This is a genomic window from Verrucomicrobiia bacterium (assembly GCA_019634625.1).
GTDB lineage: Bacteria > Verrucomicrobiota > Verrucomicrobiia > Limisphaerales > CAIMTB01 > CAIMTB01.
In genome coordinates, this window is record JAHCBA010000018.1 from 1 (window position 1) to 57,671 (window position 57,671).

Below are 57,671 nucleotides of genomic sequence, written 5' to 3' on the forward strand. Positions count from 1 at the left end.
GCCAATGAATTCGTGCTCGGGAGCCCGTTCAACGATATAGCGAATCTCGTTCGGGACATTTTCGGCCCAGCCGGTGGCATTGCCGTTAATGACGCCAAACCCGCCTTCGCTGGCCGCCTCGAATTCTTCACCAGATAGCCACCGGAGTGATCCGAGCTTTAAATGATGAATCCCGAGGCGCATCATTCTCCGAATTTCATCAATTTGGCTTTGGACGCTTTGCTCGAGCAATTCCGTTGAGTTAGTGATCCCATCTTGCGAATTGGAGAAAACCAACTCCGCGCTATCGCCAGAGAGCGCCCAAGCTTGCCCGCGGGAGAAGCCAACGATTGAGCCATTGCCCGCTAGTTTGTTGGCACCAGCGACCGAATTCGAAAGCGCCTTGAGATAGGCAGTTGCAGGTTGGATTGCCCCCTCCATCCAGATAACGCCCGCGTGGGACCGAGGTCTCTTGCCTGGTTCGATGACGCGATCCTGTTCGCCGGATCGTCCAAAGACAACTCTTTTAATCCAAGGCGGCCTCTCTAGAAAACTTCTGAAGTCGGCAGTTTCTGGCGAATCGGCGCTTGTTGCGGCGCCAAGCGACGACGCCGCACCCTCAGGTGCATCCGCTCGAATGTCGACAGTCATCAGAAACATTAGAGATGCAGATAGTAGCCGAATGCCGCGGATCGGCACCAAGCTCCGGGAGAGGCCACGTAAGTTGACCATTCGCTGAATTTGGTACTGCAACTCACCTGATGTGTGCATGGTCCTGGAGCCAGTGGAGGTCCTTCAATTGCTTGCCGACGAGAGGCATTCCGCCTGCCTTGACCGCGCGCATGCTACCTAGCCAGCGGCGGGTTTCGCAGTGTCCGTCGGCGAAGGAAAATGTGCCGGCGCGGTTATGACGAGCGGCAGGTGTATTGGGGCGAGTGGTTTCAGGACGCGGCCAAACAAGGAAGTGTCCGTCATCGATCGACATCTCATGTTCGTCCACGAAGACAAAGAGCGTCGCAGCCTGACCGCCCGCCTCCTCGATCTTTCGAAGGGTCTCAAATCGAGGGTGGGGATGCGCTCGAAATGAGTAATTTCCAGCAAATGTGCTATTGACAGAATAGCTTCGGGAGCGGCGTTTGCCCGAATCGAGGACTGGAGAATTGTCTGAGGGACAAACGAAAATCTGTGGCGTTGAACAGTAGGAGTACAGGACTCCCTCTTGAAGGTTCTTTTCGTCCTGGTCACGTGGGGCGCTACTCGGACCGCACCAAGAGTTCTTGGTGCTTCGCCAGGTGCCACCCTCGTTGTTTGACCAATTCAGAGCCAGAGATCCGCTGTGATCATCTGCATAGAGCTGCCATCCCACCTGGAGTTGCTTCAAATTGTTGAGGCAGGCGATGCCGCCTGCGCGCTGTTGAGCGCTCTGAATCGCGGGTAGGGTCAAACCGAAGAGAACTAGGACAATCGCAACCACTACCATCAGCTCGACGAGCGTAAATGCATCGCACCGTTCGCCACAACTGGCGACTCTTGGTTGCGTCATAACCTCCACTGGCCGCACCCTCCGGACTCCACTCCGGGCCCGAGTTTTGCGCTCTTGGAATCGCATCTTTCGGATTTTTCCTCTCTGATTTCGGAAATGTCGAAGTAATTATCATGATTCTCGCAGAAATCCACGGCAGCTGATTTTGTCTCGTATTTGCATCTCTGTGTTTAGTTGACTGTCTTGTTCCTTCTCTACTTGATCCTCCTGAGTAGAAGGATCAAAACTGGCAGGGCGGCCGTGATGCACAAGACAACCAACATTTTAGTGCGTCTGCCGGCTCGCCGCTGCTCTTCCAGGATATCATTCAGTCTATCGATGTACTTCGGCGAGTCCTTTAGATCCGCGATCGAGCGGATTCTGCCGTTTGTCGAGGTATAGCCCAACTCCCCAATAGGAATGGGATCTTCGGTGAAGCGCCTTTCAGTAACCCTCACCTTTGGGGGAAGGCTTGGTGGAAAACCAAGTTCATGGAGCGACGGATGCAATTCCGTCAGATAGCCGTCATAGCTGGAAGCCATTATCAAGTCTGCACTCTGTCTTGCTCCCGGTCTTGGTACAAGTATCGTTAGCTGAAATTGCTGAGGGACGGTAAACCCGGATGCATTCGTCCACTGCGACACTGTGTAGGTAACATTTGTCGTCCAGCCATGGAATGCTGCCTTTGGCTTCCCTGCCTCCAGTCTTCCGTCGGGCCCGGCGCGATACTGCTTTCCGTCCGATAAATACACGACGCGCTCCAAAAGATTGGGTTCGGAAGGATGGAGGGTCCATTTGGCAGGGACTGTGACTCCTGAGGCCAGGACCTCGTGCATTAGAATTGTTATCGGCAGAACCTGATTGGCAGTCCTTGATTGGAAATAGGCGGTCGAACAATATGCCAACCAGACGGGAGTTGTGAACGACATGTCCACAATCGGTACAACCCATGGATTGATTTCAACGTTCAGCGGAATCAGGCTGAGGTGCCGATCCTCCGAAATCACGTTTGTGGTGATCTTCCCCGATTTGAACTCCACCACCTCCTGCCCAACGACGGGTTGACTGACATGCGTCAAACGATACGAGTTCGTTCCGTCACCATAGTACTCATACTTCGAAACGGCCATTCCGTCACCGGATGAGGAAACATAGCTCAGATTTCCCTCTACCACGGCTTCGAATTCTTTTGTCCATGTTGCCTCCACTGTTCCCTCAAGCGAATAGGTTCTGTAGGTGACTTTCCCCAGCGCCCGAAATCCGGCGCCCTGCGCAACCCATGTCGATCCGAGCAGGACCAGAGCTGCCAGAGTTAGCGGCAACGTACTAGCCAGGCCAGTACTCGGAGAACCCAACCGGTATCTTTGCCTGCTGTTATTCGAGCATGGGTTGCTATTATTCATGGATTCATGGGAATCCATTCACCGTAGGCAACGAGGGTGGCAGCGAAGATTCCTGAGGCTAAAGCACAGACTTTCAAGATGCGACTGCAGCGGTTCATATGGCCTTTCATGGTTGGTTGGGTTGTTGTACGGATTTAACTCTGATTTGAGACTGCTCCCGGGTACAAATTCTCTCAGGATGCGCTTCCTTTTCGGCGCCAGACAATGAAGCCGATTGTCGGAACGACGGCCAGGATAGTGAGGAGTGCAGCCCATGTCTTGGTCCGTCCTTGCGACTCGTGGTGAGCAACTTCCAGGAAGCGGCGTTCCCTCAAGAGCTGGCGCTCAAAACGTTCTCGCAGGTCCTGAGATTCCGCTGGCAGGGGGATTCCGTTGGTGGCGAGATAGGTGACATTCGTGATGCCCGAACGGCGCAACCGGTCGTCGGTCACGATAATGGGGCCTCGCTCATCCAAGGGAGGAAATGCAATCGGTTCGGAGAGCTTCATGGCCCGCCTGCATGTTCCCCTAAGAGAGGCAATCGGGATCTCCTGAAGGATGCCATCAGCACCGAGGTGGGCCCGATACATTGCGACTTCGAACGCCGCGACGTACGAAAGTCCATTGATGAAGTCAACGGCAAGCGTTCGAAACTGCATTGCCCGCCATGGGTGCGCCGAATCGGTCGAAGTTTCCGTAAACACCAGATTTTGCAGTACATTGCCGGCATGATCCACCTCCTGCGTGTAAGGCATGGTGGCTTCCCGAGCCAGCTCGTAGTTCATGTTGAGGACCGGGCGGAGGCGTCCTGGGACCACCTCTTTGAGCGGCAGTGATGCGCAGTAGGCGAGCCATAGAGCACCGGTATAGAAGGCGTCCTGAGGCGGAAAGTCCTCCCGGTAAATCTCGAGGTTGCGGGTTATTGATGGCCGGTTCTCCTCATTGGTCCGCTGGCGATCCGGAAAGTCGGTCAGGACGTACAGATCCTGTTCCTGGTTCTTGAATACTGTGCGCGTTGGGTTTGGGCTGGATCGGGCGCTCGACTCATCCACTTCTGCGACACACTGAATGATCCAGCGCTGACTGCTCTCAACTTCGACGGTGAAGGCGACAGTGCGGACAAAGTCCACTGCATTGCTGCGATCATAGGTCTCGAAGGTCAGAAGGCCCTCAAAACGGTGTGCTGCGTCCACAGGCGGCGCCAGGAAGAACCATGCGGCAACGAGGCTGGAGCCGATGCCTCGTAGGTAGATCGAATTCAGGGGCTTGGGCACGTGTGTCAGGTGGGGCCGTGAGCAGCCGGTTGCCTCGTGATTATTCATCGCGTTAATGAAGCGTCTTGGGGGAAAGGCTGAAGCGCGGGTTGGGGCGTGCTGGTGTAAAATTTTTGGGCAGGAGAGTTACACTTCCCATGAAAAGGAATGCCAGGACGCCGATGGCCAGCGAATCCTGCGATGCGAATGAGAGCCGAAGGAGGTCCGGCAGGGCTCCCAGGCAGCCGAAGGTGCCCTTCCATCCGACCTGCCACGCGGCAAGGCGATAGACCCCGAACAGCATGGAGAGCCAGACGACGGCAAAGAGGCCTTCGACAGGAGGCCTGGACATGGCAAAGACGGCGACCGCGATCTCCAGAAGAATCACGCCGGAAAGGAGCTTCCTGAAATCGACTCCGAACACCGGATCGGTTCCGAGACGTACAGCTCCTACTGGGAATGCCAGACTCCACGCTTTGGCGATTGCGGTGACCAGGAGCACAACGGCTGCGAGGGTGGGGAGGCAGCGAATCGGAGGGACGAGCTCTGCGAGTCCTCAACCCAACGCTCCTTACCGTTGCGGCCTCGTGGAACTCGGCCCTCCGAAGCGCCGATTGGCGACATTGGCGACGTTTGCACCGCTCCCCACCATGGTTCATGTGCGGATGGAGTGTTCAGGGTGTCGGCCCCGGACTCGCTTGTGGATGAAGAGGAGGGGCGGCAGGAGCAGGGCAAGGACGAGTGCAGTTCTCAGCGAGGCCTTCCGAAGGGTTTCGACACGCTTTGCCCGCCTCATTTCAGCCTGCTTGGTGAAGAACAACTCCCTGGCGATGGGAGCGATTTCAACGGACGATAGTTCATTCGTGTCGTAGCCAACAGAGTATATCCCCAGATGGCGGTCATGGAGCCGGCGATCCGAGACGCGTATCCTGTCGGCCCGGATGGGCAGCAGGGAAGGGATTGCTTCGACTTCTCGAATCTCCCGAACTTCGATTCGATGGGTCGCTATTGGACCTGGAGCCCCATTGTTGGTTCCGGTGTTCCTTGTATCCGGTCCCACCTGAACAAACTCAACATGGCGCGGTACCCGATGGCGGCCGACGACGGCGAAATCGGCCATTTTAAAGTATCCAACAAGGGCGCCTTCAGTGTACCTCGCAACCGTTGCCTCCGAATATCTCATGACCTCGGGATCTGCGGAAGCAGCGAAGAGAAGCTCCGAGTCCCGCCAGCGACGCTTCAGATTGGCGTCCACCGTTATTTCACCTGTCAACTCGAGATGTTCGGGCGTTGGATGGGTCCATCGGTAGTCTGCCCGCATGATCAGTCCATCGCCATATCCTGTAGTCGTCCAAGGGGGCGCAAAGCGTCGTCCTGGACTGCCTTCTGGAAAGGCCCTTTCCGCACGCAACGCCAGGTAGATGAGGCCCTGCACTGTTCCGCCGCAGTTTGCAAGTTCCGTGATGTATTCGGTTCGCTCGAAGGTGACACTCCTGGGGTGATTGCCACTCTCGCAGTCCATCATTGTCAAATGGACACCTTCTTCGATAAGATCCGTGACCTGACACGAACCGAATGAGCCATACCTACCTCCCCCTGGAGGTGGGGAGATCGTGACAATCAATAGAGATTGGTCATCCATTGAAGCCCTTAACTCATGCGAGCGGTGTACCGTTTCTCCGGAGAAATCGGTTGTGTAAGTTAGTGCTCCTGCGATCTCCAGAGACTTGGCCAGGACCCCGCTTTTTGCCAGCATGAGGACACAAAGGGTCGCGAGCATGGGTTTGGCGTTCATCGTTGCGCTGTTTGGCCGATTCGTTGCATGGGCCCTCTCGGGGATTGAGCGTGGTTGTAATCAATGTGACGGGAAGGGGTCAAGGCTTGTTGGGGAACTTTTTTCGGCGTATCGCGGGTTGCTGCGGCAGGCCTCGCCCTCGCCAGTTGGAACGGGGAATGGGAGGGATTTGAAACCTGAAACCTGAAACCTGAAACCTGAGACCTGAGACCTGAGACCTGAGACCTGAGACCTGAAACCTGAAGGCTGAAGGCTGAAGGCTGAAGGGTGAGATTCAGTTTCCACGCGGAGTGGGAGGTGCAGGCACGATCGAGCCTGTCGGGCCGGGTCAAAGGCGACCTTCGAAATGGTGTGCCTGCAGGTTTTGGGACGAGGACGCGCGGGGTTCGGCCCTCCGATGCGCTGGGTACTCAACCCTAACTGCGGGATGCACCGTTCCGAGGGGGGGCGCCTCGCAGGTTCCTGCGGCAGGCCTCGTGCTCGTGCTCGTGCTCGTGCTCGTGCTCGTACTCGTACTCAGCCCGAAGGGCGGTACTCGTCCTTCGAGAGGACATGCACTTTGATTGATTGGGAATCTTCGAGGTTTACGGGGGGGTGATTGAGAGTAAGATCAAGATCAAGATCAAGATCAAGATTAAGATTAAGATTAAGATTAAGACTGTGGTTGTTGGGGGGGGGGTTAGGGGGTGCGGGGGGGGGCGGGGGATTGCTGGCGGCGTTCGAGGACTTCGAGGATGCCGACGATGAAGCTTTCCGAGTATCCGGCGAGGAAGCACCAGACGAGGAGTTTGCCGAGGTCCTGGACGGTGGCCGGCCGGATCTGGAGGACCTGCTGCATGCTGAGAAGGGTGCCGTCGGGGATTTCGGGGGAGGTGAAGAGGGGAAAGAGGTTGCTGGTGAAGAGGCCTTGTCCGCCTTCGCCGGTGAGGATGCCGGACATGAAGAGGAGATAGGCGACGCCGGCCATGAGGGCGCCATAGACGAGGGGCATGATGACTGCGGTGAGATGGGTGGCGAACCGGGCGACGACGTCGTCGGAGCCTCCCTTGAGGCGGCGCAGGAGCGAGAGGCTGCCGCCGAGGGCGCCGAGCAGGAGGGATCCGGGGACGGAGCCGAGGTGTCCGGGAAAGCGGTTGCCGATGATGACGAGGGCGACCACGCCGGCGACGAGGAGGGCCTGGGCAAGGAAGATGCGCCGGAGGACCGTGGCCAGGGGGTCGGGGGGCGTTTCGGGAGGGAGGTTCATGGGGCGGCAGGGGGTGGGGGGGAGGGGGACGGGGAGAGGGTCGGCAATGGGTGTGGGGCGCTGTCAAGCGTGGAACGGATGTCAGCGGGCCGGGGCGAGGGCGAGGACGCAGGCGACGACGACGACGCAGCCGACGAGGTCGAGCCAGAGTCCGTGGCGGACCATGCTGAGGAGGGGGACGGCGCCGGAGCCGTAGGCGAGGGCGTTGGGCGGGGTGGAGACGGGGAGCATGAAGCCGAGGGAGCAGCCGAGGCAGGAGGCGATGGCGGGTTGAAGCGGATCGACGCCGGCGGCCTGGGCGACGGCGATGGCCACGGGAACGATCATGGTGGCGGAGGCGGTGTTGGAGGTGGCTTCGCTGACGATGAGGCCGGCAAGGGCGAAAAGGAGGGTGAGGGAGAAGACGGAGGGATTGGGAATCGCGGCGGCGATGCCTTCGCCGGCCCAGCGGGCGAGTCCGGTGGTGAACATGAGGTCGCCGAGGGCCATGCCGCCGCCGAAGAGGAGGATGGTGCCCCAGTCGATGCGGGCGGCGTCGGGCCAGGCGAGGGTGCGTTCGGTGGCGCCTTTTCCGGCCGTGGCGGGGAGGGCGAAGAGGAGGCCGGCGGCAAGGAGGGCGACGATGCCCTCGGGGAGTCGTTCGCGGAGGAACAGGGAGGCGGGGGCGTCGCGACCGGCGAGGAGGGCGACGAGACCGGGCAGGATCCAGAGGGCGATGGCGGAGCCGAAGACGGCGGCGATCTGGATCTGGGGGCGGGACCATGGACCCAGGCGGGCGGCTTCGGCCCGAATCCAGGTGGCGCCGTTCCCGTTCCAGGCATGGCTGTGACGGTGGACCCGATGGAAGTGGGCGATGAGGAGGAGGGTCAGGACGAGGGCGGCGGGGAGGGCGAAGCGCATCCACTCGAAGAAGGCGATCTTGCGGTCGAGGGAACGTTCGATGAGGCCGATGCCGATGAGGTTGGGGGGGGTGCCAATGGGGGTGGCGAGACCGCCGAGGGAAGCGGCGAAGGCCACGACGAGGATGAGACTGGTGGCATGAGGTTGATGGCGCCAGTCGCGGTGGGCCTGGCCGGCTTCGGGGTCCTGGCGGGTGGCGAGTTCGCGGAGAACGGCGACCGCGATGGGGAGCATCATGGCGGCGGTGGCGGTGTTGGAGACCCAGGCGGAGAGAAAGGCGGTGAGGAGGCCGAAGCCGGCGAACAGGCCGAGGGGATGCGAGCCGACGCGGGGGAGGGCGAGGACCGTGAGGGCGATGCGGCGGTTGAGTCCGTGCTTGATCATGGCCTCGGCGAGGAGGAATCCGCCGAGGAAGAGGAAGATCACCGGATCCGAGAAGGGACGAAGGGTATCGCGGGCGTTGGCCACGCCAAGGACGACGCAGAGGGCGGGTCCGATGAGGGCGGTGGCGGCGAGGGGGAGGGCTTCGCTGAGCCACCAGGCTCCGACGAGCGCGATGACGGCGAGGAGGCGGTGGGCGGGTTCATCGAGGCCGGGAATGGGAAGGCACCAGACGAGTAGGAAGAGAATGGGGCCGGCGACGAAGCCGAGGCGGCGGCGGACGTTTTCGAAGCGTTCTTCGGCGGGGGAGAGGAGGCTTTGAGTCGGGGACACGGGGAGGGCAGAGGGCGGAAGGCGGAGGGAGGAGGGCGGAAGGCGGAGGGAGGAGGGGGTCAGGGGGTTTCGAGGCGTTGGAGGGCTTCGGCGGCCTGTTCCCATTCGGCGTGGCGGAGGGGGAGATCCTGGTGGAGGTCCTGGAGTTCGCGGTTGATGGCGACGGCGCGGCCGGGGGCCTGGTAGGTGGCGGGGTCTTCGAGTTCGGCGACGAGTTCCTTTTCGCGGGATTCGAGGGAGGCGATGGCCTTTTCGAGGTCGGTGACGCGGCGCTGGAGGTCGCGGCGTTCGCGGGCCTGGGCCTGGCGGGCTTCGGCGGCGGCACGCTTCTGGTCCTTGCGGGACGGTTCGGCGGGGGCGGTTGGGGAAGGGGAGGCGGAAGCGGGGCGGGCGTCGGGGAGGGCGGCGCCCCGGCCGGTGAGGCCGTCGCGGGCGGACTGGCGGGTTTTGTCGAGGTAGTACTCGTAACCGCCGGGGTAGTGGGTGAGCTGGCCGGCGCGGACGTGGACGACGTGATTGGAGATGGAACGGATGAAATGGACGTCGTGGCTGATGAAGATGAGGGTGCCGGCGTACTGGAGGAGGGCGGCGATGAGGGCATCGACGCTGGGCATGTCGAGGTGGGTGGTTGGCTCGTCCATGAGGAGGAGGTTGGGCGGGTCGAGGAGGAGTTTGACCAGGGCGAGGCGGCTTTTCTCGCCGCCGCTGAGGACGCTGACGGGCTTGAAGACATCGTCACCGCGGAAGAGGAAGCTGCCGAGGACGGTGCGGACGGCGGTTTCGGTGACGCGCTGGGGGGTGTCGAGGGCCTCTTCGAGGACGGAGCGGTCGGGGTTGAGGGTGTCGAGGCGGTACTGGGCGTAATAGCCGGCGCGGACGTTATGGCCGAGGGCGTGTTCGCCGGCCTGAGGCTGGAGGACGCCGGCGAGGAGTTTGAGGAGGGTGGATTTGCCGGCGCCGTTGGGGCCGACGAGGACGATGCGTTGTCCGCGCTCGGCGGAGAAATCGAGGCGGGGATAGACACAGAGGTCGCCGTAGGCGAAGCGGACGCCGTCGAGGCGGATGACGCGGAGGCCGCTGCGTTCCGGTTGAGGGAACCGGAAGCCGACGGTGGGGCCGTCGATGTCGGGGCAATCGACCTGGTCCTCCCGGAGCCGCTCGATGAGCTTCATCTTGCTCTGGGCCTGGGTGGCCTTGGTGTTCTTGGCGCGGAACCGGTCCACGAACTCCTGGAGTTGATCGATGCGGCGCTGCTGGGCCTTGGCGGTGGCGGCGAGGGCGCGTTCGGTGGCTTCGCGCTGGGAGAGGTAGCTTTCGTAGTTGCCGGTGTATTTGAAGAGGCGGCCCTGGCGGAGTTCGACGATGTGGGTGGAGAGGCGGTTGAGGAACTCGCGGTCGTGGGAGATGAGGAGGAGGGCGCCGGGATAGGAGCGGAGGTAATCCTGGACCCAGAGCAGGACTTCGAGGTCGAGATGGTTGGTCGGTTCGTCGAGCATCAGGAGGTCGGGTTCCCAGACGAGGAGGCGGGCCAGGTGGGCGCGCATGACCCAGCCGCCGCTGAGCTGGCGGGCGGGGCGGTCGTAGTCGGACTCGCGAAACGCCAGGCCGGCGAGGATGCGTTTGGCGCGGGCGACCGTTTCGCCGTCCACGGGGGCGGGGATGGGGTGTGATTCCGGGGCGGAGGCGGGATCGCCGCCGGGGGGGTGGGAGTGACCGAGGGCGAGATCGAGGACGGTTTCGTCGCCGGCCGGGGCGCTTTCCTGGGGGAGAAAACCGACGCGTGTGCCGCGGGCGAAGGCGACGGTGCCGTCATCGGCGGTTTCCTGGCCGAGGAGGATGCGGACCAGCGTGGATTTGCCGGCGCCGTTGGGGCCGACGAGTCCGACGCGGTCGCCGGCCACCAAGGCAAGGGCGGCGTCGGCGAAGAGCGTCCGGCCGCCGTAGGCTTTGGAGAGGCCGCTGAAGGTCAACATGGGGGACGAGGATGCCGGGATTGGGAGTTGGGTTCAATGGGTGGAGGGAAGCGGGGGGTGGCGGTGTTGCGGAGCGGCAAGGGTGGAGGGGATGGGGGGAGGGCCTGCGGCATCGATCGCGATCCCGATTTCGAGGGGAGAGGGACGAGTTCCACAGGGTCGTACGGGTGTGGAGCGATGGGATGAGGACTCGCGGAGCTCGTCCCTCCGATTGGCTGCCTCCTCACCGACACCTTGGGGATGCACCGGCGGCGGTGGCGGGCGATTCGGGAGCTTTGACATGGGGGAGCGGGGGGGTAAGCTCGCCGGCTCTTATGAATCGGAATCCTCGGGTGGCGGTGGTGGGAGCCACGGGTGCGGTGGGTGTGGAGATGGTGGAGACGCTGGTGCGGCGGCGTTTTCCGCTGAGCTCGCTGACGCTGCTGGCGTCGGCGCGGTCGGCGGGGCGGGTGCTGAAGGCCGGGGGTGGGGAGTGGAAGGTGGAGGAATTGAAGGCGGATTCGTTCGGGGGCCTGGACCTGGCGCTGTTCAGCGCGGGGGGGGCGATCTCGAAGGAGTATGCGCCGCTGGCGGCGAGGGCGGGATGCGTGGTGGTGGACAACTCGAGCGCGTTCCGGATGGACGAGGCGGTGCCGCTGGTGGTGCCGGAGATCAACCCGGAGGATGTGCGGCTGCACCGTGGGATCCTGGCGAATCCGAACTGCACGACGGCGATCACGTTGATGGCGCTGCATCCGCTGCACCGGGCGTTCGGGGTGGTGCGGATCTTCGCGTCATCGTACCAGGCGGTGTCGGGGACGGGGGCGAAGGCGATCGATGAACTGCGGCGGCAGGTGGGCGAGGTGGAGGCGGGGCGGGAGCCGACGACGGAGGTCTATGCGCATCCGATCGCGTTCAATGTGATTCCGCAGGTGGATGGGTTTTTGCCGGACGGGTACACGAAGGAGGAGATGAAGCTGCAGAACGAGGGGCGGAAGATCATGCATCATCCGACGTTCCGGGCGAGCATCACGTGTGTGCGGGTGCCGGTGTACCGGGCGCATTCGGTGGCGGTGAGCGCGGAGTTCGAGCGGCCGGTGACGCCGGAGCTGGCCCGGGAGGTGTTGTCCGGGGCGCCGGGGGTGGATGTGGTGGACGAGCCGGAGGCGGGGCTGTACCCGATGCCGCTGCGGGCGAGCGGGCTTTACAACTGCCAGGTGGGGCGGATTCGACGGGACTGCGCGATGGAGAACGGGCTGGCGTTCTGGGTGTCGGGGGACCAGTTGCTGAAGGGGGCGGCTTTGAACGCGGTGCAGATTGCGGAGCTGCTGTTGTAGGGGGGTGGAGTTGGGAAGGGTGGGGTGGGAGGGTGCGGGCACGCTAAAGCGTGGACACCAAGCGCTTGGGGGGCGTGGGGAGGTTGGGGGATTGCGTGGGATGGGGGGCGGGGTGGAGTTGGGAAGGGATGGGTGGGAGGGTGCGGGCACGCTGAAGCGTGGACACCAAGCGGCCGGGGGGGGCGGGGTGTTACGGTGCTGGATGGGATGGCGGGGGGGCGGTGGCGTTGGGAGGCTGGTGGGAATCCGGGTGGGACCGCCAGGAAAGCAGGAAGACGATGCCGACGCCGGTGCAGATGGCGGTATCGGCGATGTTGAAGGCGGGGAAGCCGAGTTCGACGCCGTCGCGGCGGTGAAGGTGGAAGTAGATGAAATCCACGACGTGGCGGTGGACGATGCGGTCGAGGAGATTGCCGGCGATGCCGCCGAGGATGAGGCCGAGGGCGACCTGACCGGGGCGGGTATGGGCCTCGAAGTAGTGGCGGGCGATGAAGAGGACGACGAGGGCGAGGGCGGAGACGGCGGCGAGGAGATGATTGTTATCGTGGAAGAGGCTCCAGGCGGCGCCGGTGTTGCCCCAGTGGACCCAGCGGAAGAAGCCGGGGATGACCTCGACCTCGCGGCCGAGGGGGAGTCGATGGACGACGATCCACTTGGTGAGTTGATCGAGGGCGAAGAGGGCTGCGGCGATCGAGACGATGCGCCGTTCCGGGGAGCGCTTCATGGGTGGGGGATCGGAGCGGTCACGAGGCCCGGTCGTGTAGCAGTCCCCGGGTTCCGGGTCACGCGGGAAAGGCTTGGGAACGGGCGGGAATGGGGCAGACAACCCTATTAATCCCCAATAATGCATTGACCCGTGATGTCGCGCTGTGCGGCAATGAAGATTCGTTGAGGGCTTTTTTTTAACGACACCATGCCCAGAGGTCGCAAGAACACCGGGACTCCCGTCATTCGCTCGTCAGCCGCCGCGGCGCGGTACGACGCCCACCACAACGTGCTTGGGCGCGCCTATGGCGCGCTGGCGGATCTGCGACGGGAGCTGTCCGATTCGAAGAGCGCCGTGGCGGAGCGGACGGAGATTCTGAACCAGTTTGCGGCCTGCGCGGACCGGCAGCGGGCGTGGCTGTTGTTGGAGGATTATTTCGAGAAGTTGTCCTTGGCGCGCCGGGATTTCCCGGGGGACGACTGGTGGACCCGGTTGATGGCGGCGCAGGGGAAGGCGCGGCTGGAGGAGACGGCGCATTTATTTTTGCGGGCGAACCGGGCGCTGCCGAACGAGCTGTTGAGCCATGCGAACTTCGAGCGGTTTGCGCAGCAGCAGCAGGCGGAGCGGGACCAGCAGATGGTGGGGGATCTGGAGCGATGGTTGTTTCCTCCGGCGCCGGACCATCTGGATTCGCCGCGGGCGGGGCTGCGGGTGTTGTGCGAGGCGCGGCGTGGGGAGAACGGGGACGGGCTGAGCCGGCTGGCGATCACGTTCAATGTGGTGCGGAGCCGGACGGGGCAGAAGGAGCGGACGTTGCAGGAGGTGATCGAGCTGACCTTGCGGGCGACGCAGGAGCAGGAGTTGTTTCCGCCGGAGGACTGGGAACTGATCCGCTGGCTGGCGGAGAACTACCGTCAGCGGGACCCGATGCCGGAGCCGCTGCTGATCGAGGGGGTGGAGTTGCTGCGGTGGCTGTTGAGGTGGGGGCGGCTGGAGCGGATGCTGGCGGTGGCGGAGCCGCATGCGCCGCTGCGGTTCCGGGGCCAGCTGGCGCGGTTCATTTACCGGTTGGACAATGGGGACCGGGAGTTGAGCCTGGCGCATTCGCTGGCCACGCCTGGGGGGGCGTTTCCGCTGGAGGAGGCGCATTTCTTTTCGGGGGAGCTGCCGCTGGTGCTGGTGGGCGGGGAGTTCCACCTGGTGGAGAATCCGCCGGCGAACCGGTTGTTGAGCGGGCTGCTCGAGAAGCCCGTGCTGCCGATTCGCAAGCTGAGCCACCGGCTGCTGACCCAGCTTCGGCGGGCGCATTCCAAGGAGGACAACCGTTGGGACAGCCTGTGCACGACGCACGCGGCGCAGCCGCAGTTCGTGTTCGAGCTGAGCGAGGAGGTGGTGCGGTTGCGGCTGATGGCGATCAGCGAGCGGGACCAGTCGCCCTGGCAATGGAACGGGCACGAGTGGGTCTATGCGGGGCCGGGGACGCGCAAGGGGGAGAAGCCGGACCTGATGGACGACGCGCGGTTGGACGACGCGATCGCGTGGCTGCGCCGGCTCGACTGGTTCACGCCGGAGCCCGGGGTGTGGGTGGGGGATGCGAACGAGAACTTTCTGGGGACGCTGTCGCTGGTGTGGTCGAGCAAGCCGGCGGGGGCGGAGTTTCTGGGGAACCCGGCCTTCCAGCGGTTGTTCCTGCAACCGCGCAAGCTGAAGCCGAAGCTGCTGGTGCGGGGGAGCGGGATCGACTGGCTGTCGGTGTCGGCGGAGTGGGAGCAGGAGGGGATGCGGCTGTCCCCGGCGGATCTGCAGCGGCTGGCCTCGGCAACGAGCCGGTACGTGAAGCTGCCGGACGCGGGATGGGTGGAACTGGACACGGAGGCGGTGACGCAGGCGCACGAGACCATGGCGGAGCTGGGCGTGGACGGGTTGGTGCCGATTGCGCAGAAGGTGGACATGGTGCAGGCGAAGTCGCTGGAGGACGGGGCGCTGCAGAAGTTCGGGGATTCGCCGGAGGCACGGGCGCTGCGACAGCGGTTGAGCCAGTTCAAGGGGGTGCCCGAGGTGGAGCTTCCGGAAGGGCTGGATGCCGAGATGCGCCCGTACCAGAAGGAGGGCTTCGATTTTCTCTGTCATCTGCACAACGTCCGGCTGGGCGGGATTCTTGCCGACGACATGGGGTTGGGGAAGACGCTCCAGACCCTGGCGTGGCTGCTGTGGCTCAAGCTGAAGCACGGGAAACGTTCGAAGCCGGTGCTGGTGATTTGTCCGGCGTCGGTGCTGCACAACTGGCGGCGGGAAGCCGAGAAGTTCACGCCGGCGATGCGGGTGCTGGTGATGGAGAGCGGGTACATGCGCCATCAGTTGCGGAAGCAGATTCCGAACTTCGACATCGTGGTGACCAACTACGCGTTGTTGCGGCGGGACCTGGAGGAGCTGCAGAAGTTCGATTTCCAGGCGCTGGTGCTGGACGAGGCGCAGTTCATCAAGAACCCGGGCGCCCAGGTGACGCAGTGCGTGAAGCAGTTGAAGGCGCAGACGCGGCTGGCCCTGACCGGCACGCCGCTGGAGAACCGGCTGCTCGACCTGTGGAGCATCGTGGACTTCATCCAGCCGAACTACCTCGGCACCCAGGTGGACTTCAACGAGACCTACGAAGCGCCGCGGGAAGACCCGGCGGGCCAGCGGATCAACCGGCGGCGTCTGTCGGCGAAGCTGCGTCCGCTGATGCTGCGCCGTCTCAAGCAGCAGGTGGCCAAGGACCTCCCCGACCGGATCGAGGAACGGCGCGACTGCGAACTGGGCGAGGAGCAGCGGAAGATGTACCTGGCGGAGCTGCGGCGGAGCCGGGACCAGGTGATGCAGGCGTTGCAGACCAAGGGGCTGGCCCAGAGCCGCATGCATGTGCTGGCGGCGCTGACCCGGCTGCGGCAGATCTGCTGCCATCCGCAACTGGTCGGGAGCAACACCGCTTCGGGCAAGACGGAGACCCTGTTCGAGCTGCTCGAGCCCTTGCTGGAGAAGGGGGAGAAGGTCCTCGTGTTCTCGCAGTTCGTCGAGATGCTGAAGCTGATCGAGAAGGAGTGCGGCACGCGCGAGATCGCCACGCACATCCTCACGGGCAACACCAAGGACCGCCAGGAGGTGGTGACCGCCTTCCAGGAGGAGAAGCGGGCCTGCGTGTTCCTGCTGTCGCTGCGGGCGGCGGGCACGGGTTTGAACCTCACCACCGCCAGCTACGTGATCCTGTACGATCCGTGGTGGAACCCGGCGGTCGAAGCCCAGGCCATCGACCGGTCGCACCGGATCGGCCAGACGCGGACGGTCAACGCGTACCGGCTGATCAGCCCGGGGACGGTCGAGGAGAAGATCTGGGATCTGCAGCAGAAGAAGGCGCAGACCATCAGCGACGTGCTGGGCGAGGAAGGCTTCGCCAAGAATCTGTCGAGCACCGATCTCGAGTACCTGTTCTCGGAGGACTGATACGGCTGAGGCCGGTGAAAGCAGGCTTGCTTGGGGCGGGGGGAGAGGCGTAGAGGATCGGACATCGAACCGCCTGTCCTCAGCGCACCCCTGAATCCACCGCCCCGGCGTCCGCGACGGTCCTGGGCGCGTCGGCTGCTGATCTTCGGATTGGTGCTGGCGGGAAGCGGGGTGGGGCTGGTGGTGGGGTTGGGGGTGACGGGGTATCTGCTGTGGCAGCGGCCCGGGGTGCGGACCTGGGTGATGGAGCGGTCCCTGGAGGGGCAGTTGCGCAGCCTGCAGGAGCCGGGGACGGGCGGCGGGCCGGCGTACGAGGGGCCGGTGTGGGAGGCGCGGGGACTGGCGTCGGGGGAGGCATTGTACGACCCGATGCGGATCTGGGAGGGGCACCTGCGGTTCACGGCGGAACAGTGGGAGGGGCTGGGTCCGGTGCGGATTCCGTCGATGCCGGACTGGCTGGGGCCGGACGGCACGCCACGATTGCGCAATCCGCATGCGGCCCGGCCCGGGGTGGCCGGCGTGTTCGGGTTCGATCTGCCGTGGTCGCGGGGCGACTTCGAGTTCGGGGGGGTGGTGTTCACGAATGTCGGGGCGCGATTCAAGGGGAACGGGACGTTCCTGGCCGGGCTGCGGAGTTATCGACGTCCGTTCAAGCTCGACCTGAACCGGCATGTCCGGGGTCAGAGGCTGGCGGGACGTTCCACGCTGAACCTGCACAATCTCGAGGCGGACCGGTCGTTCTTGAGCGACACGCTGGGGTACGAGTTTTTCCGGGACGCGGGGGTGCCGGCGCCACGGACCACCTTTCTCCGCCTGTATCTGGGGATTGAAGGGCGGTGGGAGCGGGAACTGCTGGGATTGTACCTGATGGTCGAGAATCCCGATGCGGCCTGGTTGCGTTCGGCGTTCGGGGTGGATGGCGTGGCCCTGTACAAGCCGGTCACGCCGGAACTGTTCGATGACTTGGGGGACGACTGGGCGGCGTATGCGGCGGTCTATGATCCCAAGACGAAACCGGACGAGGGGCAGCAGCGGCGTTTGATGGAATTGTGCCGCTGGGCGACCCGTGCGGAAGGCGCGGCGTTTGAGGAGGGGTTGGAGGGGTTTTTCGACCTGGATGCCCTGGCCCGGTTCTTCGCCGCGCTCTGCCTGACCGCCAGCTACGACAGCGTGCTGGACAACGGACAGAACATGTTGTTCTGGCACGATCCGCGGACCGACCGGTTCGGGTTCAGTCCATGGGATCTGGATCATTCGTGGGGCGAGTTCCCGTTTGTGGGCACGGCGGAGCAGCGGGAACGGGCGAGTCTCTTTCACCCGTGGGTGGGGCGGAAACGGTTTCTCGAGCGGTTGTTCGCGTCGGAGATTTTTCTGCGGCGGTACCGGGCGGAACTGGAGCGGATGCTCGGGACGCAGTTCGTGCCGGAACGGCTGGATGCGCGGCTGGACGAGCTGGCGGCGCTGATTCGTCCGGCGGTGGCCGAGCAGTCCGGCCGGCGGCTGGGGCAGTTCGAGCGTGCGGTGGGCGAGCCGGATTATTCGGGGCCGAGGGACCGGCACGTGCATGACGAGCGGCGGCGGGCGGTTCACCAGCTCAAGCGGTTCTTCGCGGCGCGCGCGGAGGAAGCGCGGGCGCAACTGGAGGGGAGATCGGCCGGGGTCATCCTCGGGCGCTGAGCCCTTCGCGGCCCCGGGGAGGTGTCCATGAACGCGCGGAAAGGGCTCTCCGTGCTCCCTGCCGCAATGGGCAGGGATTCAGAGCAGGGCAGGAGGGAGTGAGGGCAATGGTGGGATGCATATTGAGAGCAGAAAGAGAGCGGAGAAAAACCATGATGCGTGAACGTCGGATCAGGAGCTGGGTGGCAGGGTTGCTGGTGGTGCTGTGCGTGCCGCTGGCGGCGGAGGCGAGTTTGTGGGAGCGGTTGGGGTTGCGGAAACGGGCGGCGACGGCGGAGGCGCCGACGGAATCGGAACTGGTGTCGGGATTGAAGGAGGCGTTGCAGCGGGGCGTGCGACAGGCGGTGGACCGGTTGGGGCGGGAGGACGGATTTCTGGCCGATGCGCAGGTGAAGATCCCGATGCCGGAAGGGTTGCAGCGGGTGGAGGGCGTGTTGCGAACACTGGGACAGGGGCATCTGGCCGATGAATTCACGGTGGCCTTGAACCGGGCGGCGGAGGCGGCGGTGCCGGAGGCGGCAGCGATCCTGGGGGATGCGATCTCGAAGATGACCCTGGCGGACGCGCGCGACATCGTGATTTCGACCAACACGGCGGCGACGGATTACTTCCGGAGGACGAGCTTCGGCGACCTGGAGGCGCGTTTTCTGCCGCGGGTGCGGGAGGCGACGGAGAAGGCGGGGGTCACCTCGGCCTACAAGCGGGCACTGGACCGGGCGGGGTTGGGGGCGGGCGGTGGCGGAGGGTTGCTGGGAGGGTTGGGGCGGTCGCTGCTGGGGCCGGAGAATCTTGATCTCGACGCCTACGTGACCCGGAAGAGCCTGGACGGGTTGTTTTTGAAGATTGCGGAGGAGGAGCGCCGGATCCGGGACGATCCGGCGGCGCGGACCAGCGCGCTGCTGGAGCGGGTGTTCGGGCGGGTGTGGCGATGAACAGGAAGGAGGGCGCGGTGAGACACGAGGAAACGCATCGGTCGGGGGTGGGGCAGGAGCGGGGCCGTTGGGGATGGCAGGGGTTCACGTTGATCGAATTGCTGGTGGTCATTGCGATCATTGCGATCCTGGCGAGCATGCTGCTTCCGGCATTGAGCCGGGCGAAGACGCAGGCGCTGACGGCGCGGTGCCTGTCGAACCTGCGGCAGGTGGGGATCTCGATGGCGATGTACACGGGGGACAATTCGGACCGGTTTCCGTACTCGGGGCGGCGCTGGCCCCAGATGCCGTTTGTGGATCTGCTGCGGTTGCTCGATCCGTACATCAGCACGAACGGGCGGGCGTTCTATCTGTGTCCGGCGGACAAGGGGCTGCCGTGGAACATTGCCTGGGCGCGCCAGCACGGCGGGGGGAACAACCTGCGGACCAACGAGCTGCCGTTCGCGAATTCGTACTACTACTATCACCAGTTCTACAACGACGACACGTACGCGCCGCAACTCACGCCCCGGACGACCACGGAGGTGAAATACCCGGCCCAGAAGGGGATCGCGCCGTGTTTTGCCGAACCGGAGCACGGACACCTGGGGGACCGGAACATCGCCCACGGGAAGGACGGGTTTCCGTTGCTGTTCGTGGACGGGCATTCCGAATTCGCGAAGTACCGGCGGCTGAACAAGACGGAGCCCTACGGGGAATACAACCTCGACTGGACCGTGGGCGGGCTGACCCAGGGGCGGGATCTGCGGTAGGGGAACGGAAGCGTCGCGGCCCGGATGGGCTACGAGTCGGCGGGGTCGGGCTGGCCGGCGCGGCGTTGGCCGGCCCTGGCGAGTTCCTGTCTCAGGAGCGGAAGGAGCTGGGCGAACCGGCGGGCATTTTCGTCGTTGAGGGCGGCGAGCCGTTCGTGACCGTCGAGACTCAGGGCCATGATCTCCTCCTTGGAACGGTCGCGGTCGGCGATGTCGAGCGGCGCGAGGTCGGGAGCGGGCGGGAGATCGACACGGTCGAAGAGGTCGTCGAGGCAGAGGGTGTCGAGGAGTTCGATGATGGACCGATTGGCACCGGTGACGGCGACCTGGAGCGGCTTGGCGCCGGGGGGGCGGCGGTTGATCCGCTCGGCGAGGCGGAGCAGGACGCCGGCGAAGGTGCTGTCCACGCGCCCGCACGAGGAGAGGTCGAGAAGGATCGAGGCGAACCCGCGTTTCTCGATGTCGAGCAGGAGGTTTTCGAACCGCCCGCATTCCCGGCAGACGCCGGGGCCGTCCACGCGGACGACGGCGAGATCGCCGGCGGCGAGGGCGGAGAAATGGGTCGTGACGGCGTTGGCATCCATGGCGGGCCTCACCACGAAATCAGGGTACCTCTTCCGGTGACGACATCAACGGGCCTTGGCGGTCACAGGGTTGGGGGATGGCGGCGTGGCGGGGCTGGCGATGCGGGTGATGGCCATTTGGAGAACCAGGGCGCCATCCAGGTCACTGCCGACCAGGCGCCGGTTGCATTGCAGGAGTTCCTCCATGGCGAGGACGAGTTCCCCGGGGGTGAAGCGGGCGCATTGCTGGGCGGCGCGGAAGAGGACGTAGGAATTGATTTCGAGGGGGTTGTAGCGGCGGTCGGCGGGCAGGCCCTCGACGGAGAGGGTCTTCAACTGGGCACAGAACGAGCGGTAATCGGAGGATTTGCGGAGCAGTCCTTCGGCGAACATTTCGCGAACCAGGATGAGGGTACGGATCTTGGTGATGAGGCCGTAGAGGAGGCCGATCTCGGAGCGCTGGCGATCCGACTGCATGGCCCAGAGTTCGTCCTGGAGGCAGCGGAGGGCGCGGGGGAGATCGCGGTCGCCGAGGGCATCGGCGAGGGCGAAGGCGCGCGCGTGACGTCCCCGGGTCACGACGGCTTCCACGTCGGCGAGGGCGATGTCCTGGCGGTCCCCGACATAGGTGGCGAGTTTGGCGGCTTCGGAGGCGAGGAGGCGGCTGTTGGGACCGACCTGCTCGACGAAGCTGGAGAGGGCTTCGCCGGAGGGGCGTTTGGCGAGGGCGCGGAACTCGGCGGCGGCGATGGACTCGGCTTTTTCGCGCCAGTCCCGATCGTCGGGGCTGAGGGCGGGGAAGTGTTCGATGCGGGCGCCGCCGGAATCGGCGAGGGTGTCGAGGGTCTTGTAGAAGGCGCGGCGGCGATCGATTTTGCCGGTGCTGACGGCGAGGCGGACGTTGCGCCAGTCGAAGGCGGCGAGTTCGCGGCCGAGATCGGCGAGGGAGGCCTGGACCGACTGGGCCTCGGAGACGCGTCCTTCGCCGGTGAAGTTGCAGCTCCTCAGCCAGATGGACTTGGAGCCGCCGAAGAAGGGGAGGGTGCGAAGGGCTTCGCGGAGGCGGCCGAGGACACGGAGCGCCTCCTCGGCATTGGCGGCCGTGCCGTCGATGACTTCGCAATCGGCGTCGGGGGCTTCCCGGCGCCAGTCTTCGAACACCTGTTTGGTGCGGCGGGTGACGGCGTGGTCATCATCGCCCCAGGCGATGAAGAGAGGGGGGGAGCCGGCGGGGGTGCGGCCCATCAGTCTCCCTCGCCTTCCGTCTTGTCAGGGGAACCGGACTGGTTGAGCTGGTCGAGGACCTCCGACATGTCCTCGACCTGTTCGAAGAGGGGTTCAGCCACGTAGATGGGCCGGCCGTGGGCGACGGCGAGCGCGATGCAGTCGCTCGGGCGCGAATCGATCTCCACCAGTTTGGTGCCCAGCTCGTTTTCCTCCTTGAGGATGAGCCGGGCGAAGTAGGTGGAATTGCGGAGTTCGGAGATGACGGTGCGTTCGAGCGTGATGCCGAAGCCCTTGAAGATGCTGCCGATGAGGTCGTGGGTGAGGGGGCGTTCGTTTTGGGCTTTGCGCAGGAAATTGGAGATGACGCGGCCCATTCCGGTTTCGACCTGGATGACAAAGACCTTTTCCTCGTTGCCGATGAAGATCGCGATGCCTCCATTCGCGGGGACCAGGCCGCGAATCTGAACGGGCACGACGTCGTTCTTCATGGGCGCGAGTCTGGTCGGCGGGATCGAAATTACAAGCCGTGCCCGAGCGGGAGGGGAGGGGGCCGATCGGGGCGGAAGGAGGCGTTGCGCGATTCCCGGGATGGCCCGGGCCGCCAGGCATTGCGGGCCGTGTGGAACCGGGAGCCCGGTTTGCGGATTCCCGGTGCCGGTGCCGGGCTATTTCGCGTCGAGGAAGGCTTCGATGGCCTTGACCACTTCGGGGTCGTCGGGGGCGGTCCGGGGTTCGAAGCGGCGGAGGACCCTGCCGTCGGCGGTCACCAGGAACTTCCCGAAGTTCCAGGCGATGTCGCCGGGGAACGTCGCGTCCTTGCCGGTGAGGGCGGCGTAGAGGGGATGCTGTTCGGGACCCTTGACGTGGACCTTCTCCATCAGGGGGAAGGAGACGTCGTAGCGGGTTTTGCAGAACTCGACGATTTCCTGGGGGGTGCCGGGTTCCTGGGCGCCGAAGTCGTTGCAGGGGAATCCGACCACGGCGAGGCCGCGGGGCTGGTAGGTGCGGTGGAGTTTTTCGAGGGCGGTGTACTGGGGGGTGAGGCCGCATTTGGAAGCGACGTTGACCACCAGGTAGAGCCGGCCGGGCTGTTCCTTGAGGGTGGTCGGCTTGCCTTCGATGGTGCGGACGGGGATTTCGGTGATGGGCGGGTTCACAACGGCGAGGGCGATGGGGGCGGCGGCGAGGAGGCCGGCCCAGAGGGACGGTTTGAGGAGGCTCATGGCGGCGCGAAACTGCGGGTCCGGCGTGGATTGTCAATGTCCCGAACGATCAGCGGGCGACGCCCCAGGGGCTGAAGATGGCATAGAGGACGAGGGTAATGGCGATGACGCCGATGCCGGCGACGGCGGCGGGTTTGGAGGTTTTGAGGTCGAGTTGGGTGACACGCTTGAATTCGCGGGGCTGGGCCAGGGGTTTGAGGGCGGTGATCACCGCCATCACCAGGATGCAGAGGGCGAAGCAGACGGCCATGCGGTTGATGAACTGGAGGCCGGGCACGGTGAGTTTGAGGAGGCCGTAGGCGGCGATGTTGGTGAGCAGGGCGGCGACACCGCACATGGCGGGGGCGCGGCGGACCAGGATGCCGAAGGCAAACGCGGCGAGGATGCCCGAGGAAATGAAGCCCTGACCCTCCTGGATGATGGTGAAGATGCTGTTGCTGATGCGGGGATTGCCGAGGGCGGGGGCGAGGAAGACGGCGATCATGGCGAACACCACCACCGAGAGGCGGCCGACGAGGATGATGCGGCCGGTGGGCGCCTGGGGGGCGAGGTGTTTCTTGTAGAGGTCCATGGTCAGGATGGTGGATGCCGCATTGAGCATGGCGGCGAGGGAACTGACCACGGCACCGAGGAGGGCGGCGAAGACAAAGCCGACCAGGCCGATTCCCTGGGGCAGGACATGGCCGAGGAGCTGGGCGAGGGCGGTGTCGTACTTGAAGGCGATCAGCTTTTCGGTGGTGGTCTTCTGGCCCGCCGCCTGGGCGGCTTCCGCCGCGGCGCGGTTGAAGGCCTCCACCTCGACGGCCCAGTCGGGATGCACGGCGTGCCAGGACTTGTCGTCGGTGGTGAACTGGGGATAGCGGCCGGGGACAGCCTGGTCGAAGCGGGCCTGGGTGATCGGCAGGACGTAGGCATTGCGCGTCCGCACGGCGGCGGCCGTCGTGGCATCGGGGTACACCGCCAGGAGATAACGTCCGGAGGGCCAGGCGGCCACGGCCTCGGCGTCGGGGGCAATGGCGACTTCGACGAAGCGGGACTGGGGATTGGCCTTGTGGTAGCGGGAGAGGACGTTGGCGTTGTCGGAGGCCGCCTCAAGGCGCATGTCGGTCGAGTAGAGGTTGAAGGCGATGATCCCGGGGACGACGATGACGAAGGGGATCAGGAGCTTCATGAAGGCGGCGAAGACGATGCCTTTCTGGCCTTCGGCGAGGGATGCTGAACCCAGGGTGCGCTGGGTGATGTACTGGTTGAGGCCCCAGTAGTAGAAATTCGGAATCCACAGGCCCATCAGCAGGGCGGTCCAGGGCAGGACGGCGTCGTCGGCGGGCAGGAACATGTTCATGCGCGAGCCGTTGAGGTCCCAGAAGCGCTCGATGGCGCCGGCCTCGGGGGCGAGGGAACGGATTTCGACGGCGCCGGTCTGGGCGCTGACGACGGCGGCGGCCTCGGTGGCCATGCCGAGTTTCTGGAAGGCGAAATACATGACGATGCCGCCGCCAAGAATGAGGGCGCTGCCCTGGAGAAGGTCGGCCCAGGCGCAGGCTTTGAGACCGCCGGCGGTGACGTAGAGCATGGCCACGGCGCCGATGACGAGGGCGCCGGTGGAGAGGCTGACTGGAAAGCCGGCCTTGCCGGCGAGGGAACTGATGGTGAGGGCGCCGGAGTAGGTGACCGCGCCGAGGAGGAGCATGTAGATGAAGATGGTGGCCAGGGCCATGATGGTCCGGGCGGCGGCGTTGTACCGGTATTCGAGGAACTCGGGCATGGTGTAGATCCCGGCGCGCAGGAAGTACGGGAGGAATCCGAAGCCCACGATCACCAGGGTCACGGCGGCCATCCATTCGTAGCTGGCAATGGCCAGGCCCACGTGGCTGGCGGCGTTGCCGCTCATGCCCACGAACTGCTCGGTGGAGATGTTCGCGGCGATGAGGGAGAACCCGATCAGCCACCACTTCAGTCCGCGGCCGGCCAGGAAGTAGTCCTCGCTGCCCGCTTCGCCGCGGCTCTTCCAGAGGCCGATGGAGACCACCGCCACGATGAAGACCACGAAGATGAGAACATCGAGCGGAAGGATTCGGAAGCTCTCGGTGCCCATAGGTGAGGTGGGCGAAGGGTGCCGGACCGGGGCGCCGGGGTCGAGTGCAACGTCGTGGGCTGTCCTGCGTCGAGCGCATCGCCATGTTGTCGGAGATGCGATCGGTCGAGGAATACGACGAGGGGACCGTCGGGGTCGGGGGCGGAATCGAACAGTGAACGGACTCCGGGGATGCGCGAAGCCACTTGGCTCCTGTCGATACCGATTCCGATAGCGACCCCGACCCCGATTCCGTTGCCCCTTCCGACACCTCGGAGATGCGCCCTACTGCGTCGAGCGCATCTCGGTTTCTTGCAGCAGGCCTCGTACTCGTGATCGTGATCGTGATCGCCAGTTCCCACGCGGAATGGGAGGTTCGGGCAGGATCGAAGCGATCGGGCCGGACCCAAGGCGGAGCTCGAAACGGCATGCCTATGCACGCGAGTTGCGTCCATTTCAGGTGAAGGGATGCGGTGCGGGAGGGGAGGGTTGGGCAAATGAGCTGAAATGGCGTGCATGTGCACGTGAGTTGCGTCCATTTCAGGTGAAGGGAAGCGGTGCGGGACGGGAGGGTTGGGCAAATGAGCTGAAACGGCGTGCATGTGCACGTGAGTTGCGTCCATTTCAGGTGAAGGGAAGCGGTGCGGGAGGGGAGGGTTGGGCAAATGAGCTGAAACGGCGTGCATGTGCACGCAAGTTACGTCCATTTCAGGTGAAGGGATGCGGTGTGAGAGGAGAGGGTTGGGCAAATGAGCTGAAACGGCGTGCATGTGCACTTGAGTTGCGTCCATTTCAGGTGAAGGGAAGCGGTGCGGGAGGGGAGGGTTGGGAAAATGAACTGAAATAGCGTGCATGTGTACGTGAGTTGCGTCCATTTCGGGCGGAGGGATGCGGTGCGGGACGGGAGGGTTGGGCAAATGAGCTGAAACGGCGTGCATGTGCACGTGAGTTGCGTCCATTTCAGGTGAAGGGATGCGGTGTGAGAGGGGAGGGTTGGGCAAATGAGCTGAAATGGCGTGCATGTGCACGTGAGTTGCGTCCATTTCAGGTGAAGGGAAGCGGTGCGGGAGGGGAGGGTTGGGAAAATGAACTGAAATGGCGTGCATGTGTACGTGAGTTGCGTCCATTTCGGGCGGAGGGATGCGGTGCGGGACGGGAGGGTTGGGCAAATGAGCTGAAACGGCGTGCATGTGCACTTGAGTTGCGTCCATTTCAGGTGAAGGGAAGCGGTGCGGGAGGGGAGAGTCGGGCAAATGAACTGAAACGGCGTGCATGTGCACGTGAGTTGCGTCCATTTGAGGGGCAGGGGGAGCGGGAAGGGGTGGAGGATCTGGGATGACGGTCAGTTCAGCGACTTGGTGGAGGCGTGGCGGTCGATGCGGGCGGCGAAGTGGTCGAGGGGGAGGATCTCGTCGGCGGCGCCCATGCGGATCGCTTCGCGGGGCATGCCGAACACGACGCAGGTGGCCTCGTCCTGGGCGAGGGTGCGGGTGCCCGCCTGTTTCAGGCGGAGCATGCCGGCGGCGCCGTCGGCGCCCATGCCGGTGAGCAGGACCGCCAGCGCGTCGGGGGCGGCGCCGGCCTTGAGGGCCGAATCGAAGAGCACGTCCACGGCGGGTCGCTGATGGTGCACGGTCGGTCCGTCGCTGAGGAACGCGACGTAATGCGAACCGACCCAGCGAACGAGGAGATGGCGCCCGCCCGGAGCGACGAGGACGCGTCCGGGCTGGATGCGGTCGCCGTCCTGAGCCTCGCGGACCTCGAGGGTGCAGAGTTGGTTGAGGCGTTCGGCGAAGGCGGCGGAGAAGTAGGCCGGGATGTGCTGGACGACACAGATGCCGGGGAGGTCGGAGGGCAGGCGGGTCAGGATCGACTTGAGGGCCTCGGTTCCACCGGTGGAGGCGCCCATGAGGATCAGGGTGCGGGGCGGGTAGGTGCGGGGCGGGCGCCCGGACTCCGGGACTGGGGGGATGCCGACGGCGGGGTGGCGGGGTGACGGGATGGGGGCGGGGACCGGGACAGCGACAGGATTGGCCGGGAGAGGGGAGACTGGCGCGGGGGTGGGGGCGGCGGGTTGGGGCGGTTGGGAGCGGCGCCGATGGCGGGACAGGGCGGCGGCCTTGATCTTGGCGACCAGTTCGGCGGTATCGGCGACGGTGTAGGCGTTGCCCGGTTTGGCGACGACATCGACGGCGCCGGCCTGAAGGGCTTCGAGCGCCTGGGAGGAACCCGACTGGGTGAGGGAACTCATGATCACGACCGGCATCGGCCGGTGCTGCATGATCCGCTTGAGGAAGGTCAGCCCGTCCATCCGGGGCATCTCGATGTCGAGGGTGATGACGTCGGGATCGAGGGCGAGGATCTTGTCGCGGGCGGCGTAGGGATCGACGGCGGTGCCGACGACCTCGATGTCGGGGTCACGGCCCAGGTTGTCAGCCAGCATGGTTCGCACCAGGGCGGAGTCATCGACGATCAGCGTCCGGATGCGTGACATGAGGGGGGGCCTGGGGGGGCGGGAGGAGGGTTGGGGCGGGGGTGAATCAGGAGCCGACGCGGAACAGGGTTTCGATGGTGGCGAGTTGTTCGAAGGTTTCGATCATGAAGCGCGGCAGTTCCTCCGCGGAGATTCCGAGGAGGTCCAGGACCTCGTCACGTCCGCGCATGGCGAAGGGGAGGCAGCCATAGCCCATGCCCATGGAGTGGGCGATCATATTGCCGAGATAGACATGGGCGGCGAGGCGGGCATGGGGGCCGGCGTCGAGGGGGGCATGATGGTGGGTGACGGCATCGACGAGGTTGGCGGGGAGGCGCCATCGGGTGAGGAGTCGGCCGCCCACCTCGGCGTGGTGGAAGCCGAGGAGGGCTTTTTCGGATTCGAGGAGGGACTGCTGGCGGTCCTGGGTTTCCGCCACGAGTTGGTGGTACTGGTGTTCGAGGGCTTCGCTGAGGACGATCTTGCCGATGTCGTGGAGGAGGGTGGCGGTATAGACGGTGGATTCCGGGGTGCCGAGGTGACGGGCGACGGCCTGGGCGGCGATGGCGGAGGCGACGGAGTGTTTCCAGAGTTCGCCCTTGTCGATGCCATAGCCTTTCTGGGCGGGGCCCAGGGTACGGCTGCCGACCAGGGCGGTGACCAACTGGTACACCTGGCGGAAGCCGAGCCGGGTGACGGCTTCGTGGAGGTCGTCGGCCGGGGTGGAGGCGGCGAAGAAGGCGCTATTGCAGAGCTGGAGCACGTTGGCGGTGAGGCCCGGGTCGTAGTTGATCACGGCCACGACGCGGGAAGTGTCCACATTCTCCTCGCGGAGGAGCGCCAGCAGCTCGGGGAGCACGCGGGGCGCCGGGGGCAGGTTCTTCACCCGGTTCAGATAGTCGTCTAGTTCCCGCATAGCAGCACGGTTTCCGCCACCTGCCCGGACACCTTCAGACGCACCTCTCCGGTGGCCAGGGAGAGGTACACGGTTCGATTGACGAGGCCGCCCACCTGTTCGGCGGCGATCCGGAGTCCATGCCGTTGGAACAGCTGGGTGAGGGCCTCGTAGTTCCGGCGGCCGATATTGAAGAAGCCGCCGGTATCCATGATTTGGGAGCCGCCGGCGATGGCGATGCGCAGGCGCATTTTTTCGGCGCCGAGCTGGTAGGCGGCGCGGAAGAGGGCGGCGACCCCGGTATCGACGAACATGCCTGGCTGGGCGGCGGCCTTGACCGGATCGATGGAGGAGTCCGGGAGCATGATATGGAGGAGGCCGCCGACGCCGACGACGGGATCGAAGATGGCGACGGCGAGGCAGGAGCCAAGGGAGTAGGTGGTCAGCGTGACCGAGGGGTTGTTGGAGACCGCCAGGTCGGCGATGCCGACGATGACCCGGTGTTCGAATCCGACGAGTTTGGGCGCGGGCATGGTCGGGACTATGCCTTGCGGTACACGCTGGGTTGGAGGCAGCTCAACCCGGTGGCCAGTCCGGTGAGGCTTTCCGAATGGCCGGTGAGGAGGCAGCCATTCGGGGCGAGGAACCGGGCCAGGCGTCGGACGAGTTCCTCCTGGGTGGTGCGGTCGAAGTAGATCATCACGTTGCGGCAGAAGATGGCCTCGAACGGCTGGTCGAACCGGTATTCGCCGAGGAGGTTGATCTGCTCGAAGCGGATCCGGTCGCGGAGCCACGATTTGACCCGGACGTGTCCTTCGTAACGGCCTTGTCCGCGTTGGAAGTACTGGCGCAGCCAGTTGGGCGGCAGGGATTGCACGCGATCCAGGGGATAGATGCCGGCCGATCCGGCGGCCAACGCCTTGGTGGAGATGTCCGAGGCCAGGATCTCCCAGTCCCAGCCTTCCTGAGGGGGATAGTGGTCGGCGAGGTGGCCGGCGATCGAGTAGGGTTCCTCCCCGGTGGCGCAGGCGGCGCTCCAGACGCGGAAGCGCCGCTGGTTCGGTCGGAGCACATGGGGCAGGGCGTTGCGAATCAGGAAATCGAAGTGGTCCGGTTCACGTTGGAATCCGGTGAAGTTGGTCGCCAGCGCATCGACGACCTGCTGGATCTCGTTCTCGTCGGCGCGGCATCGGAGGAGATCGCAGTATTCGGCGAAGGTGTCGCATCCATGCCAGCGCATCCGTTTGCCGAGGCGGGCCCGGATGAGGGCGTGTTTGCCATCGTGCAGGCGGATGCGGGAGCGTTCATAGACGAGGTCGATGATGAAGTCGTAGTCGGAGACGTTTTCCGCGCGGGTTGGCATGGGGCATCCGGGGATGCTGGGTGACGGATCTCGACCGGGACCCGGCGGGCCCATGCGCCCCCACAGGTGGGGCATCGGCGGAAGAGGGCCTTTCCTTAATGGTGGGGCGGGGGAATTCCGGCTGTTTCTGCTGGAATCCGGACCGGGCCCGGCAACGAGCGCCCGGTGGGGAGGGCGAGGGGGGTTGAATGTTGCCGGGTGGGCGTGCCGGGGTGTCGGGTCCGGGCAAATCTCGCCGGGTTGAACCGGGCAGTGGAGGATTCTGCCTAGACGAACGGGCTTGGGGGTGGGCTGGCGGTCCGGGGGGCTGCGGGTCGGGTTATCCGTTGATTCCCATTGGGTTGGAGCCTGCTGGCGGGGGGTTGCGAACGGTCTGGCACAGCGACTGCTATTTGGCCGGCGACAACGACGAGCATGACGACCATGGCCCCCAGCGAGCGAACGAACACCGGGATCGGCGACGACCAACGGGTGGAATTGCCCCTTGGGTTGCTCGGATTCGAGCGCATCAAGAAGTACGAAGTCGTCGGGATGCCGGAGGAGGCGCCGTTTCTCTGGCTGCAGATGGCGGAGGACCCGAAGCACGCCTTCCTGGTGGTGCCGCCGGCGGTGGTGCTCACCGACTACCGGCCCGACCTGAGCGAAGAGGACGTCCGGTTCCTGGGGATCGAGAACCCGGCGGACGCCTGGGTTCTCAATATCGTCACCCTCCGGCACAACGGTTCGTCCACGGTGAATCTCAAGGGTCCGGTGGTGTTCAACCGTCGGACGCGGGTCGGGAAGCAGGTCATCCCGTTGAACGCCGCTTCGTTTCCCCTGCAACACCCCCTTGGTGTTGTCGCCTGAACCTTCTTCGACACGGCCATGCTCGTTTTAACCCGAAAGATCAACGAAAGCGTCGTGATTGGCGGATCGATCACGGTGCGGATCGTGCGGATCGACGGCGACCAGGTCCGGTTGGGCATCGAGGCGCCGCAGGACGTGCCGGTGCACCGGCAGGAAGTCTATGACGAGATCCAGCGCAGCAACCGCGAGGCGGTGCACACGGTGCGCCCGGTGTTGCCACGATGGAAGGGCGCCCAGCCCGCTCCGCAAACCCTCACCCCCCACAACGTCACCCCTGTAACGGCGCCTGGCGCCGCGCACTCCTAATCCCTTCCTCTTATGGTCATCAACACGAACATCCAGGCCCAGGCATCGGCGTCCATGCTGGCCACCAGCAGCAGCATGCTGGCGAAGTCATTGGCCCGACTGAGTTCGGGATCCAAGATCGTCAATCCCGCGGATGACGCAGCCGGCCTGGCGGTGGCCTCGCGGCTCGATGCGCAGGTGCAGCGCCTCTCGGCGGCGCGCAACAACGTCGGGAACGCGGTGTCGTTCACCCAGACCCAGGACGGCTATCTGAAGAAGATCGCCAAGGCGCTGGACCGGATGAGCGAGCTGTCGATCCTGGCCCAGGACGTCACCAAGGGCGGCTCGGACCGGGACCTGTACCAGACCGAGTTCAAGCAGTTGCAGGAGTACATCTCGAACACGGCGAGCAAGGATTTCAACGGCGTCTCGCTGTTCAACGGGGCGAACCTGGACGTGACGATCGACTCCGAGGGGAACACGTTCACGATGGACGGGTTGAATCTCGGGGACACCGCGTACACCGCCGCGTTGGATTCGGGGACCACCATTTCGACCACCGGTGGGGCGGCGACGGCGCTGACCAACATCAAGGAGGCGATCAACCAGCTCGCGTCGGACCGCGCCACCATCGGGGCGTATCAGTCGCGTCTGAACTTCACCTCGGAGCAGCTTCAGGTGAACAAGGAGAACCTGATGGCCGCCAGTTCGCGGATTCAGGATGTGGATGTGGCCGAGGAGAGCACCCAGTACGCGCGGTACAACATCCTGGTGCAGGCGGGAACGGCGATGCTCGCCCAGGCCAACTCGCTTCCGCAGAGCGCGCTGAGACTTCTGCAGTAGGCCGGGCTTGAAGGGCGCCGTGAGTCGGGCCAATGGAGGATTTCAGGGGGGAGGAGCGTTGGACGCCCCGCCTCCTGACGTTGGCGCCCACGGGAATGGGCAGGGGTGGGGTGCATTTTCGGAGCAGGACGGACCGCAGGCGATTATGACCACATCCGAGATTGAAGGACTGGAAGTGCGGGCTGGGGGGGCATGGGAGCCCGGGGGCGGATCGGACGAAAGTGGGGATGGACGTGGGATCCGGCGGGCGGGCCGGTGCTCGATCGGATTGTTCAACGACACGGGGCGGATGGGGCATGTCGGGTGCCAGGGGGTTGCCAGGGGGCACGCGCGGATGCTGGAGAGGCTGGGGATCGAGGTGCCGCTGAGGTCCTGGCTGGGCGAGTGGTCGGATCTGTGGAAGGGCAGTCTTCGGGAGTCGCTTCGGGCCTTTCACGCTTCGCCGCTGGCGGGACGGCTCCCGTCGTTGCACGCGGTGGTGGTCAACGGGGAAGGGACGATCCACCACGGTCACGGACGGCATCTGCTGACGATACTGGCCGGGGCGCAGGAGCTGGGATTGCGGACGCACCTGGTCAACGCCGTCTTCCAGGCCTGCGACACGTTCGGGCCGACGCTGAAGCGGCTGGACGATCTGACCGTTCGGGATGCGCGCTCATCGGAGTACCTCGCGAGTCTGGGAGTGCCGCATCGCCTGGTGCTGGATTCGATTCTGGAAGCGGATTTCGTCGAGGAACCCACGGTGGATTTCGGGGGGCGGACCGTGGTGACGGACTGGCATGCGGTTCGCGACGAGGATTGCGGCGGGTTGCTGCGCGGCCTGATGGCCGAACTGGGCGACCGGGCCGCCTATTATCCATTGGAGTCGCCTTCGAGCGCCGCGGAGTGGCGGTCGGCGGTGGCGAATCTGCGCACCGCCGGGCTGGTGGTGACGGGCCGGCACCACGGGGTGTACCTGGCCGCCATGGCGGGGGTTCCCTTTGTCGCGCTTGGTTCCAACACCTGGAAGGTCGAGGGCCTGCTGGACCTGCTGCCGGGACGACTGCGGGTTTGCCGAAGCGCGCGGGAACTGGGCGAGGCCCGGAGGCGGGCGCTGTCGGATGCCGGGTTGTTCGAGGAGATCCGCCGGTGTCTGGAGTCGGCCCGACCATTGCCCACGTTTGAGCCGCTGGCAGGGGCTGGCGAAGGTTCCGGTGCCGGCGGTCCGGTGTTGGAGACGACGCCGGAATGGACCTTTGCCGGACAACTGGCGGAGTTCTTCGGAGCGCGTTCGGTGCTCCATGTCGATTTCGGGCCGGATGGCGCGGTGCGGTTGCTGGCGCGCCGCGGGGAGGGGGAGGTGGGAGCCTGGCGGACCCTGTATCCGTCGGGGCGAACCCCGGTGTTGCCCTTCGGCGACGGGGCGTTCGATGCGGTGTCCAACCTTGGCAGTCTGGCGTCCCTGGACGATGGGGCGTTGAGCGGGTGGGTGTCCGAACTGGCGCGGGTGGCGGGGTCGGAGCTGTGGATTGCGGTTCCGACCTCGCCATCCCGCCCTGCGGAGCATTGGGCGTCGCTGTTTGGGGAGGCGGGCTGCGAGCCGCATCCGCGGTGTGAGGAACTGGGGCTGGGAAGGCCGGACGCCCGGGCTTCCGGCACGGCGACGCTGGTGCTGAGGAAAGGCACGGCGGGTTCGGGACGGGTGGGGCAGGGCGGGCGGCGGACGGATCGGGGCCTGGTGTGTCTGGCCACCAATTATCTGCTGATGACGGAGCCGACGCGGGCGATGTGGGAGGAGCTTGGGCTTCGGCTGGCCGATCACGGCGTGCGGCTGGTGTTGTTGAGCACCAATCCGGCGGACCGACCCCTGCCGTTTCCGGTCCACGCGCATCCGTACCTCATGCGGGAATTTGCCACGGCGTATCCCGGGTTGGGATGCGGGGAGGGATTGGGCGCGTCGGCGCGGGAGCTGGAGTGGTTAAGGGCGGACATGAGCCGGGTTGCGGCCGGGTATTCGCTGGAGTCGGCGCTGGAGGGGCTGGTGCGATTCCGCGGTTGGGCGCGGGCCATGCTGGAGATTCTCGAACCCGGGTTCGCCCTGCTGGCGGACAACACGCTGTGCCAGACGGCGCTGCTGCAGCGGTGGTGGGGCGACGCGGGGGTGCCCGTGTGGATTTCGGAGCGGGGTTTGCTTCCTGAAACGCTGATGATCGAAAGCCGCGGCATCCAGGCCTGGTCGGATCTGCGCACGCACTGGCTGGCGGGGAAGGGGCGGTTGGGCGCGGCGGCTTCGGGCCGGTATGGGGAGGCGCGGGACTATTACCGGACGAGGCGGCCGGAGAAGTACGTGCAGGCGGCGTATGGCGGGGGGGGCGGGGACATCCGGCGCCGGCTGGATCTGGGAGGCAGACGGCTGGTGGTGTTTCTGGGCGGGGGATACGAAGCGAACGGGCACGCGCCCCGAGGCGGGCGGTACGAGAGGCATTACTACAGCGGGTTCCCGACCACGCAGGAGGCCCTGATGGGGCTTTGGCGCGCGGTGGAGCAGCGTTCCGACACCGCGCTGGTGTTCAAGCCCCATCCGCTGGATCCGGACCCGTACGCGGTGGCGCGGATCGAAGGGGTGGAGGTGATGCGGGACGTGAATGTCCATGCCCTGATCGATGCCGCCGACGTGGTGGCGGCCCAGTACACCACGCTTCAGTTCGAGGCGGCGTTGTACGACAAGCCCGTCCTGCTGCTGGCGCGGAGCGCGTGGTGGGGTCGGGGTGCGACGTACGAGGTCGATGAACCCACGCGCCTGCCGGAGATGCTGGATGCGGCCTTGAGCGGCCGGGACTGGCCGGCGATCCGGGCGGAGGCCCAGGCGTTCCTGGAGGAGATTCTCGACGGGTATCTGATCGGTTGTCACTCCGAGGTGCCGGCGCGCCGGAACCTGGAGGATCTGGCGGCCTTCATCGCCCGCACGGGAATCGACAGCCGGGCCCTTCCGCCCGCGGAGGAGCGGTGTCGCCATCTGGCCGGGTGGCTGTCCGCGTGCCGCCCATCGGCCCATTCCTGAAAACCTGTCCTGACCGCGCCATGTCCAACCCCGAGACCAGCCCCTGCCCGAGTGCCCGTTTTCCGTTCGATGCCGACCGGTTCGAAGAGTGGGCGCGGCGGGACGAGTCGCTGCGGCGTCCGCTGGCCCTGATGGAGCGGCCGGGGTCCGGTCTGCGGGCGATCTCCCTGGATTTCTTCGATACGCTGGTATGGCGGATGGTGGCGAAGCCGACGGATGTGTTTCTGGAAGCGGGGCGGCGGCTGATCGCGGACGGGACGATTCCCGCGCGATGGTCGGCGGAGGATTATGGGGTGTTGCGGCGGGTGGCCGAGGGCAAGGCCCGCGGGCGGGAGGCGGGGGCATCGCAGCCGCGGGAGGACATCGAGTTCCGGGCGATTGCGGCGGAGATGGCGCGCCTGTTTCCGGACGGGGAAGCGGTGCAGGCGACGGAGCAGCGATGCGAGGAGGAACTTTGTCTACCGAATCCCGGCATGCTCGGGTTGGTGCATCTGGCGCTTCGTCGCGGGCTGGAGGTGTGGATTCTCTCCGACTTCTACCTTGGGCCCGAGGCGCTGCGAGGCATTCTGGCCGCCAACGGCGTGGATCCGTCGCTGTTTCGGTTGATTCTCACCTCGGGTGCGACGGGGCGCTGCAAGGGGACGGGAAACCTGTTTCGGCAGGCCCTGACGGAGCGCGGGCTGAAGCCGGAGCAGGTGATGCATGTTGGGGACAATTTCGAGGCGGACGTCCTGGGGGCGCGCCGGGCCGGGGTCTTGGGCTGTCACTACCGCACCGCCGCGCGTCCGCTTGCCGCGGTGGTGGAGCGCGAGTCCATGCTGCAGGGCGGAGCGGCGCCTGTCTTCAGCAGCACCCATCTGCGCTATCTCGCCGCCAGGCAGTTTGGAGGTGCGACGGCGGAGGCGTTCTTCGGTCGTGCCGGAGCCTTTCTGTTGGGGCCGGTCCTGTCGCGGTTCGCGACGTGGGTGGTGGACGAGTTTCGGGAAGCGGGGGTGAGCCGGGTTGGGGCGCTCATGCGGGAGGGGGAGATCCTGGGAGCCCTGATCGACCGGGAGGCGCGGAACCGGGGTGTGACGCTGTCGGTGGCGCCGCTTTTCGCCAACCGGCGATCCACGGAACTGGCGTCGATGGGACGATTGTCTGCGGACACGCTGATCGACTGGCTGAGCCGGCGCACCACGCTGACGATCGGGGAGATTCTGGGGCAGTTCGGGATCCGTCCGTCCGCCGGGCGCCGGGTGCCGATTCCGTTGGACCAGCATGCGGACACGCGCAAGCGGATCCTGGACCTGGCGGAGTATCTGTTCACCCCGGAGATTGCAGACCGGATCGAGGCCACCAGCCGGCAGGAGCGGTCGCGGATTGTGGAGTACCTGAGGCCCTGGATGGAGGGGGAAGGCGGGCTGGGGTTGTGCGACCTGGGATACAACGCGACGGCCCAGAAGCAGATCTGCCGGATTCTCGAACTGGAAGGGATCGCGAAGCCGGTGGTCGGCTGCTATCTGGTCACGTGCGAACGGGCGGCCAGCCGGGTGCTGGACGGCATCGACATCCGCCATTTTCTTGGCGCGTTCGGGCATCCGCCGATCCACCTGCAGGCGTTTCTGCGATCGCCCGCGTTTATCGAGCAGTGCCTGAACGCCTCCGTGGGCACCACGGTGGGCTACCGGCGGGAATCCGGGGGGGGCGTCCGACCGGTGTTGGAGGACAGCCGGTTTTCGCCGGAGTTCGAGGGGCACCAGCGGGCCTTCAAGGAGGGTGTTCTCCGGTACCAGGAACTCTGGCACTGGGCGAGGGCGACGAAGCCGGCGCTGCTGGGAGGCGGGGACGCGGGTTCGCGCCGGGTGCTGGCGGATGTGGATGTGGCGCAGCGACCGATTCTGGCGAGGGCGGCCGCTTTTCCGCTGGCGAGCGAGCTGGCGCATTTCGGGGGGATACCGCTGGACGACCACTATTTCGCGGGCGGCATCAAGCCGCTTTGCGGTCCTTCGGATCGTGCGGTCATCCGGACCAGGGGGTATGCCAAGGCGTTGGGGGATCAGGCGGTTCTCTGGCCGCAGGCGGCGCTCCTGGCGGAGGCGCCCCATCGGACTCGGGACTTCTTCGCGCATGGTCGCGCGGTGCTGCTGGGTGCCTCCACGCTGGATCCGGACACCACGGCGCCGGTGCTTTCGATGCCGCTGCTTGCCCCGCGCGACACCGGCCGCCTGGGCGAGGTGCTCGCCCATCTGGCCGCGGCGCCGGGCGGGGGAGAGATTGAACTGGTCCTGGGCCACCGGACCGCGGACGACGCCACGGCGACGACGCTCCGCGACTTCGCCGCCGGGCGCCCGCACGTCCGGGTGGCGGAGGTCGCGACGGGAATCCCGGCGGGCCAGTTTGCGGGCCACGCGGTCGATCAAACCACCGCCGAGTGGGTGCTGCTTGCCGATCCCTCCGTGCCATGGGCGTCGGGGATGATGGCAAAGGCCATCGCCGCGTGCGACGGGGCCGAGGCGATTGGGGTGTGCCGGTTGACAGAGACGGCGATCGTCGTCCGGCGGGTGGCGTGTCTCGAGGCTGGCGGACTCGATGGCACGGGTGGGTTTGGGGCGGCGCTGGAACGTTTGCATGGGCGAGTGTGCGCGCTGGGTTGGAGCGAGGCGCCGGGATGCCTGATCGGGGAGGGATCCGCGCCGACGACGTCACCGGAGGTTGGTGCCGGGATGACTGGGGAGCGGCATCCGGTCACGACGTCCGCGTCCCAGCCGAACGAGGTGGGGACGGGAGGGGTTTCGAAGCCGGTCCGACTGCATTGGATCGGCACGTATCTGGATCATGGCAGTCTGTCCCATGTGAACCGATGTCTGGTGGGTGCCCTGGCGCGGGCCGAGGGCGCGCAGGTCACAATGGAGGGCGACGCCCGGGAGCTGAAGGGGCACGTCGATTCGGGGGCCTTTGCCTCCCTGGTGCCCTTGCTCCAGCGGGGACAGGACGACGCGGTTGTCACCGTCCGCCATGCCTGGCCTCCGGACTGGTCACGTCCCAGGACCGGCAAGCTGGCGGTCATCCAGCCCTGGGAGTATGGGCCGCTGCCACGCGACTGGGTCGCCCAGGCCGGCCAGGTCGATGAGTTCTGGGTTCCCTCCGAATATGTCCGACGCTGCTATGTCGAGTCCGGTGTTCCCGCCGCCAAGGTCCACGTCGTCCCCAACGGGATCGACCCGGAGCGATTTCGTCCCGACGCCCCGCCGCTGCCGCTGGCCACGAAGAAGGCTTACAAGTTTCTCTTCGTGGGCGGAACCATTCATCGGAAGGGTCCGGACGTCCTTCTCAAGGCCTATCTCGATGCTTTCACGGACAGCGACGATGTCTGCCTGGTGATCAAGGATTTTGGCGGGTCGAGCGTGTATGCCGGGCAGACCCTGGAGGCGCGCATCCGCGAGCTGCAGGTCCGTCCCGGGGCGCCGGAGATCCTGTATCTCGATGCGGAGCTGCCGCCGGAATCCATGCCGGGACTGTACACCGCCTGCGACTGTCTGGTGCATCCGTATCGGGGGGAGGGCTTCGGACTGCCGGTGCTCGAGGCCATGGCCTGCGGGTTGCCGGTCGTGGTTACCGATGGCGGCGCCACCGACGATTTCGCGCGGCCCGAGATCGCGTACCCCCTTCCCGCGGTGCAGAAGCGCCTTGGGAACCGTGTTGGAGAGATGATGCTGGTGGACGCGGTGCGATTGCTGGAGCCGGATCCGGCGGCCCTTTCGGAGCGCATGCGCTGGCTGGTGGCCCATGCGGACAGGGCCCGGGAGGTGGGGCGCGCTGCAAGCTGTCATGTGCACCTGCACTGGACGTGGCAACGGGCCGCCGAACGGGTTGTGGAACGGCTCCGCTCGATGACGGAAGGCGTTCCTGCGGCTTCGGGCCCGGGGACAGTCCTGGCGCCGAAGGCCATTGTCCTGCCGCCCTGTGCGCGGCTTGGGAACCTGCAGGGGGCGCGAGATCTGCTGGCGCGCCGAAAGCCCCGTGAGGCGTGGGAGGCGACCCTCGAGGCCCTGCGGCTCCGTCCGTTTCATCCGGAGGCGTATCTGCTGCTCGCCGAGATCGCCCAGGAGGTCGGGGATGTTCCCGCGGCGCGCCGGTGCGCCCAACGGGCCCGCGATCTGGTTCCCGAGTGGAAGCCCGTCCGGAAGTTCCTGAAGCGCCTGCCCCAGCACGGCCGAGCCCGACCGCAGCCCTGGCTGGCGATCCCCGGCGAGGCGGCCCGTTCGAGGGCGCACCCGACCGGGCAGGGCGGTGCCGGTGCGGCGTCCGGGGCGGACGCATCGGAGCCTTCGCGACCCCGCCTCAGTGTCTGCCTGATCGTGCGCAACGAGGAGGAGTTCCTGCCGGCCTGCCTCGCATCGGTCAGGTCGATTGCCGACCAGATCGTGGTGGTGGACACGGGTTCCACGGATCGCACGGTGGAGATCGCGGGGGAGTTCGGGGCGGAAGTGTATTCGTTCGAGTGGTGCGACGACTTCAGCGCGGCCCGGAACGCCGCACTCGAGCGGGTCACCGGGGACTGGGTGCTGGCGCTGGACGCCGACGAGGAACTGCCACAGGCCGAGCACGGCAAGTTGCTTGCCGCCATCGGGCGCGCCGGGTACATCGGCTATCGGCTGCCCCTGGTGAATGTCGGAGTCGAACACGAGGGGGTGTCCTACGTTCCCAGGCTGTTCCGGAACGCCCCGGGCCTGTTCTACATCAGCCGCGTCCACGAACAGATCTTCTCGAGCATCCTGGTGCGCGCCGAGGAGTGGGGTTTGGAGACGGACCTTGGCACGGCGCAGTTGCGGCACCACGGGTACGCCAACGAGGTGGTGCGGCGACGCGGGAAGACGGAACGGAACCTCGCGCTTCTGGACCTCGCCGTGCAGGAGTTTCCGGGCGACGCCAATCTGCTCATGAACCTCGGACTCGAGCTGGTGCATGCCGGTCGGCTGGACGCGGGTCTGGCCCGGTATGCCGAGGCACTGAGGGCCTTGGAGGACCGGCCTGAACAGGCGCGCGTGCCGGAGTTGCGTGAGGCCTTGTTGACCCAGTACGCCAGTCATCTGCTCAAGGCGGGGCGCCATGACGAGATTCTCAGGCTCCTCCAATCCCCGGTGGCGCGGAAGGCGGCCCTGACGGCGTCCCTGCAGTACGCCCGGGCGCTGGCCTTCATCGGATCCCGGCGATACGCCGAGGCGGTCGAACCATTGAGGCAATGCCTGGCCACCCGGAAACTGCCCTGTCTCACCCCGGTCCTGCCGGAAGTCCTCCGGGACGCCCCGCACCGGCTGCTGGCCCAGTGTCTGACCCGGGCGGGTCAGCCGGAGGCCGCTCTGGCCGCGTTGCTGGCCGGCCTCAAGGAGAATGCCGAGGCGACGGGAATCCGGTTGGATCTCGCCCGGCTTCATGCGGCGCAGGGCCGGCCGGTCGAAGCGCTGCAGTTGCTCAACGAGCTGATCTCGCATGGCTGCAACGAGGTGGAAGTCTGGCGGGTGGGCGCGGAGATCGCCCTGGGGAACCGGGACACCATCCCGTTCGCGCTCGAGTGGACCTCCGAGGCGATCCGGCATCAGCCGACGGCTCCGGTGTTGATGGCCCAACGGGGGGAGGCGCTCCTCCTGCATGGGGATCCGGCAGGCGCTCATCCATGGTGGGTGCGGGCGGCGGCCAACCGCGATCCCTCCGCCCTGGCGGCAAGGACCCTTTGCGAACTGGCCCAGGGTCGATCCATCGGTCCGCTTCCAACAGGGGACGAACCGCACATCAGTCGGGCGTTCCTGGACTGGTATCGCCGGCTGATCGAGCTGCATGCCGATTCCCCGGCGATCCACGCGGTCAACGAACGGATCAACGACCTCGCCCGGCACCTTCCTGGTGCCGCCCGCCTCCTCGAGAGCGCCATGGCCGAGGTGGCTTGAATCCGGGCCCGGCTCCGGCCCACCGAACCGGCTCACCGAACCGGCTCAATGTCCGGGCCAGGCGGTCATGGGTGGGCGCTGACCGGCCGAATCGTCCAGCCGGGCTCGGCCACCGGACGGGAGGCGGAGGCGAGACCTTCCATCGTGGACGAATCGCGGGTGACCTGACGATTCGAGGCGCAGCCGGCGTTGGCCAGAAGGGCCCCCGCAACGAGGGCGAGAAGACCGTGCTGCTTGATACGACGGATAAGCATGGCCACTGACTACGCAATTTTCCTAGTCCTGGCAAGCCTTCCCTCTGGCGGGCGGCGTTGACCCGTGCCTCGCGGGGTTCGTCCCTCCGAAGGGTGAAGCGGGGCGGTGAAGTCGGAGGGCCGAGTTCCACGATGCCGCGGGGGAGGGGTGCGATGGGATTGAGGACTCGCGGAGCCCGTCCCTCCGAGGCGGTGCAACCATGAGTTTCCCGTATGGCGTTCATGGCGCGGGCTGCAATCGACGGGAGCCCATTGGGTGACCCGGCCGGCCTGTCGATAGGAACAGCAGCGTGAATGGAAGCGGCCTAATGCAGAGTTTCACCGTGGAAGGTGCCGGACGCATTCTGGCCCTGGTGCCATGTCTGGCACGACTGATGGCGACGGCCGGGCTATCGGCCGGGGCGCCGCAGGAGCCGGGGCAGGCCCGTGCATCGTGGAGTCCGAGCGTGGCGCTGGCGGTCAAGGAGGAGTACGACGACAACCTCTTTGCGCAGGACGTGACACCCCTGGGCGGATTGAGTTCCTTTGTCACGACGCTGATTCCATCGGTCGGCATGAGTTACCGTTCCGGGAAGGAGGTATCAGTCTCCCTCGACTACGCCCCGGAGCTGGCCTTCTTTCATTCGCACCCGTCCGAGGACCATGTGCTCCATCGTGTCGGACTCAACGGTGCGGTGGCGTCCGGCGCGGGCATGTGGGAGTTGCGCCAGTCTCTCGTGGCCATCGACGGGAGCCGCATCGGGCCCACATACACCGGGGAGGGTGGGGCGCCGGCGGCGGGCGGCCCGAGGGTGAGGGACCGACGGGACGCGACGGTGTATCGCGGGAGCCTGCGGGTCACGCACGAGACATCACCGCTGCTGGTTCGTCCGGGCGTGGCAGCCTACGTGCATGATTTCGGGACCGAACACCGGGCCACGCCCGGATACCAGAACTTCGTGGATCGGGCCGACGTTCATGGCGGGGTCGATCTGGGGACGAAGGTTGCCGACGGGTTGTGCGCCTGGGTCGGGTATCGGTACGGATTCCAGGACCAGGCCGGACTGCTGTCCTACCCGGAGGAATACGACAGCACGTATCACAGGGTCCTGTTTCAAGTTGAGGGATCGCCCGTGCGGTGGGCCAGGGTGGCGGTCGCGATCGGACCGGAGTTCCGTCGGTTCGGAGACCGGGTGCCGGCGAGTTTCGGCGACCGGGATGTCCGGAACCTGTTCATCGACGCCAGCGGCACGCTGACTCTGGGGCCCTCGGACACGGCGACCGTGTCGGTGAAGCGATTTCAGCAACCCGGATTTGCCGGGCGCTCCGTCTATGACGACACGACCTACGAACTGAGGTGGAAGCACACATTCTCGGAGCGATGGGACGTTGTGATGGGCGGACGGGCCTACAACACGGACTTCGCGTATCCGGCGGTCCGGGATGACTGGATCTTCAGTGTCAGTGCAGCGGTTTCCCACACCATCAACTCCCAGTTCAATGCAGAGATCTCCTTCACCCATGAGGTCGGCGAGAGCCGAATTCCAGACACCCGGGCGCGCGACTACCACCGCAACGTGGCGGCCGTCGGACTCCGTTACACGTTCCGATGATGACGTCGTGGCGGGGCGGCCGGAGCCGGACGGACGAGGCGTCGCCGAGGGGCGGGTGGCCTGGAGTCTGAGGCACCGTCTGCTGGTCCTGCCGGCCCTGTTTCTCCTTGGAATTGCCGCGCTTCAGATGGCCGGGTTCATCATGGACCGGGCGATGCGGGAGAAGGTGTTTCTCGCCCGGATCGAGCGGGAGTTGAACGAGAGCCATCGGTACACGCTGCGGTGGCTGGTGGATGTCCAGATTCAAACCATCGTCAGCCGGATGGGGGACGCGCGGACGGCCGAGGAACGGAAGGAGATCATCGTCCGGGAGACGGACGTCGCCCGGTTCTTCCCCGACGGCTCGGGCTACTTCTTCGCCTACGATCTCAACGGGGTGCGCATCAACATGCCCGTGGACAAGTCGGGCAACGGGAAGGCGATGCTCGATGCCGTGGACGAGCGGGGCAATCGGTTCATCGAGCAGTTGGCGCAGGTCGCACGCGGCGGGGGGGGCTTTGTCGAGTACTGGTTCACCAAGCCGGGCGAGGGTATCCAGCCGAAGCTGAGCTATGCGGCGCTGGTTCCGGGGACGGACATCTGGGTGGGCACGGGCGTTTACACGGACAACGTGGAGGCCGAGATCCGGGCGATTCGCGGCGAGGTGGGCGCCCTCGTGCGACGGTACCAGACGATGCTGGGCGGGATTGGCGGAGTGGTCCTGGCGGTCACGGTGGGGCTGTCCCTGTGGATCGCCGCCCGCATCGCGGCGTCGGTGCGTGTCATCTCAGGCCGCATCGCGACCTCGACGGAGCTGTTGAACACCGCCGCCGACCAGGTCCAGGAAGCCAGTCAGTCCCTGGCGGACGGAGCCAGCCGTCAGGCGGCTTCGCTGGAAGAGACCAGCGCGTCGATCGAGGAGATGTCGAGCATGACGCGCCGGAACGCCGACAGCGCGGCGAAGGTCAACGAGCTGGGACGCGAGGCGCTCGAGGCCGCCCGGCGCGGGGCCGGCGAAATGCAGGCGATGAACGAATCGATGGTGGCGATCCAGGCATCGAGCGAGGACATCGAGAGGATTCTGAAGACCATCGACGAGATCGCCTTCCAGACCAATCTCCTGGCCCTGAATGCGGCCATTGAAGCGGCCCGTGCGGGGGAAGCGGGCATGGGGTTTGCGGTGGTGGCCGATGAGGTGCGGGCCCTGGCCCAGCGGAGTTCCCGGTCGGCCAAGGACACCGCCAGCAAGATCGAGGGAGCCGTGGCCGCCACGTCGCGCGGCGTCGCGCTCAGCCGGACGGTCAGCAGCGGTCTGGAGGCCATCGTCGCCAAGGTCCGGATGGTGGACGAACTCACCGCGGGGGTGGCCTCGGCGTCCCGCGAACAGAGTTCCGGGATCGAGCAGGTCAACGGGGCGGTGACCCAGATCGATCGGGAAACACAGACCACGGCGGCCGCCGCCGAGGAATCCGCAGCCGCCGCCCAGCAGTTGCGCGCGCAGGCCGCCGCCCTGCGACAGGCCACCACGGAGCTGGCCCGCCTGACCCGCTGATCTTGCGGGGCGCGGGGCACACGGCCGCGGCCGTTTCGAGGACGAGGGGGACTGGGCTGTTCGCGGTGCATCCCGGCGTGGTGGGTGGGGAGGCAGCGAATCGGAGGGACGCGTTCTGCGCGTCCTCCACCCAACGCGCCACACCATTGCGGTCTCGTGGAACCCGGCCCTTCGAAGTGCCGCTTGGCGGGATTCGCACCTCTCCCCACGACTCCCGGATGCACGGGGCTGTTCGCCGGGGGCGAACGGGGCCTGGCGCGCGTCGCTTTTCGTCAACAAGGTCTTGTCGGATTCCCGCCCGGTCCTGCAAGGTGAGGCGTTCCATTCAGTTGTAACGGACGTGCGTAATCCTTGTATGAATACCATTCACAAATCATGGGCGGCCATGGCCGGACTCGCCGTGCTGGCGGCGACCGCCGTGCCGAATCAAGTCGAGGCGGCCTCCGCGAAGATCGCGTGGGTCAGCTTTCATTCCGCGGACGGGACGCCCTCGGCGGCGGCGGCCGGGGCCGGGTTCACCCAGGCTCCGGATGCCGAGTACACGCAGTTGCTGCGGGCGGCCGGGCACGAGGTGACCCGGTACGTGACGACGGCCACGCCGGACGTGGCGTTTCTGAACACCTTCGATCTGGTGATTGTGAGCCGGTCGGCGCCGAGCGGGCATTACCAGACCGAGGCGAGCGCGGCGTTGTGGAACGGGCTGACGGTGCCGACGCTGCATCTGGGCGGGTATGTGCTGCGGGGCAGCCGGCTGGGGTATGTGTACGGGGAGACGATTCCGGACACGACGGGGCCGATCCGGTTGACGGTGAACGAGCCGTCCCATCCGGTGTTCGCGGGTGTGGCCCTGGATGCATCGGGGACCATGGTGAACCCGTATGCGGGATTGGTGAGCTACAACAGCGTGGTGCAGCGGGGCATCTCGGTCGTCACCGATGAAGTGGTGGCGGGCGGGACGGTCCTGGCCTCGGTTGGAACGGAGATGGGTCAGGTGACTGGCGGCATGATTGTCACGGAAGTACCCGCGGGAACGGTGATGGGCACGTCGTGGGGCGAAGTGGCGGCCGCCAAGCGGTTGGTGGTGCTGACGGGGAGCCGGGAGATGGGGATCACCTCCGAGGGCGCGGGGATCTTCGACCTCGACCCGGACGGTGTGCGGATCTTCCTCAATGCGGTGAGTTATCTGGCCGGGGTGGAGGTGACGGAACCGCCGCCGCTGGTCAGCCAGTTGCAGCCGGCGGTGGGGGCGACGCGGTATTATGCGCCGCGCGGGATGTCGTTCCGGATCAGCAGCGGGACCGCGGGGGGAGTGCCGGAGGGGAACATCACGGTGGTGCTGAACGGCACCGATGTGAGTTCGGCGCTGACGATTGGCGGCACGCTGCAGGAGCGGACGGTTTCGTATTCGGCGTTGACCGCGGGATTGCAGTACACGGGGACCATCACGGTGCGCGACGCGGCGGGCCGGGAGAGCACGGTGGAGTTGAACTTCGACACGCTGGCGCCGTTCGCGTTGCCGGCGGCGTTCGCCTATGCGAGCGGCACGGCGGTGGAGGGGGCCCCGGGATTCCGGGCCCGGATTGTGCAGGGCTACGATTTTCCGGAACTGCCCAACACGGCGGACCGCGCCGAGGCGCAACTGGCGGGGACGCTGATTGATCCGCTCACGGAAGAACCGTATCCGGACCTGGCGATTCCCAGCACCGACAACCCGGACGGGTCGTACAACCAGCAGCTCATCAACTGGAATGTGGATGCGCAGGGCGTGGGGGCGGAGATCGGGAATTTCCGGGCGCCAGAGTACCCGGATGATCCGATTCCGGGGATCAACTACGTTCAGAACATTGCAGCGGAGGTCCTGACCTACCTCGAACTCACTCCTGGCCGGCACGTGATGGGCGTGAACAGCGACGACGGTTTCGTGGTGTTCTCCGGGGTGCACCACAAGGATCTGCTGGCGGTGAGCCTGGGCCGGTTCGACGGGGGCCGGGGTTCGGCTGACACGATCTTCCAGTTCGAGGTGACGGAGGCGGGGCTGTATCCCTTCCGGCTGCTGTATTACCAGGGCGGCGGCGGGGCCAATCTCGAGTGGTTCACCGTCGATCCGATCACCGACCAGAAGGTGCTGGTCAACGACCGGACCCAGGCCGGTGCGGTGCGGGCCTGGCGGCAGGTGACGGCTGGCGAACGGCCCCGGATCGTGTCCATCGCCCCCACGGCGGGGGCGATCAACCAGCCCACCGACACGGAAGTACGGGTCGTGGTGCAGGATGGCGCGACGCAGGTCCAGGAAGGTTCCGTGCAGGTGACGTTGAACGGCCAGCCGGTGACGGCGCAGGTCAGCAAGGCGGCCGGACAGACCACCATCCGGTATTCGGCGGCGGGTGGGTTCCAGGGGGACACCCGGTACACGGTGGGGGTGGGCTACACGGACAGCGCCGCGAGTTCGAGGACGGTGAGTTTCGAGTTCACGACGCAGTACGTGCCACCTCCGGCGGAGGAGGGGGCGAACATCGTCTGGGTGAGCTTCCATGCCGGGGATGACGAACCGTCGCAGGCAGCCGCCGACGCCGGGTTCACCCGGGCACCGGATGCCGGGTACACGGATCTGCTGGCCTCCGCGGGTCACACGGTCACGCGTTACGTCACCTCCACATTCCCGGACGTGGACTACCTGAACACGTTCGACCTGGTGATCATCAGCCGGTCGGTGCCGAGCGGCGACTATCAGCAGCCGGACAGCACGCTGCTCTGGCACAGCATCACCAAGCCGGCGATTCTGATGGGCGGGTACATCCTTCGCGCCAGCCGCCTGGGCTACACCACCGGGGAAACCATTCCGGACACCGGCGGGACAATTCACCTGCAGGTCAATCAGCCCAGTCACCGGATCTTCTCGGGGATCGCGCTGGATGCGGCCGGGCTGATGGTGAACCCCTACGCGCAGCGGGTCAGCCACCAGGGCGCGCTGCAGCGCGGGATCTCGGTCAACTCCAGTCCGATCGCCAGTGGCGGAACCGTGCTGGCGACCGTGGGCACGGTCGGGGATCCGGCGATCAACGGGATGATCGTGGGCGAGTTTCCGGCGGGGACCACCATGAGCAACCCCTCGGCGGATGTGACGGCGGCCAGGCGTCTGGTGCTGTTGTCGGGCAGCCGCGAGGCGGACGGGACGACCGCCAATGCGGCGGGCATCTATGACCTGGCGGGCGATGGCGCCAAGCTGTTCCTGAACGCGGTGCGGTACATGGCGGGTCTGCCGGATCCGACGCCGACCGAAGTGTCCCTGGGTGCAAGTGTATCGGGGGGACAGCTGACCCTGGTCTGGCCGGAGGCTGGGACGGAGGCCTTCGTATTGCAGGGCACCGGGGCGCTGACGGCTCCCAACTGGCAGGCGGTCGGCGGGTCGCCGACGGTGGAAGGCGGGCAGCGAAGGGTCACCGTGCCGACGGCGGAAGCGGCCCAGTACTTCCGCCTGTTCCGGCCCTAGGCGGGACGGTGCAGAAGGGCGCCGTGAATGGCGCCACGATCGAACGCCCCGGCGAGGCAGCCCCTCGCCGGGGTCTTCGCTTTTCGGGGGCGGAGACTACCCAACGAGGCCGCCGACGAAGATGGCTCCGGCGCGAAGGTCGGCGACCCGCTGGTGGCCTGCCTCGCGTTCGAGGCAGAGATCGCCGGTGTAACCGATCTCGGAAAGCACGGCGAAGAACGTGCGCCAATCGACTTCTCCGGTGCCCACAACCACCTCGTCACCCCAGGTCCCCGGGACCCGGGTGCGGATGGCATCCTTGAGGTGGACCTGTTTCACCCAGGGACCGAGTTGCCGGAGCGCGGCGATGGGGTCGCCCTTGTCGTAGAGGAGCATGTTGGCGGGGTCGAAGTTGACGCCGAGTTCGGGTCTGGCGAAGCGGGTGAGGAACTGCGCGAGGGTTGCCGCGGTCTCCTGGCCGGTTTCGAGTCCGAGGTGAATGCCCCGGGCGGTGAAGAGGTCGGCGACCTGGTGCAGGCGCCGGGAGAGCTTCTCGTACGCCGGATCAGCTTCGTCGTGCGGGAGAAAGCCGGCGTGGAAGGTGACGATCCGGAGACCGAGGCGGGCCGCCAGGTCGGCGGTGAGCTGGATGTTGCGCCAGTTCTCCTCCCAGGTGGCGTCGGGTACGATCCCGCCGGTGCGCTGGATGGACTCGAGGGAGGAGTAGTCCTCGCCCACCGTGCCGAACATGCCGGAGACGAGGCTGCAGCCGGCGTCGCGCAGCCGCTGCGGGGTCTCGCTCCAGACGCCGGGGTCGGCACGGAGCGGATCGAGGGCGATCTGGACCCTCTTGACGCCGGTGTCGAGGAGGCGCTGGACCAGGGTGGCGGGGGTGTCGGGCTGGAGGGACCAGCTGCACACGGCGAGTCGGGAAGCAAGGGACGGCATGGGGAATCAGAGGAGTTTGGAGTCGTCGCGGCGTTCGGCGCGTTGGAGCTGTTTCTTCACCACCTCGATGTGGCGGGTGACCTCGAAGAGGGCGCGGAGAATCTCGCCGCGGGCGGCGGTGTCCTCGACACGGTTGGCAAGCGGATGCATGGCCGTGACGGCGGCGGCAATACGGAGGCACGCCTCGCGGAGTTGTTCGGTGACGGGCGCTTGGGGATCGGAATCCATGCGGGGAAGGGTGGGCCGACCCAAGGGGGAAGACGAGCGTGGAAGGGGGGAGGGGGGAGGGGGAGGGCTGAGACCAGAAATCAGAAACCAGAAACCAGAAACCAGAAACCAGAAACCAGAAACCAGAAACCTGAGACCTGAGACCTGAGGGCTGAGACCTGAGGGCTGAGGGATGAGGGATGAGGCTGAAGGTTGTATTGAGGATTCGCGCTCCGCTACCGGGAGGCGCCGCCGGGAGTCCCCCTAAACCCCTTGGCGTTCGAGGGTTGAATGGGTTGCTCAAAATTCTGGGGAAACTGCTTGCACCCACAACCTGTTGTGCCAATCTCGGTCCCGCTCCCCAACCCAAGGGGTATTTTCCATCGCCAGGCATCGCGATGGGGAGGTGTCCCAATCGGGCGCGGGAGCGGAGGATCGGCCCCCTGGAGGAGGAGTCAACCACGGGTGGGCTATCCATGACGCCAGGAACCCAGCTCCAACCGCCCAGACCCATCCCGCAATGATCGACGCCTCCAGCCCGTTGTCGTCCACCCCCTCCGCCAGCCGTCGTCGCCCGTCGTCCGCGTCCCGCCCGGCGCCCGCCTCCAAGTCTTCCGCGTCCCGCTCCCGCAAGTCGGCGGCCCGCTCTGGACGCCGTTCCCGTCTTGCCATCGAGCGGGTGTTCAGCGACCCGAAGGTGCATCCGTTCGATCAGTTGGAATGGGAACGGCGGATGGCGGAGATCACCGACGATTCGGGCCGCGCCATCTTCCGACAGGACAACGTCGAGGTTCCCAAGGGCTGGTCCCAACTGGCCACCAAGGTCGTCTGCTCGAAGTATTTCTACGGCGACCCCGCCAAGCCCGAACGGGAGGTCTCGGTCCGCCAGTTGATCCACCGGGTCACCCGCACCATCGCCGACTGGGGGGTGAAGGACGGCTATTTCTCCAAGGAGGACGGTGAGACCTTTTACCAGGAACTCACCTGGCTCTGCATCAACCAGTACGGCGCCTTCAACTCGCCCGTCTGGTTCAATGTCGGCCTCTTCCACCAGTACGGCATCGGCAACACCAGCGACCGCGGCAACTGGTTCTTCAACCGCAAGACCGGCCGCACCGAACGCGCCCCCACCCAGTACGAGTATCCCCAGTCCTCCGCCTGTTTCATCCAGTCCGTGGACGACAACATGGAGAGCATCATGCACCTCGCGTACAGCGAGGCCATGCTCTTCAAGTTCGGTTCCGGCACCGGCACCGACCTCACGCCCATCCGCAGTTCGCGCGAAAAACTCTCCGGCGGCGGACGCCCCAGCGGGCCCCTCAGCTTCCTCAAGGTCTATGACCAGGTCGCCAACGTGGTGAAGTCCGGCGGCAAGACCCGCCGCGCCGCCAAGATGAACACCCTCCGCGACTGGCATGGCGACATCGAGGAGTTCATCACCGCCAAGATGCGCGAGGAGAAGAAGGCCTGGGCCCTCATCGAACAGGGCTACGACGGCTCCTTCAACGGCGACGCCTACGGCTCGGTGATGTACCAGAACGAAAACCTCTCGGTCCGCGTCTCCGACGACTTCATGCAGGCCGCCCAGGACGGCCGCGAATGGTGGACCCGCTCCGTCACCACCGGCAAACCGCTCGAAGCCAAGGACGCCTCCCGCCTGCTGGACATGGTGGCCGAGGGCACCTGGGTCTGCGGCGATCCCGGCCTCCAGTACGACGGCGCCATCCAGAAGTGGCACACCTGCCAGGGCACCGAACCCATCCACTCAACCAATCCCTGCAGCGAATACGTCTTCCTCAACAACACCGCCTGCAATCTCGCCTCCCTGAACCTCATGCGGTTCAAGGCCCCCGACGGGCGGTTCGACATCGAACGCTTCAAGGCCGCCGTCCGCATCTTCATCACCGCGCAGGAGATCGTGGTGGACAACGCCAGCTACCCCACCGGCCCCATCGCCGAGAACTCCCACATCTACCGCACCCTCGGCCTCGGCTACGCCAACCTCGGCTCGCTCATCATGAGCTACGGCCTGCCCTACGATTCCGACGAGGGCCGCGCCCTGGCCGGCGCCATCACCGCCATCATGACCGGCCATGCCTACGAGCAGAGCGCCGAAATCGCCGCCATCCTCGGGCCCTTCCCCGGCTACCGCGACGCCCGCTGCGCCGGGGTCGCCAAGCCCGCCGCCAGGGACAACGTCGAGTCCATGCTCAACGTCATCCGCCTCCACCGCGCCGCCGTCGAGGACATCCATCCCAGCGTCGAGTTCAATCCCCTCAAGGACGAGGCCCGCCGCTGCTGGGACCGCGCCCTCCATCGCGGCGAGGAGGTCGGCTACCGCAACGCCCAGGTCACCGTCCTCGCCCCCACCGGCACCATCGCGTTCCTCATGGACTGCGACACCACCGGCATCGAACCCGACATCGCCCTGATCAAGTACAAGGTCCTCGCCGGCGGCGGCACCCTGAAAATGGTCAACCGCACCGTCCCCGAAGCGCTGCGGCGCCTGGGTTATTCCGAGACCGAGGTGGAACGGATCGTCGAGCACGTGGCCAGCCAGGACACCATCGAGGACGCCGTTCAGGACGACGGCACCGTGGTTCCGACCCCGCTCAAGGCCGGTCATCTCCCCGTCTTCGACTGCGCCTTCAAGGCCCACCGGGGCGCGCGCAGCATTCATTACCGGGCCCACATCGGCATGATGGCCGCCGCCCAGCCCTTCATCTCCGGCGCCATCTCCAAGACCGTCAACCTCCCCCACGACGCCACCATCGCCGACATCCGGGACGCCTATGTCGAGGCCTGGCGGCGCGGACTCAAGTGCGTGGCCATCTACCGGGACGGATCGAAGCGTTCCCAGCCCCTCAACACCCGCAAGACCGGCGAAGGCGTCAACCGGGCCGCCGCCGAGGCCAACGCCATCCAGGGACTCGACACCCGGATCAAGGAACTCGAGGCCGAACTCGCCCATCTCCGCAACGAGGCCACCAAGCCCACCCGGCGGCGCCTTCCGGAAACCCGCCGGGCCGTCACCCACAAGTTCGCCATCGCCGACCACGAAGGGTATCTCACCGTCGGGCTCTTCGATGACCACCAGCCCGGCGAACTCTTCGTCACCATGGCCAAGGAAGGCAGCACCATCGGCGGCCTCATGGACACCATCGGGGCGCTGACCTCGATGGCCCTCCAGTACGGAGTGCCGCTTGAATCCCTGGTGAAGAAGTTCGCCTACCAGCGGTTCGAGCCCAGCGGCTTCACCCGGCATCCCGACATCCGCAACGCCGCCTCCATCATCGACTACGTCTTCCGCTGGATGGCGCTCGAATTCATCCCCGGCTTCCGCGAGGCCACCTCACCCCGGCACGGCCCCCAGCCCGAACTCGAAATGCCCGGACTCGAGGAGGAGCTCAAAAAAAAACTGAACCGGCCCGTTCCTGAGCTCCCCCTGGCCACCGAGCCGCCGGTGGTCGATGTAAAGACCCAGGCCACCCCGGCGCCCCGTCCGGCGCGGCCCGGCGCCCTTCCGGGCGCCAGCCTCCTCACCGCCACCTTCCAGAACCAGGGCGACGCCCCGAGCTGCCCCAACTGCGGCCACATCGCCGTCCGCAGCGGCGCCTGTTACAAATGCCTCAACTGCGGCGAAAGCCTGGGGTGTTCGTAGGCTTCCAAGCAACTTCATCTGGAATTGAGGCCGCCCGTGGACTTTATCCACAATGACCTTGGCTACCGAAAGGGTGGCGAAGTTGTCGAGATCACCCTGACGAGTGGCGCGAATGTGCGGCTGCTTGATAGTTCCAACTTTTCCTCATACAAGAATGGTTGCAGACACACCTACATCGGCGGCCTCGCCAAGCAATCTCCGCTACGCCTGCAGATTCCAAGATCTGGTCACTGGCATGTCGCCATCGATATGCAGGGATTGAGAGGCAGCACACGCGCAGGCGTGCGTATGCTGCCTGGGGCTCTTCCAGTTATTCGCCAAGCACCTCTTTCTTACACTCCAAGCTTGCTCCGCGACCACGCGCAGCCTTCGCCACATTCCTCAGGCCAAGTCCATGACGTCTTTATCTCTCACGCCTCAGAAGACAAAGAAGAAATTGTCAGACCGTTGGCGAATGCACTGATAGCCCAAGGACTGGATGTTTGGTATGACGAGTTCGCTTTGCAAATTGGAGACAGTTTGCGGCAGAAGATCGACCAGGGCCTCGCTCACAGTCGGGTCGGCTTGGTTGTTCTCTCAGCGTCGTTTATCATCAAGGGCTGGCCTAATTACGAACTCGACGGAATCGTTACAAGATCGGTCTCTGGAGAGCAGATTCTTCTCCCAATTTGGCACGGACTCACCAAACAACAGGTGGTAGAGTACAGTCCTTCACTCGCCGATAAGGTCGCCCGAAGTACCGCGACGCATACAGTCGAAGAGATAGCGGCAGAGATCGCTGATCTCATCAGATCGCGAATACATTGAATCAAGCACGACCGAAGGCGGTAGAGGCAACCGCAGGAGCGCACCTGGATTTCAGGGTCAGAATCTGTCCCCGCCGGGCCCCATCCGCCATCGGCTAATTGCGACGCCGCAAAGAAAACCCGCCATGAAAACTTGGTTAAAGCTTGTTGGTTCACAGAAAGCGCCGCTAACTGAAGCTCCTTGGCATGGCAGCTACACCGAGGAGAGAATTGGATTTCGCAAGGCCAGTAGGCCCAGTATTCAGGCAGGAGATCACCTGTTTCTTTACGCTCCGGGAGGCTCCAGACGAATATTCGCCTTAGCAGAAGCGCTTGGCCACCCCGAAATCGACCCGAATTATAATCAGAACGAGCACGGAAGTTGCCGATGGCAGCTATCCGTGCGATATATCATGAACTTGCCTGTGGCTTCTGGGATTCTGATTGATGACATTCTGTGCGGCGAGCGGGACTTGACATTGTCGGTGCGGCAAGCCTCTCACGTGGCGCTGCTCGCAGGCGAGAGTCGGTTAGCGTACAGTAAACTCCAGGAAAAGTGCAGCGCATGATTTCTGGGCGTCAGACGAACCAATTTAACTCATGTGAGGTCAGTTCTCTGATTCTGACATTTGCCTTTCACCACGGCAGATCAGGCAGATGAAGTCAGGATCCTAGATCTGTTCCGGGCGCGGGAAGGGGCCGGTCAGGGGGTTGCACGGGCCTGCTCCCGGGCCAGTCGGATCTCGGCGTGGAGAAGGTCGATGCGGATTTCATCGGACTCCCTGCGGGTGCCGCGATCGGTGGAGCGCTTCTCGGCGAGTTGAAGCCGGGCCTGGTGGGCCGCCACGAGATTGGTGAGCTGCATCAGTGTTTCGTGGTGCCGATGGCGTGCGAGGGACAGATCGATGAGGGCTTCCGTCAGTTCGACCTGGGCCGTGCCAGTGGCGTCAGGGCGGCCGGCATCCGCTCTGAGTGATTCGAAATCCAGCATGCGCTGGCGAATCTCCACGATCTGCTGGAGTTTCTCCACGATCCGTGGATCCGGGGCGGGCCCGGTGGCCGGATTGTCACGGACTACATCGGGTGTGCAGGCGGTGCAGAGAAGTGCGGCGGTGAGGGACGTCAAGAGAGGTGTGGCTCGCATCGGAGCAGCGTGATGCCAGGCATGGCGGAGTCAAGGTGAGCCAGGCTCGGAAAGGCACCCCCTGAAGCGGGATTCTCATCATGGGGGGGCCCTGTGCCGCCCCGTTGGGTGTCCTCGTTTCAGCCGGTCACGGTGTTGCCCCAGCGTGCTGCTCCGATTCCAAGGCCCGACACGCTAAAGCGTGGACACCAAACCGCCGGTGCCGATTCCCCGGCTGTGCGAGTATTCGGGGACCTGAAGTGGGTCCGGTTCCGCCCCGTTGGGTGTCCCGGCTTCAGCCGGTCACGGCGTTGCCCCAGCGTGCTGCTTCGATTCCAAGGCCCGACACGCTAAAGCGTGGACACCAAACCGCCGGTGCCGATCCGGTATCCCGACCCCCGGAGCCGGTGTATTGCTGAGTCAACGTCGATCCGACTAGAACGCGAAGCACTCGCAGCCACCGTCGAGAAGGCCCCGCGGGCCGAGCATCCACTGCGGGAGGTTGAACGGGTTCGGCCGTGCGGGCGTTGGGATGTGCCGGGCGCAGCCGCAACCGGGAGCGTGCCTCTGAAATTGCGGTGCAGGGTCGGGCTTCCAATAACCAGGATAACTGCGAATGGGAGACCATTCCGGCATCGCTGGCGGGACGCCCGGGTCGAGCGGGGCGAACTCCTCCGCTGCATAGACAGGCTTTCCGCCCAGGATGGTGAGGACAGATTCAAGACCCTTGATCTCATCCTCCGCGATCGAGAAGTAATCCGCGCTGAGCACCGCAACATCGGCGAAGCACCCCACCGAGAGGGTGCCTCGCGTGTCCTGCTCGCGGGACATCCATGCGCTGCCGTGGGTGTAAAGACGGAGGGCCTCCTCACGGGAGAGCACCGCCTTGTCGGGGTAGAGGGACAGACCGCCGAGGGTCTTGCCGGTGGAGAGCCAGTAGAGGGAGACGAACGGATTGAAACTTGCGACCCGCGTGGCGTCCGACCCGGCTCCCACGGGCAGACCCATCTCCAGCATCCGACGGATCGGCGGCGTGCGCCCGGCGGCTTCCGACCCATAGCGATCCACGAAATACTCGCCCTGGAAGGCCATGCGATGCTGCACGGCGATCCCGCCATCGAGAGCTTTGACACGCTCGATGTTGCGATCCGAGATCGTCTCACAATGGTCGAAGAACCAGTGGAGACCGGCAAGCGGGGCGTGTTTGTTGACGCGTTCGAAGACGTCAAGGAACCGGCTGATCGACGGGTCGTAGGTCGCATGAAGGCGGAAGGGCCAGCGATTCTCGGCGAGGAATCCCACCACGCGCTCGAGTTCGTCTTCGAGTTTCTCCTCAAGGTCGGGACGCGGCTCGAGAAAGTCCTCGAAGTCGGCGGCGGAGAAGACGAGCATCTCGCCGGCACCATTGCAGCGGAGCATCTCATCGCCCTGGCCGGGTTTGATGATCTTGTTCCAGCGCACGAAGTCCTCCAGCTCGCCACCGGGCTTTTGAGTGAAGAGATTGTAGGCAATGCGCAGGGTCATCTCCCCACGCTGGTGGAGCTGCTGAACAATCTCGTAGTCCTCGGGATAATTCTGAAAACCGCCGCCCGCATCGCAAACCCCGGTAACTCCGAGCCGGTTGAGCTCCCGCATGAAATGCCGGGTGGAGTTGTATTGATACTCGGCTGGCAGCTTCGGTCCCCTGGCCAGGGTGGCATAGAGGATCAGCGCGTTCGGCCGGGCCACGAGCATGCCGGTCGGATGGCCGGCCTTGTCGCGAACGATCTCGCCACCGGGAGGATTCGGGGTGTCCCTTGTATAGCCGCAGGCTTTGAGCGCCGCCCTGTTCAGCAACGCACGGCAATAGAGATGCAGCACGAAGACGGGCGTATCTGGCGCGGCGGCATTGATCTCGTCCAAGGTTGGCATGCGACGTTCGGCAAATTGAAACTCACTCCACCCGCCGACGACGCGCACCCATTGGGGCGCCGGGGTTCTCCCGGCCTGGTGGCGGAGCATCTCAAGCGCGATGGAGACGGATGGCACGCCCTCCCAGCGCAGTTCCATATTGTAGTTGAGCCCCCCGCGAATGACGTGGAGATGCGAGTCATAGAGTCCTGGGATCACGCGTCGCCCGCCGAGGTCGATGACCTGGGTGTCGGGACCGGATTCGTATGTCCCGGCGTTGTCCACGCCAACGATCCTGCCCTTGGCGATGGCGATTCTCTCGGCCTCCGGATGTTTCGGATCGAGGGTGGTGATGCGCCCGTTGGCGAGGATGAGATCAGCTTTCATGGGCGGGATGGGGTGTGGAGTGAAGCCACGAATGGGAGAGACGCACGAGGGCGGGCATGGCGAACCAGGTGAGAGTGACGACGATGCTGGCTGAGACGATGGCAGTGAAGACGAGGGGATGCGCGACCGGGGCGAGAATGGGCCGAAGCAGCGAAGGCACAAGCGTGCTGATCGGCCAGACGGCCATCCAGGTGAGGAGCGCCATTTTCCAGCGTGGTGGCATGGGACCCTTCGTATCGCGGAACCATGCCTCCAGCCCGCTGAGCTGGCGATACTCCGCTTCGCCCTCGACCATGGGTTCGATCCTGCGCACCCACTCCTTGTAGAGCGGTGTTTCGTAGAACGCGTCGCGAGCGTGCTCGGTGGCGAAGCTGCGAAGGATGCCAAACTCCCGCGAGGCCGCGCCCGGCGGCGGGTGCAGGCAATGCACGCCGAGGGTGCCGGGTTCGCCCAGCGATCGCTGGGCGAACTCGGCGAGCAGGTGCTTGAAGTCTTCCACGCGGTCCTGGCGGACGCGTCGCGTGATCGCGATGTGGATCGGCGGGGTCATTTCGCTCGCTCCCATCGGTCGCAGGCCGATCAGTGACCCGGCTTTTTCGGAACGATCTGCGGCTTCTGCGCCGACTGGGGCGCGTGATGGACCATCGTGTAGGCGTATTCCACGCCCACTCCGTAGGCGCCTCCCTGGCCTTGGATCAGGGCCGTGAGTTTGTCGTAGTGCTCGCGCCTCGCCCAGTCGCGCTGCCATTCAAGCAGGGCGGCAATGGTGGTCACGCGCACCGCCCCGGCCTGCACCATGCGCGAGAGAGCGGCGTCGTGAGCGGCGGGCGAGGTCGCGCCGCAACAATCCTCGACGACGTAGATTCCGTAGCCTGCGCCGAGCATTTCGAGGGTCGGCCAGGTCACGCAGACCTCGGTCCAGAGGCCGGTCATGAGGATGTTCTTCCTGCCGGTGGCCTCGATGGCCCTGCGGAAGCCCGCGTCATCCCACGAGTTCATGGACGTGCGTTCGATCACCTCCTTGCCGGGGAACACGTCGAGCAATTGCGGCCAGATGTAGCCGCTAAACGACTCTGTCTCCACAGCAGTGAGGACGGCCGGGACATTGAACTCCTTCGCGACCTTGGCAAGCAGGGTGACGTTGTTGATGAGGGTGGCGCGGTCGATGCTTGCGACACTGAACGTCATCTGAGGCTGGTGGTCGATGAAGACAATGGCGGTGTCCTGCGGTGTGTAGAGTTTATGATAGGGGCTCATGGGTTTGGGCCGGGTTGTGGTTCGGGTGTTGTCTTCTGCGGAGGCGTGGTGGATGGAATCTGCATTGGGACGGACGCTTGTGGGCCTTGCCCTACTTCTGCGACTGTTGTGCGCTGGCCGCCAGGAGTTGCAGCTCCCATGCGAGCGCGACGCCGCTGGCTCCGCCGTGCTCAAGGACGACGCT

Annotated in this window: 43 protein-coding genes (1 of these 43 running past the window's edge); 16 read left to right on the plus strand and 27 right to left on the minus strand. The window is 65.5% G+C overall.

The features are described 5' to 3' along the window. The 9 genes from KF833_12150 to KF833_12190 form a co-directional block, all read right to left on the minus strand. On the minus strand, positions 1-639 hold a 639-nt coding region (locus tag KF833_12150), incomplete at its 3' end, for a hypothetical protein (GenBank protein MBX3746048.1). 94 nt (positions 640-733) lie between these two features. Continuing rightward, positions 734-1,522 carry a type II secretion system protein gene (locus KF833_12155; GenBank protein ID MBX3746049.1) on the minus strand — a complete coding sequence of 263 codons (789 nt, stop codon included), beginning with the start codon at positions 1,520-1,522 and terminating at the stop codon, positions 734-736. A 194-nt stretch (positions 1,523-1,716) separates the two neighbouring features. Beyond that, the gene (locus tag KF833_12160; GenBank protein MBX3746050.1) at positions 1,717-2,823 is read right to left on the minus strand and encodes a hypothetical protein; all 1,107 of its coding nucleotides are present in this window, start codon (positions 2,821-2,823) and stop codon (positions 1,717-1,719) included. A gap of 254 nt (positions 2,824-3,077) precedes the next feature. Next, positions 3,078-4,157 carry a hypothetical protein gene (locus tag KF833_12165; protein ID MBX3746051.1) on the minus strand — a complete coding sequence of 360 codons (1,080 nt, stop codon included), beginning with the start codon at positions 4,155-4,157 and terminating at the stop codon, positions 3,078-3,080. A gap of 52 nt (positions 4,158-4,209) precedes the next feature. After that, positions 4,210-4,638 carry a hypothetical protein gene (locus KF833_12170; protein ID MBX3746052.1) on the minus strand — a complete coding sequence of 143 codons (429 nt, stop codon included), beginning with the start codon at positions 4,636-4,638 and terminating at the stop codon, positions 4,210-4,212. Positions 4,639-4,791: 153 nt separating this feature from the next. Continuing rightward, positions 4,792-5,916 (minus strand): hypothetical protein, encoded by a 1,125-nt coding sequence (locus tag KF833_12175; GenBank protein MBX3746053.1) that lies wholly within the window; start codon positions 5,914-5,916, stop codon positions 4,792-4,794. A 694-nt stretch (positions 5,917-6,610) separates the two neighbouring features. Beyond that, on the minus strand, positions 6,611-7,177 hold the full coding sequence (locus tag KF833_12180) for a hypothetical protein (protein MBX3746054.1): 567 nt from the start codon (positions 7,175-7,177) through the stop codon (positions 6,611-6,613). 81 nt (positions 7,178-7,258) lie between these two features. Continuing rightward, the gene (locus tag KF833_12185; protein ID MBX3746055.1) at positions 7,259-8,791 is read right to left on the minus strand and encodes an SLC13/DASS family transporter; all 1,533 of its coding nucleotides are present in this window, start codon (positions 8,789-8,791) and stop codon (positions 7,259-7,261) included. 59 nt (positions 8,792-8,850) lie between these two features. Next, positions 8,851-10,764, minus strand: coding sequence for an ABC-F family ATP-binding cassette domain-containing protein (locus KF833_12190; GenBank protein MBX3746056.1), 1,914 nt, complete (start codon positions 10,762-10,764; stop codon positions 8,851-8,853). 314 nt (positions 10,765-11,078) lie between these two features. Here KF833_12190 and KF833_12195 point away from each other — a divergent pair, with 314 nt between their 5' ends. Further along, complete coding sequence (locus tag KF833_12195) at positions 11,079-12,080, plus strand: aspartate-semialdehyde dehydrogenase (GenBank protein MBX3746057.1); 1,002 nt, start codon at positions 11,079-11,081, stop codon at positions 12,078-12,080. Positions 12,081-12,270: 190 nt separating this feature from the next. On the opposite strand, the gene lspA is transcribed toward KF833_12195, so the two are convergent. Then, complete coding sequence (gene lspA, locus KF833_12200) at positions 12,271-12,804, minus strand: signal peptidase II (GenBank protein MBX3746058.1); 534 nt, start codon at positions 12,802-12,804, stop codon at positions 12,271-12,273. Between the two features lie 189 nt (positions 12,805-12,993). On the opposite strand from lspA, the gene KF833_12205 reads away from it, so the two are divergent. The 4 genes from KF833_12205 to KF833_12220 all read left to right on the plus strand — a co-directional run bounded on the left by KF833_12205 (position 12,994) and on the right by KF833_12220 (position 19,624). Further along, the gene (locus tag KF833_12205) at positions 12,994-16,263 is read left to right on the plus strand and encodes a DEAD/DEAH box helicase (protein ID MBX3746059.1); all 3,270 of its coding nucleotides are present in this window, start codon (positions 12,994-12,996) and stop codon (positions 16,261-16,263) included. Positions 16,264-16,416: 153 nt separating this feature from the next. Next, the gene (locus KF833_12210) at positions 16,417-17,940 is read left to right on the plus strand and encodes a CotH kinase family protein (GenBank protein ID MBX3746060.1); all 1,524 of its coding nucleotides are present in this window, start codon (positions 16,417-16,419) and stop codon (positions 17,938-17,940) included. Between the two features lie 152 nt (positions 17,941-18,092). Next, positions 18,093-18,872 (plus strand): DUF4197 domain-containing protein, encoded by a 780-nt coding sequence (locus KF833_12215; protein ID MBX3746061.1) that lies wholly within the window; start codon positions 18,093-18,095, stop codon positions 18,870-18,872. Beyond that, on the plus strand, positions 18,869-19,624 hold the full coding sequence (locus KF833_12220) for a type II secretion system protein (GenBank protein MBX3746062.1): 756 nt from the start codon (positions 18,869-18,871) through the stop codon (positions 19,622-19,624). The genes KF833_12215 and KF833_12220 overlap by 4 nt, the downstream gene beginning before the upstream one ends. A gap of 29 nt (positions 19,625-19,653) precedes the next feature. Here the strand turns inward: KF833_12220 and KF833_12225 are convergent, their stop codons facing one another. From KF833_12225 to KF833_12265, 9 genes are all read right to left on the minus strand, one after another. Further along, positions 19,654-20,208, minus strand: a complete 555-nt coding sequence (locus tag KF833_12225; GenBank protein ID MBX3746063.1) for a hypothetical protein — start codon at positions 20,206-20,208, stop codon at positions 19,654-19,656. Between the two features lie 45 nt (positions 20,209-20,253). Continuing rightward, positions 20,254-21,432 (minus strand): DNA polymerase III subunit delta, encoded by a 1,179-nt coding sequence (locus tag KF833_12230; protein MBX3746064.1) that lies wholly within the window; start codon positions 21,430-21,432, stop codon positions 20,254-20,256. Continuing rightward, positions 21,432-21,902 carry a bifunctional nuclease family protein gene (locus KF833_12235; protein MBX3746065.1) on the minus strand — a complete coding sequence of 157 codons (471 nt, stop codon included), beginning with the start codon at positions 21,900-21,902 and terminating at the stop codon, positions 21,432-21,434. The genes KF833_12230 and KF833_12235 overlap by 1 nt, the downstream gene beginning before the upstream one ends. Positions 21,903-22,079: 177 nt before the next feature. Further along, entirely contained in the window at positions 22,080-22,637 is a 558-nt protein-coding gene (locus KF833_12240; protein MBX3746066.1) for a glutathione peroxidase, read from the minus strand. A 49-nt stretch (positions 22,638-22,686) separates the two neighbouring features. Further along, positions 22,687-24,732 carry a sodium/solute symporter gene (locus tag KF833_12245; GenBank protein MBX3746067.1) on the minus strand — a complete coding sequence of 682 codons (2,046 nt, stop codon included), beginning with the start codon at positions 24,730-24,732 and terminating at the stop codon, positions 22,687-22,689. 1,321 nt (positions 24,733-26,053) lie between these two features. Continuing rightward, positions 26,054-27,205, minus strand: coding sequence for a chemotaxis response regulator protein-glutamate methylesterase (locus tag KF833_12250; GenBank protein MBX3746068.1), 1,152 nt, complete (start codon positions 27,203-27,205; stop codon positions 26,054-26,056). 46 nt (positions 27,206-27,251) lie between these two features. Then, positions 27,252-28,100: an HDOD domain-containing protein gene (locus tag KF833_12255; GenBank protein MBX3746069.1), complete on the minus strand. Its 849-nt coding sequence runs from the start codon at positions 28,098-28,100 to the stop codon at positions 27,252-27,254. Next, entirely contained in the window at positions 28,088-28,612 is a 525-nt protein-coding gene (locus tag KF833_12260) for a chemotaxis protein CheD (GenBank protein ID MBX3746070.1), read from the minus strand. Before KF833_12260 ends, KF833_12255 begins: the two co-directional genes overlap by 13 nt. 8 nt (positions 28,613-28,620) lie before the next feature. Beyond that, positions 28,621-29,442, minus strand: a complete 822-nt coding sequence (locus KF833_12265) for a protein-glutamate O-methyltransferase CheR (GenBank protein MBX3746071.1) — start codon at positions 29,440-29,442, stop codon at positions 28,621-28,623. Between the two features lie 414 nt (positions 29,443-29,856). Between KF833_12265 and fliW the strand changes: the two genes are divergently transcribed. The 5 genes from fliW (at position 29,857) to KF833_12290 (ending at position 40,383) form a co-directional block, all read left to right on the plus strand. Further along, on the plus strand, positions 29,857-30,288 hold the full coding sequence (gene fliW, locus KF833_12270) for a flagellar assembly protein FliW (protein ID MBX3746072.1): 432 nt from the start codon (positions 29,857-29,859) through the stop codon (positions 30,286-30,288). Between the two features lie 18 nt (positions 30,289-30,306). Further along, positions 30,307-30,594 carry a carbon storage regulator CsrA gene (gene csrA / locus KF833_12275; GenBank protein MBX3746073.1) on the plus strand — a complete coding sequence of 96 codons (288 nt, stop codon included), beginning with the start codon at positions 30,307-30,309 and terminating at the stop codon, positions 30,592-30,594. A 12-nt stretch (positions 30,595-30,606) separates the two neighbouring features. After that, complete coding sequence (locus KF833_12280; GenBank protein ID MBX3746074.1) at positions 30,607-31,416, plus strand: flagellin; 810 nt, start codon at positions 30,607-30,609, stop codon at positions 31,414-31,416. Positions 31,417-31,561: 145 nt separating this feature from the next. Continuing rightward, positions 31,562-34,456, plus strand: coding sequence for a polysaccharide pyruvyl transferase family protein (locus KF833_12285; GenBank protein MBX3746075.1), 2,895 nt, complete (start codon positions 31,562-31,564; stop codon positions 34,454-34,456). 20 nt (positions 34,457-34,476) lie between these two features. Continuing rightward, positions 34,477-40,383: an HAD-IA family hydrolase gene (locus KF833_12290; protein ID MBX3746076.1), complete on the plus strand. Its 5,907-nt coding sequence runs from the start codon at positions 34,477-34,479 to the stop codon at positions 40,381-40,383. A 65-nt stretch (positions 40,384-40,448) separates the two neighbouring features. On the opposite strand, the gene KF833_12295 is transcribed toward KF833_12290, so the two are convergent. Next, a complete protein-coding gene (locus tag KF833_12295) occupies positions 40,449-40,637 on the minus strand; it encodes a hypothetical protein (GenBank protein MBX3746077.1) in 189 nt (62 codons plus the stop codon). Between the two features lie 308 nt (positions 40,638-40,945). Here KF833_12295 and KF833_12300 point away from each other — a divergent pair, with 308 nt between their 5' ends. The 3 genes from KF833_12300 (at position 40,946) to KF833_12310 (ending at position 47,250) form a co-directional block, all read left to right on the plus strand. Continuing rightward, a complete protein-coding gene (locus KF833_12300) occupies positions 40,946-42,229 on the plus strand; it encodes a hypothetical protein (protein MBX3746078.1) in 1,284 nt (427 codons plus the stop codon). Between the two features lie 7 nt (positions 42,230-42,236). Further along, the gene (locus tag KF833_12305; GenBank protein MBX3746079.1) at positions 42,237-43,760 is read left to right on the plus strand and encodes a cache domain-containing protein; all 1,524 of its coding nucleotides are present in this window, start codon (positions 42,237-42,239) and stop codon (positions 43,758-43,760) included. Positions 43,761-44,115: 355 nt separating this feature from the next. Continuing rightward, on the plus strand, positions 44,116-47,250 hold the full coding sequence (locus KF833_12310; GenBank protein MBX3746080.1) for a hypothetical protein: 3,135 nt from the start codon (positions 44,116-44,118) through the stop codon (positions 47,248-47,250). A 96-nt stretch (positions 47,251-47,346) separates the two neighbouring features. Here KF833_12310 and KF833_12315 read toward each other — a convergent pair whose 3' ends face one another. Next, positions 47,347-48,177 carry a sugar phosphate isomerase/epimerase gene (locus KF833_12315; protein ID MBX3746081.1) on the minus strand — a complete coding sequence of 277 codons (831 nt, stop codon included), beginning with the start codon at positions 48,175-48,177 and terminating at the stop codon, positions 47,347-47,349. A 6-nt stretch (positions 48,178-48,183) separates the two neighbouring features. Next, complete coding sequence (locus KF833_12320; protein MBX3746082.1) at positions 48,184-48,405, minus strand: hypothetical protein; 222 nt, start codon at positions 48,403-48,405, stop codon at positions 48,184-48,186. 499 nt (positions 48,406-48,904) lie between these two features. On the opposite strand from KF833_12320, the gene KF833_12325 reads away from it, so the two are divergent. The 3 genes from KF833_12325 (at position 48,905) to KF833_12335 (ending at position 53,399) form a co-directional block, all read left to right on the plus strand. After that, positions 48,905-52,045, plus strand: coding sequence for a vitamin B12-dependent ribonucleotide reductase (locus KF833_12325; protein MBX3746083.1), 3,141 nt, complete (start codon positions 48,905-48,907; stop codon positions 52,043-52,045). Between the two features lie 36 nt (positions 52,046-52,081). Then, positions 52,082-52,852 (plus strand): DUF1883 domain-containing protein, encoded by a 771-nt coding sequence (locus tag KF833_12330; GenBank protein MBX3746084.1) that lies wholly within the window; start codon positions 52,082-52,084, stop codon positions 52,850-52,852. Positions 52,853-52,976: 124 nt separating this feature from the next. Next, positions 52,977-53,399 (plus strand): hypothetical protein, encoded by a 423-nt coding sequence (locus KF833_12335; protein MBX3746085.1) that lies wholly within the window; start codon positions 52,977-52,979, stop codon positions 53,397-53,399. Positions 53,400-53,533: 134 nt separating this feature from the next. Here KF833_12335 and KF833_12340 read toward each other — a convergent pair whose 3' ends face one another. The 5 genes from KF833_12340 to KF833_12360 all read right to left on the minus strand — a co-directional run. Then, a complete protein-coding gene (locus KF833_12340; protein ID MBX3746086.1) occupies positions 53,534-53,974 on the minus strand; it encodes a hypothetical protein in 441 nt (146 codons plus the stop codon). A 414-nt stretch (positions 53,975-54,388) separates the two neighbouring features. Further along, entirely contained in the window at positions 54,389-56,230 is a 1,842-nt protein-coding gene (locus tag KF833_12345; GenBank protein MBX3746087.1) for an amidohydrolase, read from the minus strand. Continuing rightward, the gene (locus KF833_12350) at positions 56,220-56,780 is read right to left on the minus strand and encodes an antibiotic biosynthesis monooxygenase (protein MBX3746088.1); all 561 of its coding nucleotides are present in this window, start codon (positions 56,778-56,780) and stop codon (positions 56,220-56,222) included. Before KF833_12350 ends, KF833_12345 begins: the two co-directional genes overlap by 11 nt. Positions 56,781-56,809: 29 nt before the next feature. Continuing rightward, positions 56,810-57,487: a hydrolase gene (locus KF833_12355; protein ID MBX3746089.1), complete on the minus strand. Its 678-nt coding sequence runs from the start codon at positions 57,485-57,487 to the stop codon at positions 56,810-56,812. A gap of 91 nt (positions 57,488-57,578) precedes the next feature. Next, a protein-coding gene (locus tag KF833_12360; GenBank protein MBX3746090.1) for a hydrolase crosses the window boundary here: on the minus strand, positions 57,579-57,671 show its final stretch. 564 nt of this gene lie beyond the right edge of the window; the window shows 93 of its 657 coding nt (coding positions 565-657); the start codon falls outside the window, past its right edge — the gene reads right to left on this strand; the stop codon is at positions 57,579-57,581.

What these genes read in the sequence shown, in the direction of transcription:
- KF833_12155 (MBX3746049.1), bottom strand. Translation starts at nt 1,522, where the DNA reads ATGACGCAACCAAGAGTCGCCAGTTGTGGCGAACGGTGCGATGCATTT.
- KF833_12175 (MBX3746053.1), bottom strand. Translation starts at nt 5,916, where the DNA reads ATGCTCGCGACCCTTTGTGTCCTCATGCTGGCAAAAAGCGGGGTCCTG.
- KF833_12180 (MBX3746054.1), bottom strand. Translation starts at nt 7,177, where the DNA reads ATGAACCTCCCTCCCGAAACGCCCCCCGACCCCCTGGCCACGGTCCTC.
- KF833_12190 (MBX3746056.1), bottom strand. Translation starts at nt 10,764, where the DNA reads ATGTTGACCTTCAGCGGCCTCTCCAAAGCCTACGGCGGCCGGACGCTC.
- KF833_12195 (MBX3746057.1), top strand. Translation starts at nt 11,079, where the DNA reads ATGAATCGGAATCCTCGGGTGGCGGTGGTGGGAGCCACGGGTGCGGTG.
- lspA (MBX3746058.1), bottom strand. Translation starts at nt 12,804, where the DNA reads ATGAAGCGCTCCCCGGAACGGCGCATCGTCTCGATCGCCGCAGCCCTC.
- KF833_12205 (MBX3746059.1), top strand. Translation starts at nt 12,994, where the DNA reads ATGCCCAGAGGTCGCAAGAACACCGGGACTCCCGTCATTCGCTCGTCA.
- KF833_12215 (MBX3746061.1), top strand. Translation starts at nt 18,093, where the DNA reads ATGATGCGTGAACGTCGGATCAGGAGCTGGGTGGCAGGGTTGCTGGTG.
- KF833_12220 (MBX3746062.1), top strand. Translation starts at nt 18,869, where the DNA reads ATGAACAGGAAGGAGGGCGCGGTGAGACACGAGGAAACGCATCGGTCG.
- KF833_12225 (MBX3746063.1), bottom strand. Translation starts at nt 20,208, where the DNA reads ATGGATGCCAACGCCGTCACGACCCATTTCTCCGCCCTCGCCGCCGGC.
- KF833_12230 (MBX3746064.1), bottom strand. Translation starts at nt 21,432, where the DNA reads ATGGGCCGCACCCCCGCCGGCTCCCCCCCTCTCTTCATCGCCTGGGGC.
- KF833_12235 (MBX3746065.1), bottom strand. Translation starts at nt 21,902, where the DNA reads ATGAAGAACGACGTCGTGCCCGTTCAGATTCGCGGCCTGGTCCCCGCG.
- KF833_12240 (MBX3746066.1), bottom strand. Translation starts at nt 22,637, where the DNA reads ATGAGCCTCCTCAAACCGTCCCTCTGGGCCGGCCTCCTCGCCGCCGCC.
- KF833_12245 (MBX3746067.1), bottom strand. Translation starts at nt 24,732, where the DNA reads ATGGGCACCGAGAGCTTCCGAATCCTTCCGCTCGATGTTCTCATCTTC.
- KF833_12250 (MBX3746068.1), bottom strand. Translation starts at nt 27,205, where the DNA reads ATGTCACGCATCCGGACGCTGATCGTCGATGACTCCGCCCTGGTGCGA.
- KF833_12255 (MBX3746069.1), bottom strand. Translation starts at nt 28,100, where the DNA reads ATGCGGGAACTAGACGACTATCTGAACCGGGTGAAGAACCTGCCCCCG.
- KF833_12260 (MBX3746070.1), bottom strand. Translation starts at nt 28,612, where the DNA reads ATGCCCGCGCCCAAACTCGTCGGATTCGAACACCGGGTCATCGTCGGC.
- KF833_12265 (MBX3746071.1), bottom strand. Translation starts at nt 29,442, where the DNA reads ATGCCAACCCGCGCGGAAAACGTCTCCGACTACGACTTCATCATCGAC.
- fliW (MBX3746072.1), top strand. Translation starts at nt 29,857, where the DNA reads ATGACGACCATGGCCCCCAGCGAGCGAACGAACACCGGGATCGGCGAC.
- csrA (MBX3746073.1), top strand. Translation starts at nt 30,307, where the DNA reads ATGCTCGTTTTAACCCGAAAGATCAACGAAAGCGTCGTGATTGGCGGA.
- KF833_12280 (MBX3746074.1), top strand. Translation starts at nt 30,607, where the DNA reads ATGGTCATCAACACGAACATCCAGGCCCAGGCATCGGCGTCCATGCTG.
- KF833_12285 (MBX3746075.1), top strand. Translation starts at nt 31,562, where the DNA reads ATGACCACATCCGAGATTGAAGGACTGGAAGTGCGGGCTGGGGGGGCA.
- KF833_12290 (MBX3746076.1), top strand. Translation starts at nt 34,477, where the DNA reads ATGTCCAACCCCGAGACCAGCCCCTGCCCGAGTGCCCGTTTTCCGTTC.
- KF833_12295 (MBX3746077.1), bottom strand. Translation starts at nt 40,637, where the DNA reads ATGCTTATCCGTCGTATCAAGCAGCACGGTCTTCTCGCCCTCGTTGCG.
- KF833_12300 (MBX3746078.1), top strand. Translation starts at nt 40,946, where the DNA reads ATGCAGAGTTTCACCGTGGAAGGTGCCGGACGCATTCTGGCCCTGGTG.
- KF833_12310 (MBX3746080.1), top strand. Translation starts at nt 44,116, where the DNA reads ATGAATACCATTCACAAATCATGGGCGGCCATGGCCGGACTCGCCGTG.
- KF833_12315 (MBX3746081.1), bottom strand. Translation starts at nt 48,177, where the DNA reads ATGCCGTCCCTTGCTTCCCGACTCGCCGTGTGCAGCTGGTCCCTCCAG.
- KF833_12320 (MBX3746082.1), bottom strand. Translation starts at nt 48,405, where the DNA reads ATGGATTCCGATCCCCAAGCGCCCGTCACCGAACAACTCCGCGAGGCG.
- KF833_12325 (MBX3746083.1), top strand. Translation starts at nt 48,905, where the DNA reads ATGATCGACGCCTCCAGCCCGTTGTCGTCCACCCCCTCCGCCAGCCGT.
- KF833_12335 (MBX3746085.1), top strand. Translation starts at nt 52,977, where the DNA reads ATGAAAACTTGGTTAAAGCTTGTTGGTTCACAGAAAGCGCCGCTAACT.
- KF833_12340 (MBX3746086.1), bottom strand. Translation starts at nt 53,974, where the DNA reads ATGCGAGCCACACCTCTCTTGACGTCCCTCACCGCCGCACTTCTCTGC.
- KF833_12345 (MBX3746087.1), bottom strand. Translation starts at nt 56,230, where the DNA reads ATGAAAGCTGATCTCATCCTCGCCAACGGGCGCATCACCACCCTCGAT.
- KF833_12350 (MBX3746088.1), bottom strand. Translation starts at nt 56,780, where the DNA reads ATGACCCCGCCGATCCACATCGCGATCACGCGACGCGTCCGCCAGGAC.
- KF833_12355 (MBX3746089.1), bottom strand. Translation starts at nt 57,487, where the DNA reads ATGAGCCCCTATCATAAACTCTACACACCGCAGGACACCGCCATTGTC.